43 protein-coding genes and 3 pseudogenes (1 of these 46 only partly in view) are annotated in these 50,059 nt (G+C 65.6%); 34 read left to right on the plus strand and 12 right to left on the minus strand.

What is annotated here, in order from left to right:
- The 3 genes from ACFQV6_RS26995 to ACFQV6_RS27005 form a co-directional block, all read left to right on the plus strand.
- Positions 1-373, plus strand: the end of a protein-coding gene (locus ACFQV6_RS26995; RefSeq protein WP_378030393.1) for an SAM-dependent methyltransferase. The gene continues 494 nt to the left of window position 1, outside the view; the window shows 373 of its 867 coding nt (coding positions 495-867); its start codon lies beyond the left edge, outside the window; it ends in the stop codon at positions 371-373.
- A gap of 153 nt (positions 374-526) precedes the next feature.
- Complete coding sequence (locus tag ACFQV6_RS27000) at positions 527-1,666, plus strand: SAM-dependent methyltransferase (protein ID WP_378030394.1); 1,140 nt, start codon at positions 527-529, stop codon at positions 1,664-1,666.
- Positions 1,667-2,206: 540 nt separating this feature from the next.
- Complete coding sequence (locus ACFQV6_RS27005) at positions 2,207-2,428, plus strand: multiprotein-bridging factor 1 family protein (RefSeq protein ID WP_378030395.1); 222 nt, start codon at positions 2,207-2,209, stop codon at positions 2,426-2,428.
- Positions 2,429-2,481: 53 nt separating this feature from the next.
- On the opposite strand, the gene ACFQV6_RS27010 is transcribed toward ACFQV6_RS27005, so the two are convergent.
- Positions 2,482-3,162, minus strand: a complete 681-nt coding sequence (locus ACFQV6_RS27010; RefSeq protein ID WP_378030396.1) for a hypothetical protein — start codon at positions 3,160-3,162, stop codon at positions 2,482-2,484.
- Positions 3,163-4,335: 1,173 nt separating this feature from the next.
- Between ACFQV6_RS27010 and ACFQV6_RS27015 the strand changes: the two genes are divergently transcribed.
- The 3 genes from ACFQV6_RS27015 (at position 4,336) to ACFQV6_RS27025 (ending at position 8,594) form a co-directional block, all read left to right on the plus strand.
- Positions 4,336-6,117, plus strand: a complete 1,782-nt coding sequence (locus ACFQV6_RS27015) for an asparagine synthetase B family protein (protein WP_378030397.1) — start codon at positions 4,336-4,338, stop codon at positions 6,115-6,117.
- A gap of 66 nt (positions 6,118-6,183) precedes the next feature.
- Entirely contained in the window at positions 6,184-7,455 is a 1,272-nt protein-coding gene (locus ACFQV6_RS27020; protein ID WP_378030398.1) for a cytochrome P450, read from the plus strand.
- Positions 7,452-8,594: a histidine decarboxylase gene (locus ACFQV6_RS27025; RefSeq protein WP_378030399.1), complete on the plus strand. Its 1,143-nt coding sequence runs from the start codon at positions 7,452-7,454 to the stop codon at positions 8,592-8,594. Before ACFQV6_RS27020 ends, ACFQV6_RS27025 begins: the two co-directional genes overlap by 4 nt.
- Positions 8,595-8,689: 95 nt before the next feature.
- Here the strand turns inward: ACFQV6_RS27025 and ACFQV6_RS27030 are convergent, their stop codons facing one another.
- Complete coding sequence (locus ACFQV6_RS27030) at positions 8,690-8,962, minus strand: hypothetical protein (protein WP_378030400.1); 273 nt, start codon at positions 8,960-8,962, stop codon at positions 8,690-8,692.
- 279 nt (positions 8,963-9,241) lie between these two features.
- Positions 9,242-10,036, minus strand: coding sequence for a hypothetical protein (locus ACFQV6_RS27035; protein ID WP_378030401.1), 795 nt, complete (start codon positions 10,034-10,036; stop codon positions 9,242-9,244).
- Between the two features lie 1,023 nt (positions 10,037-11,059).
- Here ACFQV6_RS27035 and ACFQV6_RS27040 point away from each other — a divergent pair.
- From ACFQV6_RS27040 to ACFQV6_RS27055, 4 genes and pseudogenes are all read left to right on the plus strand, one after another.
- Positions 11,060-11,296, plus strand: a pseudogene (locus tag ACFQV6_RS27040) (transposase); the annotation flags it as partial.
- Between the two features lie 76 nt (positions 11,297-11,372).
- Positions 11,373-12,887, plus strand: a complete 1,515-nt coding sequence (locus ACFQV6_RS27045) for an IS3 family transposase (RefSeq protein WP_378030402.1) — start codon at positions 11,373-11,375, stop codon at positions 12,885-12,887.
- Between the two features lie 161 nt (positions 12,888-13,048).
- Positions 13,049-13,609: a hypothetical protein gene (locus tag ACFQV6_RS27050; protein ID WP_378030403.1), complete on the plus strand. Its 561-nt coding sequence runs from the start codon at positions 13,049-13,051 to the stop codon at positions 13,607-13,609.
- Positions 13,610-13,735: 126 nt separating this feature from the next.
- Positions 13,736-14,161 carry a DUF6228 family protein gene (locus tag ACFQV6_RS27055; protein WP_378030404.1) on the plus strand — a complete coding sequence of 142 codons (426 nt, stop codon included), beginning with the start codon at positions 13,736-13,738 and terminating at the stop codon, positions 14,159-14,161.
- An 83-nt stretch (positions 14,162-14,244) separates the two neighbouring features.
- Here ACFQV6_RS27055 and ACFQV6_RS27060 read toward each other — a convergent pair whose 3' ends face one another.
- Positions 14,245-14,586 carry a hypothetical protein gene (locus ACFQV6_RS27060; protein WP_378030405.1) on the minus strand — a complete coding sequence of 114 codons (342 nt, stop codon included), beginning with the start codon at positions 14,584-14,586 and terminating at the stop codon, positions 14,245-14,247.
- 176 nt (positions 14,587-14,762) lie between these two features.
- Complete coding sequence (gene ltrA / locus ACFQV6_RS27065; RefSeq protein ID WP_378030406.1) at positions 14,763-16,523, minus strand: group II intron reverse transcriptase/maturase; 1,761 nt, start codon at positions 16,521-16,523, stop codon at positions 14,763-14,765.
- Positions 16,524-17,268: 745 nt separating this feature from the next.
- Between ltrA and ACFQV6_RS27070 the strand changes: the two genes are divergently transcribed.
- Positions 17,269-17,721, plus strand: a complete 453-nt coding sequence (locus ACFQV6_RS27070; RefSeq protein ID WP_378030437.1) for a hypothetical protein — start codon at positions 17,269-17,271, stop codon at positions 17,719-17,721.
- Between the two features lie 299 nt (positions 17,722-18,020).
- Here the strand turns inward: ACFQV6_RS27070 and ACFQV6_RS27075 are convergent.
- The 4 genes and pseudogenes from ACFQV6_RS27075 to ACFQV6_RS27090 form a co-directional block, all read right to left on the minus strand.
- Positions 18,021-18,359 (minus strand): annotated as a pseudogene (locus ACFQV6_RS27075) (NUDIX domain-containing protein); the annotation flags it as partial.
- 913 nt (positions 18,360-19,272) lie between these two features.
- Positions 19,273-21,063 (minus strand): hypothetical protein, encoded by a 1,791-nt coding sequence (locus ACFQV6_RS27080; RefSeq protein ID WP_378030407.1) that lies wholly within the window; start codon positions 21,061-21,063, stop codon positions 19,273-19,275.
- A gap of 147 nt (positions 21,064-21,210) precedes the next feature.
- Positions 21,211-21,798, minus strand: a complete 588-nt coding sequence (locus tag ACFQV6_RS27085) for a hypothetical protein (protein ID WP_378030408.1) — start codon at positions 21,796-21,798, stop codon at positions 21,211-21,213.
- Between the two features lie 887 nt (positions 21,799-22,685).
- Positions 22,686-22,943 (minus strand): annotated as a pseudogene (locus tag ACFQV6_RS27090) (transposase); the annotation flags it as partial.
- Positions 22,944-23,201: 258 nt separating this feature from the next.
- On the opposite strand from ACFQV6_RS27090, the gene ACFQV6_RS27095 reads away from it, so the two are divergent.
- From ACFQV6_RS27095 to ACFQV6_RS27120, 6 genes are all read left to right on the plus strand, one after another.
- A complete protein-coding gene (locus tag ACFQV6_RS27095) occupies positions 23,202-23,792 on the plus strand; it encodes a DUF6082 family protein (RefSeq protein WP_378030409.1) in 591 nt (196 codons plus the stop codon).
- Between the two features lie 435 nt (positions 23,793-24,227).
- Positions 24,228-24,569 carry an Lsr2 family protein gene (locus ACFQV6_RS27100; RefSeq protein WP_378030410.1) on the plus strand — a complete coding sequence of 114 codons (342 nt, stop codon included), beginning with the start codon at positions 24,228-24,230 and terminating at the stop codon, positions 24,567-24,569.
- 648 nt (positions 24,570-25,217) lie between these two features.
- Positions 25,218-25,829 (plus strand): hypothetical protein, encoded by a 612-nt coding sequence (locus ACFQV6_RS27105; RefSeq protein WP_378030411.1) that lies wholly within the window; start codon positions 25,218-25,220, stop codon positions 25,827-25,829.
- 315 nt (positions 25,830-26,144) lie between these two features.
- Positions 26,145-26,882 carry a transposase gene (locus ACFQV6_RS27110; protein ID WP_378030412.1) on the plus strand — a complete coding sequence of 246 codons (738 nt, stop codon included), beginning with the start codon at positions 26,145-26,147 and terminating at the stop codon, positions 26,880-26,882.
- 387 nt (positions 26,883-27,269) lie between these two features.
- The gene (locus tag ACFQV6_RS27115; protein WP_378030413.1) at positions 27,270-28,664 is read left to right on the plus strand and encodes a hypothetical protein; all 1,395 of its coding nucleotides are present in this window, start codon (positions 27,270-27,272) and stop codon (positions 28,662-28,664) included.
- 331 nt (positions 28,665-28,995) lie between these two features.
- Positions 28,996-29,802, plus strand: coding sequence for a hypothetical protein (locus ACFQV6_RS27120; RefSeq protein ID WP_378030414.1), 807 nt, complete (start codon positions 28,996-28,998; stop codon positions 29,800-29,802).
- A gap of 100 nt (positions 29,803-29,902) precedes the next feature.
- On the opposite strand, the gene ACFQV6_RS27125 is transcribed toward ACFQV6_RS27120, so the two are convergent.
- Positions 29,903-30,358 carry a barstar family protein gene (locus tag ACFQV6_RS27125; protein WP_378030415.1) on the minus strand — a complete coding sequence of 152 codons (456 nt, stop codon included), beginning with the start codon at positions 30,356-30,358 and terminating at the stop codon, positions 29,903-29,905.
- Between the two features lie 429 nt (positions 30,359-30,787).
- Here ACFQV6_RS27125 and ACFQV6_RS27130 point away from each other — a divergent pair, with 429 nt between their 5' ends.
- The 15 genes from ACFQV6_RS27130 to ACFQV6_RS27200 all read left to right on the plus strand — a co-directional run bounded on the left by ACFQV6_RS27130 (position 30,788) and on the right by ACFQV6_RS27200 (position 46,871).
- Positions 30,788-31,054 (plus strand): hypothetical protein, encoded by a 267-nt coding sequence (locus tag ACFQV6_RS27130; protein WP_378030416.1) that lies wholly within the window; start codon positions 30,788-30,790, stop codon positions 31,052-31,054.
- A gap of 177 nt (positions 31,055-31,231) precedes the next feature.
- Positions 31,232-31,879 (plus strand): tyrosine-type recombinase/integrase, encoded by a 648-nt coding sequence (locus ACFQV6_RS27135; RefSeq protein WP_378030436.1) that lies wholly within the window; start codon positions 31,232-31,234, stop codon positions 31,877-31,879.
- Between the two features lie 404 nt (positions 31,880-32,283).
- Entirely contained in the window at positions 32,284-33,348 is a 1,065-nt protein-coding gene (locus tag ACFQV6_RS27140) for a hypothetical protein (RefSeq protein WP_378030417.1), read from the plus strand.
- Positions 33,348-33,722 carry a hypothetical protein gene (locus tag ACFQV6_RS27145; RefSeq protein ID WP_378030418.1) on the plus strand — a complete coding sequence of 125 codons (375 nt, stop codon included), beginning with the start codon at positions 33,348-33,350 and terminating at the stop codon, positions 33,720-33,722. The genes ACFQV6_RS27140 and ACFQV6_RS27145 overlap by 1 nt, the downstream gene beginning before the upstream one ends.
- Positions 33,723-33,835: 113 nt before the next feature.
- Complete coding sequence (locus ACFQV6_RS27150; RefSeq protein WP_378030419.1) at positions 33,836-35,839, plus strand: hypothetical protein; 2,004 nt, start codon at positions 33,836-33,838, stop codon at positions 35,837-35,839.
- 16 nt (positions 35,840-35,855) lie between these two features.
- Positions 35,856-37,370 (plus strand): SCO6880 family protein, encoded by a 1,515-nt coding sequence (locus ACFQV6_RS27155; RefSeq protein ID WP_378030420.1) that lies wholly within the window; start codon positions 35,856-35,858, stop codon positions 37,368-37,370.
- On the plus strand, positions 37,367-38,941 hold the full coding sequence (locus ACFQV6_RS27160) for a hypothetical protein (protein WP_378030421.1): 1,575 nt from the start codon (positions 37,367-37,369) through the stop codon (positions 38,939-38,941). The genes ACFQV6_RS27155 and ACFQV6_RS27160 overlap by 4 nt, the downstream gene beginning before the upstream one ends.
- Positions 38,938-40,800 (plus strand): type IV secretory system conjugative DNA transfer family protein, encoded by a 1,863-nt coding sequence (locus ACFQV6_RS27165; protein ID WP_378030422.1) that lies wholly within the window; start codon positions 38,938-38,940, stop codon positions 40,798-40,800. The genes ACFQV6_RS27160 and ACFQV6_RS27165 overlap by 4 nt, the downstream gene beginning before the upstream one ends.
- On the plus strand, positions 40,797-41,420 hold the full coding sequence (locus ACFQV6_RS27170) for a hypothetical protein (protein WP_378030423.1): 624 nt from the start codon (positions 40,797-40,799) through the stop codon (positions 41,418-41,420). The genes ACFQV6_RS27165 and ACFQV6_RS27170 overlap by 4 nt, the downstream gene beginning before the upstream one ends.
- Complete coding sequence (locus ACFQV6_RS27175) at positions 41,417-41,725, plus strand: hypothetical protein (protein ID WP_378030424.1); 309 nt, start codon at positions 41,417-41,419, stop codon at positions 41,723-41,725. Before ACFQV6_RS27170 ends, ACFQV6_RS27175 begins: the two co-directional genes overlap by 4 nt.
- The gene (locus tag ACFQV6_RS27180; protein ID WP_378030425.1) at positions 41,725-42,033 is read left to right on the plus strand and encodes a hypothetical protein; all 309 of its coding nucleotides are present in this window, start codon (positions 41,725-41,727) and stop codon (positions 42,031-42,033) included. Before ACFQV6_RS27175 ends, ACFQV6_RS27180 begins: the two co-directional genes overlap by 1 nt.
- Complete coding sequence (locus ACFQV6_RS27185; RefSeq protein ID WP_378030426.1) at positions 42,030-42,524, plus strand: hypothetical protein; 495 nt, start codon at positions 42,030-42,032, stop codon at positions 42,522-42,524. Before ACFQV6_RS27180 ends, ACFQV6_RS27185 begins: the two co-directional genes overlap by 4 nt.
- Complete coding sequence (locus tag ACFQV6_RS27190) at positions 42,521-43,609, plus strand: M23 family metallopeptidase (protein ID WP_378030427.1); 1,089 nt, start codon at positions 42,521-42,523, stop codon at positions 43,607-43,609. The genes ACFQV6_RS27185 and ACFQV6_RS27190 overlap by 4 nt, the downstream gene beginning before the upstream one ends.
- Positions 43,610-44,018: 409 nt before the next feature.
- A complete protein-coding gene (locus ACFQV6_RS27195) occupies positions 44,019-44,495 on the plus strand; it encodes a MarR family winged helix-turn-helix transcriptional regulator (protein WP_378030428.1) in 477 nt (158 codons plus the stop codon).
- Positions 44,496-45,770: 1,275 nt separating this feature from the next.
- Entirely contained in the window at positions 45,771-46,871 is a 1,101-nt protein-coding gene (locus ACFQV6_RS27200; RefSeq protein WP_378030429.1) for a hypothetical protein, read from the plus strand.
- Here the strand turns inward: ACFQV6_RS27200 and ACFQV6_RS27205 are convergent.
- The gene (locus ACFQV6_RS27205) at positions 46,868-47,155 is read right to left on the minus strand and encodes a hypothetical protein (RefSeq protein WP_378030430.1); all 288 of its coding nucleotides are present in this window, start codon (positions 47,153-47,155) and stop codon (positions 46,868-46,870) included. The two genes, ACFQV6_RS27200 and ACFQV6_RS27205, sit on opposite strands and share 4 nt — an antisense overlap.
- A 24-nt stretch (positions 47,156-47,179) precedes the next feature.
- Entirely contained in the window at positions 47,180-47,347 is a 168-nt protein-coding gene (locus tag ACFQV6_RS27210) for a hypothetical protein (RefSeq protein WP_378030431.1), read from the minus strand.
- A gap of 907 nt (positions 47,348-48,254) precedes the next feature.
- Here ACFQV6_RS27210 and ACFQV6_RS27215 point away from each other — a divergent pair.
- Both ACFQV6_RS27215 and ACFQV6_RS27220 read left to right on the plus strand, forming a co-directional pair.
- Positions 48,255-48,926, plus strand: a complete 672-nt coding sequence (locus ACFQV6_RS27215; protein ID WP_378030432.1) for a transposase — start codon at positions 48,255-48,257, stop codon at positions 48,924-48,926.
- Positions 48,926-49,417: a transposase gene (locus tag ACFQV6_RS27220; RefSeq protein ID WP_378030433.1), complete on the plus strand. Its 492-nt coding sequence runs from the start codon at positions 48,926-48,928 to the stop codon at positions 49,415-49,417. Before ACFQV6_RS27215 ends, ACFQV6_RS27220 begins: the two co-directional genes overlap by 1 nt.
- The last annotated feature ends 642 nt before the right edge of the window (positions 49,418-50,059 follow it).

Raw genomic sequence — 50,059 nt, forward strand, 5'->3', positions numbered from 1 at the left:
CCGCGTGCTGAGGCCTGGCGGACGTCTGGTGGGACTGGACTGGCTTGAGCGGCCATGGGGCCGCTATCAGACTCGGGAGCAGATACAGGGAGTCACCGGGCCAGTCTGTGAACACATCAGGTTGGCCGGCCTGGGCACGTTGGAGGAGTACGCCGCTGCGATGACCGCGGCGGGCTTCGAGGTGCTGCATGCCGCAGACGAGTTCAGCGGCGAGCTGTGCTGGGGTTCTACTCCTGTGCAAGAGCGCGACAGCTGGCTCAACTACAGCGGCCCCTCCGGAACGTTGTTCCAGGCCGGCAAGCGGGCCCTGGACCGGGCGAGGGGTGAAGGGGTCTTCACAGTGGGCTGGTGGGTGGCCGCCCGCCCCGCCTAGTCCGTGATATGTGAACTGATTCGGGTCGGCCGTCGAACCGGCCGACCCTCACTCGCCTACAGGCCTGCCAGATTCATCAAGGACTACTGCGGCGTTAGCCACACACCGAGAGAGCAGGGCGCAGGTGTTTGACCACCTGACCTGGGAGACGCAATGACGACCCATCGCAGGCGCCCGAACCGCCCGAACATCAAGCTGGGAAAGCGGCGCGAGGCAATGGCATCGCCCCATCTTCCGGGACACCGCATGAGCCGGACCGAGCTGGCCGACGAGGTCAACCGGGCGCTGCGTGAGCTGTACCCGGATGACAACCCTGCCGCCTACGAGGTAGACGGACCTTGGATCGGCAAGCTGGAGCGGGGCGATCACCACTGGCCGTCCGATAGGCGGCGCGCCGCGCTGCGACGCGCCTTGAAGGCGGAAACCGACGCGGAGATCGGGCTGCACATCGCACGCGGTGAGAACCTGCTGACTCCTCCTCCCATCGTGCGTGAACACGCCACGATTGACACCTCCACCCCCCATCCCGCGCGCCGATACAACTACTGGCTCGGAGGCAAGGACAACTTCGCGGCCGACCGCGAGTCAGGCGATCAGATCGCCCGAGCGTTCCCCACCGTGGTCACCGCGGCGCGGTCTAACCGAGCTTTCCTGCGCCGCGCCGTCAGGTACCTCGCCGAGAACGGAATCCGGCAGTTCCTGGACATCGGCACAGGCCTTCCTGTGCCCGACAACACTCATGAGATCGCGCAGCGCGTCGCGCCGGCGGCTCGGGTCCTCTACGTCGACAACGATCCGATCGTGTTGACGCACGCACGAGCACTGCTGAGAGGACATCCACGCGGCCGCACCGGGTATCTGGAAGCAGACGTCAGCACCCCGCGAACCATCTTGGCCAGCCCCGAGTTGGCTGCCACTTTGAATCTCGACCGTCCCGTTGCGCTGTTGCTGGTCGCGGTGCTGCACTTCATCCGCGACGACGATCAGGCCCTGACCATCGTGAAACAGCTGCTCGGCGCTCTGCCGTCGGGTAGCTACCTGGTTATCAGCCACGCCACGATGGACTTTGCGGCACCTGCAGAGCACCAGGTGTACGAGCAGATGTATGCAGAAGGCCGTACCGACGCCAGAGCCCGGCCGAAATCGCAGATCAGCTGCTTCTTCGAAGGGCTGGACATTGTGGCGCCGGGCATCGTCACGGTCAACGACTGGCGTGCCGAGGATCTCGACGACCCTGACAGGCCAACGTCCGCCGAGGTAGCCATTTACGGCGCCGTAGGACGGGTGCCCTAACGGCATCGCCACAACGCACCATCCGTGTACCCGCCCAAGGGATGAACCCCTCATCTCTAATAGGCGGGTACACGCTTGTGGGAAGCATCGTGTGCGACCTATCTCGGACGGTAAATAGGCATTCCCTGGCGGTCAATCAGACGCCAGTATTAAGCGGTGCCGCCCGGACATTGGCCGTCCGCCGGCATATGGCGGACGAGGTGCACTATCACTGCTGTTCCCGGCATCCTCCGCATTCAGCTCCCGGGAGTATTCCCGTGGGCCCATCGACCAACGGCGAGTAACCGGCGTCTGCAGCGTCATCGGAGGTCTCAGGGACCTCAGATGACTCCACTGACAACCATGGGGGATGGCGTGGCGACCATGCATATCGCCGGCTCTGCGGAGGCGGCACATCAGGAAGGGCTTACAAGACTCGCTGACCACCCGCCACGGGCATCACGAACGGGGGAGGACGCAACGGCGATGGAACCGTCCGGGAACGGGGACCACGGCACGGATCCTGGACTCAGCTTCGGCCGACGGCTGCGGCGAGCGCGTATGCGTAAGGGATGGTCGCAGCTGCAACTAGCCAACCGCATGAATGAAGCCGCCAAGCATCACGATGGAACCGCACAGCTTTGCTCCCTGGTCGTGATGATCAGCAAGTGGGAGAACGGTGCGAAGGTACCCGGGGAGTACAACCGTCGACTGCTTGCTGAAACTCTTGGTATCACCGTGGCTGACCTCGGGCTGGCCGAGGATCCCGACTTCCTCTGGTGATCCACCTCGAGGCCCGCTGCGGTGGCGATGATGCCATGGTGAAGGTGGTGCGATCAGCCTTCGCCGCTGTTGTCCACCGTCGTCAGAAAGCCGATCGCTGCGGTGAGGGTGGCCGCGTAGGCGTGTAGGGCCTCGGCGAAAAGATCGGTGGCATCGACCGCGCCGTAGCCGCTGGCAGCGACCGCCGCCGGGTAGTCGTAGACCGCTGGGACCTTGCCGTGCAGTTGCTGGCTGATTACCTTTGTCAGCTGCTCGTAAGCGGCGGCGATTTCATCGTTCTGTGTCTCGACCACGTCGGGCCGGGCCTGCGCCGCCGAGGCGAACCGGACCGCCGGCAAGTAAAGGAACAGCGCGGCGATGAGATCGGAAGGTTTGACCCCGACCGGGTCGGGAGGCGGAATAGGCTGCCGCACCGCGACAGCTTGGGCAACCTGGGAAGCGTAGACGGCGTAGAGGGTGGCCGCCTGCGTGAGGACCACCATGCTCTGGGCGTGAAAGCTCTCCGCCGCTGACTCAGCATTCGCCGCGACCACCTTCAAAGCGTCCGGCGATGACGGCCGCGACGCGTGAACCTCTCGATGGTGGGTGCTCTGCTGCACGACGGTGAAGGCCAAATTGACGGTGACCGCCGCCGTGTTGCACGCGGCGGCCATCTCGTTCAACGTTTCGCGGACCGCCTCCGGAATCCGGGTTCCGGCATCTGCCGCCAGTAACTCATGCAGGCTGGCGCTCATAACGTAACGGCCCCCGCTCATCGTTCATCTGCGGTACGGACGAACCCTGATCCGCCTTAGATCCGTTGCCATCGGTGCTGCTCAGCGCGCCGGTTATCTTCGCGGGACAACCGGGAACAACCGGAGACAACTATCAATCATCTCATCAATGATCAAAAGTCGATGCGTGACCGGAACTCAACGAACTCTAAACGAGTGTCGCAGGCAGGGCCAGACAGGTGTGAGGAGCGTGCGTCTGCCGGCCTCCCGAAAGCACATTGCCCGGCTGGCAGTGCGGTACAACCAGCGGATCAGACGATACAAGCGACGAGTAACACCAACGGTCCACGCTGGATGTGGGCCGGTAAGCCGGGCGGAGGGACGAATTACACCGCCGTTGAGCCGTCCTCGTGTGGCGGCCTCCGCGGCTGAAGGGTCAACGACTTGGCACCGCGGTAGTCGGAGCTCAGAGAGGGGCACGTGGCGCCGACGCTGTGCGACGGGCTTGCCGTTGACCGCGTCGTGCGCCGCCTTGATCACCGCCGTGTTGCTGGTGGGGGCGGGCGTTGCGCTTGCGGTCACCCCTTCCGGAGCTGGCCGCTATCAGGCTGCCTATGCGGTGTTCGCCATTGGCGACATGCCGCTGTTGGCCGACCCTCGCGCGTTTAGCTCGTCGGGTCCTGTCCGCGAAAGTGTCGGCACCGCGCGATCGGCTGACGGGAAGCTGACGACCGATTGGGGACGTGCCGTCGCCGGCCAGGGGCAGGCCACGTCCGTCGGGACGTGGCGGTGCTGAGCGGCGTGGCCCGCGCTGGCCTGGTCACCATGTCGTGCAGCCAAGGGTCGCCGCGGTGCTGATATTCGAGGGTGTCGTTGAGCGCTTAAATCCACACGCCTCAGTTGCCTACGACGTATGTCACCGCACCGCTGACGGCTCCATCACCGTGATCTGCATGCAGCTCCGGCCAAGCGTGGGCAACGGCACAGTCATCAATAGTGCCCGCCGTCGTGCCCCCTACCGCCATCGACAACCTCCGCGAGGACAAGGCGTCACCCGCTGCGATGGCCGTGCGCCGGGTCACCGCATTGGCCAGCTTGGCACCGGGTCCCGGCCTCACCAGGTATCACCGAGCCGGCAGCGTTGTCAGACCTTCGGTAGCCCGCCCGCATCGGCAAAATGAGGAGACCACCACGATGGGCCTCACCGGCTGGACCGACACCTCCCGCGACCTGCGGAACGAACGATCTGTCATCGACTCCATCGCCGAAAGCCTGAGTGCGTCAGCGGGCACAGACGGTCTCACCCAGGTGTTTCGTCATGCGGCATTCGCACGCCGCGGCGCTGCGACCAGCTACGCCGACTGGCGACATCCCGAACGCCCGGACCCAGACCTGATGCTGATCATCGACGGGGCCCTGAGCAACCGGGACCGGATCGAGGAGCAGCTGTACCAACGTCCCCGGCCGCTGAGCAGCGACGCAGAGGTGCTGCTGCACGCCTACCGGCGGTGGGGCGCCGCCTTGGTCGACCGAATCGACGGCAACTATGCGATCGCTGTCTGGGACGAACAAGCACGGCAGCTGCTGCTGGTCCGTGACCCCCTCGGCGCGAAAACCCTCTACTGGACGCCTCGCCCGAACGCACTGCTGTTCGCCTCTCAAGCGACCGCCCTGCTGGCACACCCGGACGTCGACGCCCGCGTCGACGCGGAGGGCCTCAACGAGCTGCTCACGCTCGGCCCGGTCCGCACTCCTGGGCACGGCGTGGTCTGCGGCGTGCGTGAACTCCTGCCCGGGCAGCTACTGCGGGCGACCCCGGCCGGGATCCGGCTGCACCGATACTGGCAGCTCCAGGCCGAAGAGCACGGCCAAGACCTCGACGGCACCGTCCACCAGCTGCGGCAGGCTTACGCGGAGAAGACCACGGTCCTGCGCCAACGCCCACCCGGGGCGATCCTGCTGTCCGGCGGTATCGCCTCCGCAACCGCCGCAGCATTCACCACACCACTGAAAACCGACCGGCCCACCGCCTACACCCTCACCCTGGCCACACCCGGCACACCACCGCCCGGAACCGGCCCTGACCTCACCGCAGCCGCGCACACCGCCAGCCATCTACGACTCGGCTACCGGATCATCACGGTCGACGCCAGCCATCTCCTCGACGCAGCCCCCGCCGGCCGGCAGGCGCTCGACTTTCCCGGCCCGGCGAACCTGGACACGCCGTTGTTCGCGCTGCTCCGGCACACGGCCAGCCGAGGACACACCAGTGTCGTCTCCGGGGACGGCGCTGACGCCGTGTTCGGCGGCTACCGCTGGCTGCACGACCTCGAGTTCCTCGCCCACGACGAGTTCCCCTGGCGGCCGACTGGCCTGAACCCGACCGACCTGCTCAACGACGACGCCCGCTGGCACCTGATCCCTGGCGCCTACCGCAAACTACGGTTCGAACAAGCCATCGAAGACATTCCCCGGCTCGACGACGAAGACGTCGTCCGTGGCCGGCGCCGCATGATGAGCCACCTCGCGCTGACGCACTACCTGCCCCAGCTGCTGGTCCGCCTCGACCAGCTCGCCACCGCGGCCGGAGTCACCGTGCACACTCCGCACGCGGACTGGCTGATCGCCCAATACCTGTGGAACGTGCCGCACGCCATGCGGCACCTGCTCGGCATCCCCAACGGGCTGCTGCGCCACACCACGGCCGACCTACTCCCGGCCGAGGTGACCTGGCTGCCCAACCGCCCCTTCCCCGGCGCACACCTACTGCCCGCCTGGAACGAAAACCAGCGCGAACGCCTGCACGCAATCATCGCCGACCCGGCGGCGCCGCTGCACGACCTGCTGCACCGCGACCGGACCCGGCACCTGCTCGCGCAGCCCGCAACCGCACCGCTGCGGGACTGGCACACCACCACCGCCTACCTCACCGAGGTCAACGACTGGCTCGCCCGCCACCACGTCACCCTCACCTGACCCTGCGCCCAGCACCTTCCGGCCAACCGCACCCACGCCCCGCTCGTAAAGGAGAGCACCAGACCCATGCGACTTGACGCGTTCAGCAACACCTACAGCACTGACCCGGCCAAGACCTGGAAGAAGATCCTCGGCTTCCACGGCCGTCAGGTCAGCTACGACCCCGAACTTGATCTCTGGCTGATCGCCGGTAATGAAAACGTCCGCACCGCGCTGACCGACGCCACACGGTTCTCCAACCGGACAACCATGGCGCCGGTGCGGCCGCTGTCCCGCGAAGCCGCCGTCGTCTTCGCCCAACTCGACGTCCCCGACGTGCTGGCAGACGCCGACCGCGCACAACACACCCGCATCCGCGCCATCCTGCGTGCGGTCTTCCCCAACACCGGCGACAAGCTGGAAAAGGTGTGGGGTGCCCGGATCGCCGACCGCGTCGACCAAGTCGTCAACGACCTCGCCAGCCACGACCGCGCCGACCTGATGCGGAATGTCGCGGCCCGGCTCCCGCTGCTGGTCATCGCCGACATCCTGGGCATGGCCGCCGACGAGCTTGCGGCGAATTTTGACTCGGCGGACGGATCTGCTGCTCTGCTCTGGGGCGACCTTGACGCCGACGCGCAGCTCGGGGTCGTTGGCGGGCTCGTGCATCTCTGGGACGACTGCCGCAACACCGTCACCGCCAAGACCACAACACCAGGCGATGGGCTCATCGGCGATCTGCTGCGTTACCGCGGCGGCGACGACGCTCGCCTGACCTTGGAGGAGATCGCCGCCCTGGCATTCCATCTGACCGTCGCCGCCTGGGAAGCCACTGCAGGCACGCTCGGCCACGCCCTCGAATGCGCCCTGACCGATCGCAGCCGGTGGGCCCGCCTCGCCGACGACAATCACTACCTGGCCACCCACGTCGAGGAGTCCCTGCGGCACAGCCCCGCCATCGACGGCCGGCTGCGTGTCACCACCAGCGACGTCACCCTCGACAACGTCACCATCCCCGCCGGCAGCCAATGCCTGCTCCTCATCGGTACCGCGAACCATGACCCACGCGTGTTCGCCAACCCCGACCGGTTCGACCCCGACCGGGCCTGGCTCTCACAACACCTGACGTTCGGCGCCGGCCCCCACTCCTGCATCGGATCTGCACTGGCCCGCATCACCCTCACCACGACGCTGCGCGCTCTAGCCCGAAGCCTCCCGCAGCTGCGCCTCGCCGGCGACTACCAGCGCCGATTCCGGCCCAACCTGACACTGCGATCCCATCAAGCCCTACCCGTGATCACCAACGCCGCAGGTCGCTGCCCACTGAACCGCGAGGCAACGGCCGGGGAGCGGCCGTGATCACCGACCTGACCCCTATGCGCCGACGTCCAAAGCCCCGCCCGTCGGCCGATCCCACGCTGGCACCCCGCTACCAAGATCTACTCGACAGGATCACCGCGGCGTCACACACCAGCATCGGCTTCCCCGCCGGCCGGGGCATCGACTACCGGCCGCTCGCACCGCTGCTCGGCGCACTGCTCAACCACGTCGGAGACCCCTGGTCCAACGGCACCTACCCCAGCCACGCCAAGCACATCGAACGCGACGTCCTCACCTACTTCGCCCGCCTGTTCCGGGCCCCTGCCGACTGGAGCGGATACGTGACCAGCGGCGGCACCGAAGGCAACCACTACGGGCTGTGGCTCGGGCGAACTCGACTCCCCAACGCCATCGCCTACCACAGCTCTGCCGCCCACTACAGCGTGCCGAAAGCCGAACACCTGCTGAACCTGCCCAGCGTCACCGTCGCCACCACCCCCACCGGCAAAATTGACTACACCGACCTGCACCGACAAGCAACCCGCCACCGCAGCCGCCCAGCCATCGTGACCGCCACCATCGGCACCACGATGACTGAGGCCGTCGATGACCTTGCCCGCATCCACGAAACCCTCGACGCAGCCGGCATCCACCACCGCTACATTCACAGCGACGCCGCCCTCGCCGGCGTCCCCCTCGCCGTCACCCCGAAACGGCCAGCGTTCGACCTCGCCGACGGCGCCGACAGCATCAGCATCTCCGGCCACAAATTCTTCGGCACACCCCTGGTCTGCGGCGTGGTCCTCACCCGCCGCGGACCCGCAAACCTACCCGCGCCGATCCGCTACACAGGCGCTCCGGACACCACGATCAGCGGCTCCCGCAATGGACTCGGCGCCGTCATGCTCGCCCACGCCCTCGACGTCCTCGGACCATCAGGGATCTCCGCGCGCACCCAGCAAGCCAGGAACATTGCCGACTACGCATGCCAGCAGCTATCAGCCATCAACTGGCCGCACTGGCGACACCCCAACGCCTTCACAATCATGCTCCGCGAGCCGCCGCCCGACGTCCGCAACCGCTGGTATCTGCCGGCCGCCGACGGATGGAGCCACATCATCTGTATGCCCGGGGTCAACACCGGTCAGATCGACGCACTAGCCCGAGACCTCGCCTAGAAGAGGACGTCACGCGGCGACGTGGTGCCCAGCGTGACTGACCTTACGACCCCGTGCCGGCGGCGACTGAGCGTGTACCGGACTGCAGGCGAGATCTACCAGTCGTGCTTGTCCATGAAGTTGATATCGCCGCCGAGCACGGTGCGGTACATGGCTTCCTCATGCTCGTCGGCCGCATCATTGCGCGCCCGGTCTTGATCAGATTGACTCTGCCTGCGCCGCCGCTCGGCCTCGCTGATCGGTGTCGGTGTTCGCGCACCCGCTGGGGCCGATACTGCGCGTGCTTTATCCGCCTGACTCTGGCGTTGCCGACGTTCACGCTCGACGGCGGAGAGCGCCGCCCAGCGACCAAGCTGCTGTGCTGCCATAACCCCATAGTTGTGGCCGCGGTCGGCGGAGTCGAGCCTTCAAGCGTGTCAGCCACGGAGTGTTCGAAATTAGTCGCCCTGAACATCTACATGGCTGGTCACTGACTCGCGGCGTGAGCGCACTACCGGCGGCATGTGAGTACGACGCCCACCGAGACACGTCATGCTGCGCTGGTCAGCGCATCCGAGCGGATTTATCTGCGATTGTTCGCTGTGACCCCCGGTGGCCCGAAGCGACAGCCGCTCGTCAGCTAAACGCCGAAGGGCGTAAAACCGACATCATTTGGCGCCGCCTTTCGCGGACGGGCTCGCGCCAGGTGCCCTGGACACCGGAACAGCCATGTGAGCTTCGGCGAGTTGTATGAGTTCAGATTCTGGGGCGGTTCCTTCGACGAAGAAGAGCGCTGCGGTCAGGGAGCAGGTCGCTGAGACCGGTGGCGTTGCGAATCTGGGTGGTGACTGATCATCGCCCTGCAGAGGAAGCGTGTGGACTGTGGTTTCCTTATTGTTCCCCGGCGACCACGTCTCGCCGAGATTCGGACTCGATCGGTACACGTAGTGGCCGCACTTGGCGTTGACGCTCAGTACGGCAGTCCGGCCCTTCAAGCCCGTCGTGGAAACCGACACCTTTGCTTCACCGTTTGTAGGCTGCTCCCTGGAGGAGGCGTTCCCGCCAGGTACCTCCAGCTCCGGCGGATCCCAATTCGGCTCCGCTCCAGGGCCGACGGGAAGTACGTAGGCCTGCATGATCTGCACCTGGCCAGACAACTCCGTGCGCTCTGGAAAAACGCTACGAACCTTAACAACGATGTCCGGAGTAAACGCAATGATCGCGGCGATGCCGCCGAGCACAACGACCCACGGCTGCAGCTTATCGACCAGGCGTTTCGGTGGCTCCGCGCGCTTCGAAAGCTGTTCGGCGAGAATGTCTAGACGATACAGTAGCGGCGACAGCCCCGCCGCCGGATGCACCTGAGGTTTCCGTACCTCCCTTACTGTTCTTATACGCATGTACACCCGAGCGCCCTTGATGCGGCGCTGCCGTGACGTCCTCTGGCGGTCGCGACCGTCCATGCGCGCCCACGATACCGGCTGGTCGGCGGCATCGCTGTCGCCTACCTTGCACCTCAACAGCTCGTGAGCGGCCTACAGCACCTACGTGTCGGCCTATGGATCTTCCGAGATCGAGGCCTTCGCTTTGGTTTGTCGGCCCGACCCGAGCAAATTCAGGACCTTTGAATGTGCTGGCCGAAACGGCCGAATCTGACACAGGTTTTGGTCTGGTCCGATGCACTGAATTCGGCACGATCGCGTTTTGACACGTTGCTATGTTCCGGAGCTAGGCAATCCGCGTTGCTAACTGTGGGCTTTAGGAGTGTCCGTTGCCTCAGAGCTGGGGGACTCATCGGCGGGCGGTCCAATGGGATTGGCCCACTTCATGAACCTGACCCAGATGACGAAGAACCCGACCGAGCTGACCGTCACCCCGAACCAGCTAAATGACGGCCAGTAATACCAGATGTACCCTGCCGCCGCTATGGGAATGAGCAGTCCCGGGAGGATCGGACGGGGGGTCACATACCAGAGCTCCCCGGCGATCCATCGCGCGAGAGATGCGACGACGCACCACATCAATGCGATCGCCCACCAAGATCGATCATGCCTGTCTCGCTGGAACCTGTCGCTGATGCGCGCCCATGTTGTATCGCCCTCTTGGTCCAGGGCTTCCCACGCCCGAGCGACCCGGTCGCCTAACGTCGGTTTCCCGGATATGGACGGCGCCGGCGACTCGGACGCTGAGACGGCGGGCTTGGTTGAGCCGTCGATGGGTGCCGGGCGAGGGAAGTAGTAGGCGTAGACGCCCCACCCCAGAGCCACAATCGCGACGACGGTGCTGATCATGGTGGCGACGTCTGACCTTGGCCTCTGCCTCGACAAGGTGTTAACTCCACGGGCTCGGCGGTGATTTCTGCCCACCATATCGAACCTCATGTCACTCTGACGCTACGGTGAGTGCCTCTGGAAGCTCTCCCTGAAGTTCCACCATCGAGCCGGACACCTTGAAACCAGACAGTGGTCTGGGGGAAGGATGTCCTGGTGCCCCGCCCTTCGAAGTACTCCGAGGATTTCCGTCGGGACGCGGTCGAGCTCGTGCGGTCCACGGGCCGCACGCTGCGCGATGTCGGCCGTGAACTCGGTGTCAATCACGAGACCCTGCGCGGCTGGGTCAGCGCCGCGAAACGCTCCGACGAGCAGCAGCAGCGTGCCGGCCGCGGCGGCGCCGACGGCGGCGAGCTGAGCGGCGCCGAACGCGACGAGCTGCGCCGGTTGCGGCGCAAGGTGGCGGAGCTGGAACTGGAGAAGGAGATCCTCCGGAAAGCGGCCGCCTATTTTGCGAGGAGATGGGTCATTGACCGGCCGCTACCGGTTCATCTCCGAGCACGCCGACGTGTACGGCGTGACGCGGCTGCGCCGTGTTCTGGCGGTCAAGCGCAGGCAGGGCTACTACGAATGGCTGGCCGCCGCACCGGCGAGGCAGGCCCGGGAAGCCGACGACGAGCACCTCGCTGCCCTGATCCGGCAGATCCAGGCCGAGCACCGTGGCTACGGGTCGCCGCGGATCACCGCCGAGTTGCGCCGCCGTGGGCTGCGGGTCAACCGTAAACGCGTCGAGCGGGTGATGCGTGAGCGCGGCCTGGCCGGGATCACCCGCCGACGGCGCCGGTCACTGACCAAGCCCGACGCCAAGGCGGCGCCGGCGCCGGACCTGATCCGCCGCGACTTCACCGCCCCCGCGCCGGGTGTGCGGCTGGTCGGTGACATCACCTACCTGCCCACCGCCGAGGGCTGGCTGTACCTGGCGACCACGATCGACCTGTTCAATCGGGAGGTCGTCGGGCACGCCATGGCCACCCACATGCGTACTGAGCTGGTCAGCGACGCGGTCGAGCCGGCGCACCGGCGAGGCCTGGTCCGCTCGCAGGCGATCTTCCACTCCGACCGCGGCAGCCAGTACACATCGAAGGACTTCAGGGCCACGCTGACCCGGCTCGACATGCGGCCGTCGATGGGCCGGACCGGGTCGTGCTTCGACAACGCCGTCGCCGAGTCGTTCTTCGCCAGCCTCAAGGCCGAGATCGGCACCCGGGTTTTCGCCAGCCGTGCCGAGGCCCGCCGCGAGGTGTTCGCCTACATCAACTACTACAACAACAAAAGATTGCATTCCACCGCGAACTACCAAACACCACGCGAAGCGCGTGTCTGCTATCGTCCACCCATCGCCCTCTTCCGGAAACGCCGCGCGAGTTGCCGATCGCTCAGCGAGGATCGGCTCATGGGTTCCACGGCCGATGACTACGGTTGGCTCTTCGAGGCTGACAACGGCGGGCACCTCGCCGACAACTACTGCGCGACACTGGTCTGCCGGCTAGAGCCACGCGAGGTGGTACGCCGCATCGGCGCCACGATCGTCCAAGAGGCAACCTTTCATCAGGTCACGACACTGGAAGACCTCGACATGGAGGCGGACGAGTCCTACCTCGCAATCGCCGACGTCGGTGGCAACGTGCTGGTCCTGGAGGCGTTCAGCGGTGTGGCATTCGAACGCCGTGAGGTGCTGTCACGTGACGCTGCTGTCGCCTCCCACTTCATGACCGTGAACCGCGATACCGGATTCGCCTATGTCCTGGACGGAGTCACCCTCCTGAGTTTCGAGCCGTTCTACGGAGACTTCCGAGATGTCTCGGATCCCGAACTTGCTACAGCGATGCAGGAAGCCGGCTTCCTCGGCACGCAGGACGACAGGCCCACAGAGCGTTACGCCGAGGCAGCCTTCGCCCTCGCAGATCGCCTGATCGGTGCCGGACTCAACCGACAAACGATAGAGCGCTCAACCTACCTCTACGCAAGCGTTCCCGAGCGTTAGCAACGGCCAGAAGGCGCACGACCCCCGATCACCGCCGACCGCCGAATCGCCGCAGCCCGTGACAACTAGGTAGCGATCCCGCGCTCGATCAGCGGCAGAAGAGCGCACAAAGCGCCGCCGAGATCCGCACCGGCCAAGGAAGCTCTTGAAAGACTGACTGCATGGCCTACGAGCGCGGTCGACAATCGCGGCAGACATCGACCTTCATGCTTCCCAACGACGTGCAGGCATTCGACGACCTGCTCGGCCCGCAGATCAAAGGGCTTGCCTGCTGGACGACCGAGACACTCACACCGGAAGGGCCAGTGGCAACGCATCGGTCGCTCAGCAAAGCACTCGGCGACCACTCACAGGCATTCCTCCGGCTCACGGAAGACGACATTCCGACCGGCCCACGACTGCAGTACCTACCGACTGACATGGCTGACGGTTCTTGGTCGGGGCCGCGGGTAGACCCCGAGACAATCGATGCCTTCATCCGAGCCGGCAGACTCGCATACCTGTGGTTCCCCGACGATGAGCCAGACGCGATCCGCACCAACTTCATCAACCTGGTGAAGGTCGCATGGAGAGCGCTCCATGGCGTGACCACGGCACATCTCGTCCGAGCAGACGGCAAACCCGCTCGGTCAACACGGATCGGCCCAGCGGCTAAGCAGTGGGTCTTGGAGCACCCAGGCCAGCAGTTAACGGCTTGGAACACTCCCCTACGGCTGCGGTAGCAGAGACATCAGTACCGCTGAAACTGAAGGTCACGCGCTGCTCGCGGCTATGAGAGTGAGCCGCCTATGCTGCCGAGCTAACTCAATTCTGTCGCGGCCCGAAGCAGCAACTGTCATCCTGCTCCCGTGTACAGAGCACTCGACGACGGCATCGAAATCGCGGCCGATGATGGGCAGGCCCGGGTCCGCCTGCTGGCCCCTGAGCGGCCCTTCGCGGACGAGTTCGTTGACTTCCGTGTCGAAGTGCAGGATAACGGACTGCAGGCCGCGACCGGGGTACGCACCATCAAGGGCGACGGCCTCGCGTCCTGGGCCAAGTTGCTGGCCGACTCGTACGCCGGCTGGGATGGTGAGCAATCGTGGGAGTCACTTGAACGAGATGCTCGTATCCACGCGTGGCACGACCGGCGCGGACACGTCACGCTCAGGTTCGTGATTCGTGGCCCGCGCGCATACGACAAGGCCGCATGGGAAGCCTCCGTCAGCGTCAACCTCGACGCCGGGGAGGACATGAGAGGCCTCGCCCAGGACATCGCAGTATTCCTCGGGTAGTGGTTCTCTCAAGTTCCTTCGCATGCGCGTGGACAGCGGCAGGTAAGTGCGGGAGAACTGGTAATGCCGGCCGCTGGAGAGATTCAGTCGCCAACCAGCCGCAGGGCCAGGCCTCGGTCGTCGCGGCATCGTTCCGCAAGGCTGCGCACGGCCTCGATCAGCTGGTGTTCGCCGTCATCGACAGCCGCGGCGGGCATCTGTTCCAGCTCGCTCAGAAACTGCGGCATCTCGTCCGAGGAGAGTTCCAGAGTTCCGTACAGGTCGATACGGTCAAGCATCGGGGTCGACCCGCGGTGTTGCGCGCGTTCGACAGCCTCCGCGAACCGGAAACGCGTGTCACCGACCACGGCCAGCTCGATGGTCCGGCGTCGCCGAGGGCCGGTGTCTTGCTGCTCAAACGCAAAAAGTTCCCCATCAAGGCCCACGCCAGCAGGCTACCGCTACACCTCGCATTCTCATTCTTCACCGACATGGCCCCACGTCGCCAACCGACCGCCCCAAGCTGCACGCTGTCGGGCCGGGTAGCGACGGCGCATTGCTGCGCCGCCGCCCCCTCAGAACCGGACGTGCACGATTTCCATGCATCCGGCTCAAGCAAGCCTTATGGCGTGCTGGCGTGCAGTTTGCTGGTCTGCCTTTTGCCGGTTGCCCGGCGGTGGCAGTGGGTGTGGAGCAGACGGAGTCGCGGATCGTGGAGGCTGCCGTCCTGGCGTAGGCTGATGGCGTTGTGGTCCATCGCTTTCCGCAGGCCGCCGTACCACTGTTCCCATTCTTTCGGGGTTTGTGGCGGGCGGTCGGCGTGCAGGAGGAGTTGCCCGCAGTAGGTGCACCGACCCTGCTGGCTGTCGAGCAGCCGTTGGGTGGTGCGATCGACCGGGGGTTGCATCCTTGGGCGTCGCCGTCGGGTGTTCCAGTAGTCGGCCAGTGCCGCGTCATCGGGCGATGCGGTGCCGGGGACCAGCTGGTGCCGCACGATCCTGGTCCAGGTGAATTTCTGCAGGTAGGCGCCGCTGTCACGGTCACCGAAGACCCACCGGTCTCGCCTGGACTTGTTGAACATGCCGAAGTAGCGGGCGACGACCCAGCTCGTCGGCTTGTTCGGGTGGCTGTGTCTGGCCCATTTATAGACCAGTTTCCACAGGTAATGATCCAGCGCGTTGAAGATCTCGCTGGCCACCACCGTCCGGTAGTAGGCCGCCCAGCCCCGGATGATCGGGTTGAGCCGGGCGATCACCGCAGCGGCGTTGCTGCCGCGCAGTGCCCGCACCTCGGTGCGCAGCCGTTGCCGGATCCGTCTGACCGCCGTCTTGCTCGGCTTGATCAACAGCAGGCCGTGATAACGGCGGACATTGAACCCGAGGAAGTCGAAACCCTCGTCGAGGCCGACCACACGGGTCTTTTCCTCGTTGAAGGCCAGTCCTCTCGGTGTCAGCCATGCGGCCAGCCGGGCCTTGACCTGTATCGCCTCGTCCCTGGTGCGGCACAAGGCGACGAAATCATCGGCGTATCTGATCAATACCGGGCTGCCCGGGACACTGACCGCACCGTCGTTTCCGAAGGTGCGGTAGCGGACCCCGGCGGCGTGTTCCATCCCGTGCAGCGCAACGTTCAACAACAACGGACTGACCACCCCGCCCTGCGGAGTTCCCTCCTCGGTCGGGGTGAACCGGCCCTGCTCAACCACCCCGGCAGTCAGCCAATCCTCGGCCTGTTCCCTGGCCGGGAACCCGCCGAGCTGACCAAGTAGATGGCGGTGGTCGATGCGGTCGAACGCCGCTTTCAGGTCCGCGTCCAGCACCCACCGCCGGGCCGGATTCGCGCCCTTGACGGTGCTGAAGATGGCTTGGACCGCGTCCTGACAGCTGCGTCCGGGCCGAAACCCATACGATCTCGGCTCGAACCGGGCTTCCCATTCCGGCTCCAGCGCGGTCGCCACCCGGGCCTGCAGGACCCGGTCGACGATCACAGGAATGCCGAGCGGCCGGCGTCGGCCGTCCGCTTTCGGGATATACACCCGTTTGACCGGCCGGGCTTGCCAGGGCTGCTGCCGACGCTGGACAGCTTCCGCCAGCGCGGCTTTGTCCTGGCCGTCGAGGACGATCCTGCCGTCCACACCCGCCGTCAAACGCCCAGCGTTGATCTCCGTGACCCGCCGCACCGCCAGCAGCGTGTTCGACCGGGACCGGAGCATCAACTTCTGCAGATTCCGGACCCGCTTGTGGTCTCGGGCCTGCGACGCCGTGAAGATCCTCTGACGCAGACGCCGTACGTGATCCTCACAGGCACGCCAATCGATCGCGTGCCAGTCCAGGACGTCCTCCGGTCCGTTCACCGCCACGGCCGCAGCCGCGCCGGTGTCCAACTTGCCCTTCGGTTCCAGCCTCGTCGTCATCATCTCTTTCACGGGCTCACCTGACCCGCGTCAGCCCGCTTTCGCGGCCGGGCACCCAGGCCCGGTATCCGGCCAGTTATCCGACAACCTGCTGGTAGAAGAGACCAGCACACGGCTTTCGGTTTTCCTGCTGCCTTTCGGCCACCGGCATTCGCTTCTCGGGTCATCCTGTTCCCGCCGAGGGATTGGGCCTTCCTCACGGTCGGCTTACCGCCCACCAGCAGTGGGCGGACCCCGTCGGGGTTTCCACGTTCCACACTCACGAGTTACGACCGGGGTGGGCGCCCTCTCTACTCCGGGGACCAGCGGTGCTCTCCTGACCGAATGCCGTGCCCGGCCAGCGCCTGCCGCCTCTCGGGCGGCCTGTCCCAACACCCCGCCCGAACATCCCATCGCGCGGAGCCACTATTCACGGAGCATCAACGAAGGTTCACGCAATTCACCCGTCCGGTCTGCCCCTCACCCGTGACCTCCACGATGGGATGGAGATCCTTCGGCTTTCCCCCGGGCTTCGCACCCCGCCGTTACCAGCGACGCACGCCAAGGAAGGGGCCAGGCAACGAGCACGCGCCCGGGACTACACCACCGACATCACGCCGGTCCTCCTAACTGCGAATCCACTCGCAAAGTGCGACCTCGTGTCGCAACGGCAGTTGAGTACGCCTCCCACAAGCGAACCGGCTCGTCAGATGCCATCGTCTCCTAGCATGTGACCATGAGGCGTGTAGTCGCCCGGCCGCGTGTCCAGATCTTTGTGCTGGTCGCGATTTTTCTGATGTTTGGACTTATCGGCGGAATGTATTTAACCGCGGGTGATCTACTTGCTGGCGATAATCTGTTCGGCACCATTCTGGGGTGTCTCCTCGTTCCTGGCGCCATACTGGGTGTTTGGCGGGCGCTACGAGTCGGCATCGTAATAGACGAGGTTGGCATCCGCATTCGCAATCTCGACAGCCGCGACCGTGTTATACCATGGGCCAGGATTGAATCGATCGAATGCGAGCAGATCGGAATGCGAGGCGTTCTGCCACTCTTCGCGCCAGTCATCCGTCCATGCGACGACGCCGACGGATTCGTCGTCCGGCCACTGGGGTCGTACGTGCGAGCACACGCCGAGCGTAGGACCGAAAGACTGCGTACGTTCATGGCCGGTGGTACGGGTTCATGACCCTCGTCTGGTGAGCAATCAGAGGCGGACTGTTTGTACGTGACAGCATTCCGTTCGGTGGCGACGGCCAACGCACGCCCGAAACGCGGCAGTTCAGTACGTTCGCCGGCCCGGTCCGTTCGCCGGTGTGCCGTCACGTTGAGGGCGGCCGAGTGCGGATGGCGTTCACCGGGCTTGGCGAACCACGCTGGAGCGTCGGCGGTAAGCGTCGTGTCGATCCGAAGCCGGGATAGCGGGTCGAGTTCCGGCAAGGCATCCGGCTCGAACCAGGCGACTTCGGTGGATTCGTCGTCGTTCACTCGCGGGTCCGCGCTGACCGCGTGGCAGCGGAACCATACGTTGAGGTACTCGCAGACGTCACCGTTCGGGTAGATGGCCCGGTTCAAAGCGACGCCGCCGATCCGGTCAATCTCGGCGAGCACGCCCGTCTCCTCGTAGATCTCCCGAATGACAGCATCGGCTGGCTGTTCGCCGGGGTCGATGGCGCCGGCCGGAAGTCCCCAGGATCCATCGTCGCTGCGGCGGCCGAGCAGGATTTGCCCGCGGTCGTTGCGGACGACGGCACTGACTCCGGGCAGCATCAGCAAATCGTGGCCGACACGAGCACGAAGGCCGGCGATGTAGGGCGAAATCGGCATGCGGCCGGCAGTAGTGATCACGATCCACCAGGTGGCGCACGCGGACGGCGGCAGGAAGGTACGTTGTCGGACCTGCGCTGGCGGCGGCGGGAGATCATCACAGCGTTCCTCAACCAGTACGCCATCTGCTCTATTGGCTCACCGCGGCTTGGTCCGCTAGCCCAGAGCCGGCCTTCCTGGAGCTTCGCTCTGCTGACCGATGGCTGATCCGCTGGCGTTGGGTCTGGGAGAAGCTGGTCCTTGGGTCCTGGCGTCCGTAGCTAGCTGTGCGCCCAGTAAGTCGGCATCTGGATGACCTACGTGATGCGCCCGTCCGGCTGGAAGGCCAGCAGGTGGAGGAGTGCGGCTCCCACCTGGACTGGGAGGTGATGGACAGCTGCGCCGTGCGCTCAAGGTGATCCAGACGCACGAGCGCACTGCCATCTCTGAGCTGCGGTTGAGGCGGCTTGAACTGGGCAAACGCGGCTATCCATAGGACCGGCTCTATCCACAAGTCGCCGATGTGTCGGGGTTACTGAAAACGAACGGCCGAATACAGTGCCGCACGTGACAGGAGTTGAGTTGGTGGCGCAGATCGCCGCTGGTGGATTCGCCAGTGCTGGACTTTGGCTTGCGTTCCGAGAGATCGCTAAGCAGCTCGGAGAGACCGCTCGTGAACGCCTCCGCCAGCAAGGCGAGACCGCTCGGATGGGGATCAAGCACACGATGCCTCTACCGGAGAGGGAGAGCCAGCCGCAGGAGGAGCAACGTCCTCCAGAGGCTGCATGATCGACCTGTTCGCTGGTTATGGCACCATGAGGCCAGGCCTTTGGGGCTCATGGTTGCGGGACCCCCGTGTCAGGCGTTTTAAGGTCCCGGCGCGCATACTCGGCGGCAGAAGAGCGTTTGCGCGAAATGAAGTGCGGTTGCGTGTCTACCCCTCCTCCGTCAGCTTCCACCCGGTAAGGAACAGTAAAAGCTCGCCGACCGAGCTGACCCGCCGCAACGATCCGGTCGTGAATCCAGTCGTTTCCCCAGGCAGCAGATATGGCGTGAACGGCAGCACGACCACACCGGCGATACTCACGGTGTCGTCGACCTGAACTGGAAGCTGCTCACGGTGGCCGTCGATGACGGCAATCCGGTTCGCCCACGACGACCAAGCTTTCTCCGCTTTCTCCCGCAACGATTTGACCGCGGAGTATTCACCTACCTCGAGACGGTCGTTGCTCTTGTAGGACTTGCAGTCGATGAGTAGTAGCACTCCGTCGTGGTAGGCGACCGCGTCGACGTCGGTGATTACCGTTCCGTCGACCCTGATGTTGCGTCGGATCAGTGGCCGGTACTGCTCCGGCGGCCGCCACAGACTCATGTCGATAAGTGCTTGCACTTCATCTTCGAACGCACCAGACCACACGTTCGCGGCGTCACCGTCTGCGGGCCGGTTGAATCCGGCGGTCAACGCGGTGGAGGCCATCGCCCCGTTGAGGATCAGGTGCCGGCGGCCGACCGGCCGGATCAGCCCAGCACTGGTCAGCAACTCGACCGCCTCGTCGGCACCGCCGCCCAGCCACCCGTCGCCGAGCACAGGATGGCCGACGGCAGCTTTTCTAAATGCGCGAGTGAATTCCTGTCGTGTCCGGACCGCGTAACCGAACCTTGACCAGGCACGGCGGGAAAACCGGCGGACTGCGTTGCGGGCCATGACCAGCTCGTTGTACGCCTTGAGGAACACAGCGACCGCTTGCACCTTGTCCGTCAGACCAAGACTGCCGGGAAGGAACGCCGCCGGAACCACCTGCTTCAGATCGGCAACCATCGGGACAACCGGATCCCAGTCGCGCAGCGCCTGACGTAGTAGCGGGCCGCGTATCGTGTCCTGCGCAATCAATGAACCCCATACGATTATCGGCCAGTCTGCAGTCAGCGGTGCCAGCGACGACCCGTACGCGCCGAGGGCCGCGGCGGGGCCGTGGTAGCCGGCGGCGGCGCGTTCGTCGAACAGGTCGATTGCATGCGCGACGTCGGTGTCCGGGTCAAACATGCCGACGAACAGCACCTCATGGTTGAGAGCAACCTGCTGGCCCTTACCGACGCGGCGTTTGGCGATCTCGACATTGGCCAGGACCAATCCGAGATAGATCAGCTGGTCCAGATCGGTCATCACCGACGGTGGCACCCGCCACGGGGCGGTCAGGAAGCCCATCAGCGTGCTGCGCCGCGGTGATGTGAGCGCGACCGCAGCGATCTCTGGCAGGGCAATCTTGGCGGCGTTGTCCAGCCAGGAGATCATCACCGGCTGAGCCCGCACAAGCAGCGCGTACCAGAATGCGGGATCGCGCCGATCAGCGACCGTCCGCATCATTGTCCTGACCTCCTCGGCCAACGCGCCCAGCACATTCCAGCCGTGCTGTTCGCCGACGAACTGTCGGTGCCCCGCGCCCAGTTGGGTAGCGGCCGCACTGATGTGTGGGCCGAACGACCAGCCAGAGCGCAGCTGGAAGCCCTCGCCCTGGCCGCCGAGGAACCCTTCGACCAAGGCGGTCGCCAGATCGGTGCGGTGGCGAGGCTTGAGGGCCTGAGTGAAGCCCTCTAACAGGTGAGGGCCGATCGCTGCACCGGGTGGCGGATCGGCGCTGCCCGCGTCAGGTTGGCTACCGGATATCGGCGGATCCCAGTAGAGAATGAGGTGCGGCCGGCTACGCCGGGCCCGCGGCTTACGCATGCACGCAAGCCTATCGGTCGGCCAGTCTGCGCAGGACGGCCGATCAGGTTACCAACGTGCTGGTGCTTCGCCGAGCGGCAGATCAGTGCGCCGGCCAGCGATATGAACGGCCAAACATGCCGGACCAATGAGACATTGACGTCACACCTATGCGTTCGCGCCTGGATCGCTTGCTGATGGCTGATCTGGCGATGGCGGCGATTCTATAGATATTGCTCGCGCACTCATTCTATCAAGAGCCTGGGAGTCTTCATTCCTAAGAGATTGAAATAGATCCAGCGCTTGCGTAGGCTGACGACCCGCCTTCACCTCTCTGACCGCGAATTCCACAAGGTCCGCCTTGGCATTCAATATTCTAGCTTGCGCTCCTGCGGCGCTCGCCTCAGCCTCCCTTATTCGCTTATCCTCTCCCCAGTCGCGGGCTAGGCGGAGAACCCTAAGAACTCCGTAGAAGAAGACCCCGACGACGGTAGCCGTCAGGGCGATATCAAGTGGATTCGAGTACCGGACGCTCACTGTTTGAATTGGGCTCCCGAGGGATTCGAGTGCCCTGACCTCGACCAGCTCGGATATTACATCGTCTACAAGCCACGGAACGAGAGCGGGTTGCCCCGGAATCCAAAGTCGAGAACTCTGAGATAAGCGCTCTCCAGGGAGCGACTCTGCCAGAAGAACACCACTCTGCGCCGCGATAGAGAACAGCGACTCTGGCCCTTCCTCCTCTAGATCTCGCATGAGCTTAGATCGCGCCTCGGATCGAGCAATTGGCAGGGCCCAGCGCTCTCCGATGGACACAAGGGTTCCGAGGTCTTGAAGAATTAAGGCGAGTTCGTCTAGACCTGCGCCGCTGCCAATGTCCAGTCGTATCGTTACCTCAGCGGATGTAGGGCCCTGAGGCTCCCGAATTGCGGGTGGAGGAGTTGGTGCACTAGGCATGCCGCCATTCAAGCACAAGTGATCGCGACTTGAGCTGCAAATGGAAGAATTCGAGCCGCTCCCAGGTAGACCGAGATGATGTAGTGAAAGTAGCCTGTTTCGAGGTTTCGGAACGAGCGTTAGCAGTGCACTCTCCTCGGCATGAGCGCACCCATCTGAGACTGAGCCCGAATTGGCGCAGCGTAATCAACGCGTGGGAATGGCAGAAGACTCCAACGCGATCGCGGAGCTACTCTTCCCGCTGCCTCTCCAGTGCAATGCTTGCCTTTTTTGCACAAGCATCACAGGCACTCCTTTCTCTTGCTCGAGAGGTCCCATGCCCAGTTTTATGCGAATACGAAATGATGTGTGAAGCAGCCCGGTCATGGTGATGTGAACACATATCACTCGTTGCAACCGACTTAACGGAGATGATGTACGTGGCCATACTGCGATAGTAATAGCAGTCACGCGCCTTCAAAGTCCGACAACCGGATAAACCTGATCCAGGGCAAGCCTTGCTGGGAGGTTCTACGGTGCGGGCTGCGTACTCACATCGGCAGATGAGTGACTTTGAGACATGTGTCCAGCATCGCGCCCTGGTCAGGACCCGTTCCAAGCCGCTCGGTCTTCCCGGTACTCCGCTGGCGCGCAGGCCGTCCCGGGTCTCGCCCGTTGGGCCCTGACAGACAGAAGCAGATACGGCTCAGTATTCGATGGACCTGGTCGAACACTCCCGCCTCGGTCCAGCGCTGCAGCCGCCGCCAGCAGGTCATCCCGGAGCCGAACCCGAGTTCCTGCGGCAGGTCTTCCCAGCCGATGCCGGTATGCAGCACAAACAGGATGCTCTGCAAGCACAGCCGGTCCGGGATCGGCCGTGGCCCCGGCGCTTTCGCCGGCCACGGCGGCAGCACCGGCTCGATCAGCTTCCATAACTCGTCATCGACGATCCACGCCTTGCTCACGACGACCGAACGAGACTGATCTTCACCTCGCAACGCTGATTAACATCGATTCGCCAGATCGTGTTAGGAGCTCTAAGGCATAGATACACGTCTTGACGAGCGGCGGCAGCATGGTGGCATGAGTGGCTGGCGCACTAAACCACGATCAACAACGTTGCGAGTCGTCGCTGGAACCATGACGGCAATTGTCGGCCTGCTTGGGCTAGTCGTCCTCTCCCGCTGGGCCTGGCGCTCATAGCCGACGCCAGAACGGACTGGGTGACACCAGCCAACATCGGCCAGGCGTATGGCGGTATCGCTGCCGTCCTGGCCGGCCTTGCGCTCTGTGGCGTAGTCATCTCGATCGCCATTCAGCGGCGGCAACTCGCCGTCCAGCTCAACCTGGCGCTTCGTGAACGCCAATCCGACTTAACTCGCATGCTGCTCGAGCACCCAGAGGCGACCGCCAACCTCCTAAGGGCAAGCGTCAGCACCGAGAGGGCCCTACTGAACCTGCACATAGCCCAGTACTGGTTGGCGTACGACACCGACGCACAAGATCCCGATTCCATGAGAACCGAACTAAGGATGCTATTCCAAACCGAGACAGCCCGGCAGTGGTGGGCCGACGGCGGGCACCATTGGCGAGCCGTCATGTCCAAGAAGTCGAGGGCGTTCGCCCAGCTTGTCGATGAAGTCGTCGCGCTCGCCCAAGACTGGGGTAAGAAGCACGGCACTGGTCGCGACGGCACCCGCCCGTGGACTCTCCCGAGGACCCAGCGGCGAGGCAACACGACGGCACCTTTGGCGGTTGGCGCAGGCATCGCCTTCGGAGCCGGAATTCTGTGGCTGGCGAGAAGAAAACGATGAGGTCCCGGCCAGGCGATCCGCCACGGCCGCTCTCATAAGTGCTGCATGCTCCACTGACATGCGGTCCATGATGTCGATGTCGTCCGCTGCGCGCATTCGGATCGCGGCATCCGCTCATCAGATCAGATGCAATATGGGTACGCCAACGAGGCATAACGCCTCGCTGTTGGCCAGCGCGCATCGCGCCAGAAAAGCGCCTTAACGCATATCTGCTCACAGTCCGGCCGAGGCAGGCCTGGCCTCCGGTTAGGAAAGGCCGGTTCGAGCCTGGCGGGCGGTACGTTTCCCGTGACGGCACAAGTTTCCGCTGGAACGATTCCGGTGTACCGTTAGACTAGTACGCCGCTTGTACTATATAGCGGCGCATCGACTAGATTGATCGCGGCGCAGCATTTGCCGCGTCCCTTCACATAACTGCGAGGAGATGGACGGACTATGGCTAAGCAAGTGATCACCGTACTCACTGATGACCTGGACGGCGGCGATGCGGACCGCACGGTCGAGTTCGGGCTCGACGGTGTGAGCTACAGCATCGATCTGTCCGAGAAGAACGCCGGAAAGCTCCGCAACGCACTCGACCCCTATCTTGCGGTCGCCTCCCGCATCGGTCGCACCAGCACAAACGGGCGCATCGGTTCCCGTGCCGCAGTGCCGAGCCGGTCGAGTCGCGAGCAGAATCAGGCTATCCGCGAGTGGGCCGTCAAGAACGGCCACGACGTGTCCGAGCGCGGACGCATCCCCGCTGCGGTCGTTGAGGCGTTCCACACGCAGCGCTGACAGGCGAACGGCAAGCCTCCGCCGGTGTCGCGTCCCTGCCTCGACTGCGCAAGGGCACAACACCGGCTTCAGTGACCCAGAATGTCCAACGAGTGAGCGCCAACAGCACCGGACCAGATCGTTTGATGGGCGTATTATCCGGATCGAACCGTCAAAGGCCGACCTGTCTCGTGACAGTCGAAGTGCCGAGTGGAGCCTGCATTATGACCCGTAAAGGCCCCGAATTGCCCCCGGAGTGGGTCAGCGCCGTCCACCTCGCAGCACGGCATGCCGCTCAACAAGAAGGCAGTGCGTGCCCGCCGGATGTGGCTGACCGGATCGCTGATGCAGCACTCACAGCGCTACTCGCTGAGGCCGAGGTTATCGAACAGGTCCGGGATCGGCCGCTTGTTGATCCATTGCCCCCGAGCCCGCGGCCTAGCCACTTCGCGACCGAGCGCCGCCTCACCATTTGCACCCGCCCAGAGCCATGCGCCAGTTACACCATCGGTGCCGGTGTCGACATACACGGCCACCTCTGGTTCCCGGTCTTGAGTGCGACGCCCGCGACGCCGCGAATGGCGCCAGACCAAGCGCGTTGACCGGAGCCGGCCCGGCGCTGGTCAACCGCGATCTCAACGGCAAAGGCGGCGCCGACGGTCGTCAGTCGTGGTCGTCTTGATGCGGGCGCCGTTCCTTGATCCAGGCTTCGACGTCGTCGGCACGCCAGACCTTGCCGGCCTGCAGGTGCGCGGCCGGCTTCGGGAAGTCGTCGCGCTGGGTAATTTGATAGACACGTTGCCGACTGATCCCGCCGAGCCGCATCCGGACTTCATGCGCGCCCATCAGGCGCAACTGCTCGGACATGCAAAGGCGCGCGACATCAACATCGCGGGAGCAGCCGAGCGGCCCCGGGACGGCGTTCACCCTGTACCGATGCCGGCTGGCCTGGACAGCCTGCGTGAGCAGCGGCGTGCGCAGCGGGATCGGCCCGAATTCGGCGCTCTCGCCGGACGTGAGGCGGTCTTTCTGCGGCGCCCGTGGGACGAGCCCGACGAGACCGAGCCGCAGATCTACTACGAGCACCTCGGGCCGGACAACCGTCGGCTGCGACAGGTCGAGGTGTACGCGGACGAGACCGCGATCAGGACAGGCCCTGAAGACTGGCCACTCAACCCGCCGAACGATCTCTACGATCCCGACCTGGTGCAGTGGGCGACCAGCGCGGAGGATTTCGAGCAGCTGTGGCGGCAGGCTCCCGGTGAAGGTGAACAGCAATGATCTACATCGACACCCGTCGGCTCATGCATGCGATACCTCATGTCCGCGAGCCGAACCACCGAACCGCCTCTCGCCTTCCGTAACGATCGGATCGCGGCTACTTATCTACTGGTGGTACGACCGCAGCCCGGCCAGGCTTGGTCGAGGTGACCGGCGGAACGCTCTATCTGCGGCTGTCCACCGTGGTTTGGTGTGACACTCATTTGGCGTGCGACCCGCCGGTCACCGCGGCGCGGAGAGGATCAAGAGGGACTGCCCAGCTCGAAGTAGCGTTGCCCTCCCGCCGACGCTGTCGTCGGACTGGGAGGAATAGCAGTGGCGCGAGTCGTCATCGGTGTGGACCCGCACAAGCGGTCCGCAACCATCGAGATCATGAGCCACCGCGAGAAGGCCATCGGGCAGGGCCGCTTTGGCACCGACCGCGAGGGATACCAGGCGATGCTCGCTGCCGGCCGCAAGCACACCGACCGCATCTGGGCGGTCGAAGGCTGCAGCGGCATCGGCCGGCACGTCGCCCAGCGCCTGGTCGCCGACGGCGAAACCGTCCTCGACGTGCCCGCGAAGCTGTCCACCCGGGCCCGCGTGTTCGCCACCGGTCAAGGCCGCAAGACCGACCCGGTCGACGCCCACAGCGTTGCCGTCGCAGCGTTGCGCACCGACAACCTGCGGCAGGTGCCCGTAGAGTCTGCTGTTCCGCCTCGCCCGCACTCCGTGCGGTTCGTCCTGGAGATGGCCGTTTCTGCCCTATGGTGGTTCGCCGCGTGGGCAGGGTGCTACGTCTACGTCGCGTCCACGGCGGATGCGGTGCCCTCTTGCGATGGTTCGGGATGTTTTAGCTCGCGCGACTGGGCGTTGGCCGGAGTCATCTTCTACGGCTCCTTTCTGGCGCTGGTGGGCGCCGCACTTAGCGCCGCCGTCGTTGCAGTCGTCGTAGCGACCGCCAGCCGGCTGCGATGGCCGACGGGCGTAGTCGGCACCGCCGTCACCTGGACAGCCTGGTTGGTACTCGCCGGGGTGATCGCGCTTCTGGTCTCCTACCCCACACTCCGCTGACGCAATTGCGTGACTGCGGCTCGTCCTCGATCTGGATCTGGCCGCGATCCGCTCGCCACCGAGCCGTCACGGCTGCCGGGCGCCGAACGGTGCCCGCTCGTGCCGAGAACAGTGCACTGATGGTCATCGTCACGGCTCAGGTGAACACGTCGATCACTGTAGTGAAAACCAACGGAGCACCGATCCTTCGCCCCGATTGCGTTCGGATCACCGTGGAAATCTTGGTCGACGTGAGTGCCGGATGGCGACGGCCAGTCGTTCTATTGCCTGAGTTGAATGTTGCAGTAAGTGATACACCGGTTACGCGGTCACGGACCGACCCTTCCGTGAGAACGGCTCACTTATTCGAGCCGAGAAGCGGTGCAGTGTGTGGCTACCATCGGCTACGTGAGCAGAGCGCTGGGACGCATGGCAGCTATAGGGACGCTTGCGCTAATTGTAGCCTTCACTACGTCAAGTATGTGGATGAGCTACTTAGAAATTGAGTTGCCGTCCGGATATTCCAGAGCAGATGGAATCTATCTACTTGCGCCAAATGCGGAGAAAGTCGACAAAGCAAGAATTGAGTTTCAATCCTGGATGATATCCGGCGTTGAGCGCAACGAGCGGACTGCCGCCACGGATGCCCAGGTGCAAATGCTGTTCAGCATGAACGATCGGAGCCGTAGCGATTTTTACGTTGTATCAACGGGAAGCGCCGCCGAGCTCCTGGAAGATTGTACGTTCGACTCATGGAACGTCGCAATCAATGATATTTCCGGAAGTAACGCTAGAACGGCGGTCGCGGACATCTGGCACCACTCGTTCGCCGGAACTATTAGCAAGGTAATTCATGTATCGGTCCGCGGTGCTCCGGGATTCATCCAAGAGCTGACGTGTCATGGCGAAGGGGACCGATCGTGGGTGGCGGAGCGGAGTCAGCATTACATGCGGGCGCCACTCATGAGAGTAATTCCTTACGCTCCCAAAGGCGATCATCAAGGCATCTTTCACGCGCAAAATAACGGAGGAGAGATGCCGCGGCCTCAGCATGATTTTTGTGCGACCGTGCAGTTCCTGCTGACTAGGGGAAGCGTGTTGGACTACTCTTACCCCGCCACGTTTCGTGAGACTCCCGGAGGCCTGCTGTATCGCGGCGACGAGTCTATGTCGCCGCCCGGAGGCTTTGTTTCGACGCTCTCCTGGACCACGTGTGGAGTTCAGCTTATCGATTTGAACGGGAAGAAGGCGTTTGGTGTCGTCGACGGTTCGCTCGTCGACGTTGGGGTCAGTGATCTCCGAGAGAAGTCGACCGACGAACGGAATTTACTGCTCGGAGGTGCCGCTCTTGGTCTGATCGCCGCATTGCTCGTTGAAGTATTGGTTCCTTCACTTCAGTTGGGCCGGCATGCGGCATTGAAGTTCGCGTCGGTCTTCAAGTTATTCAGACGTCGGCTGCCTTTCCATTCGCGTAGCGCGCGTAGGCGCTTCCGCCAGTCTCCAACAGTCGAAGGGGCCAGGACCGCTCCGCCATCCGGACCACCTCCACCGCCCGCAATGCGAACGGAGGAGGAAGCATTCACGCTGGCGTGCATCGCCGCCCACAACCACTGCGCGGACATCAGTGCCGCCACGCTGAATTTGGACGGCCTACGCCTCGACTCGCTGCACACCAGCGATGGCCGGTGGGTCTTCACGCTGCGGGAGAGCGCCGGCCGCCGGTTCATGGTCAGCATCCCGCCCGCCCGCGACGGCGAATCGGACATCTCTGTCTTGATGTACCAAACCTGGCGCCGAAGTTGACCGCCCCAGCGGCTGTGGGACGACTCTGCGGACGCGATCCGATCTACCGCGGATACCGGCCCGGTGACAGCCACGCGAGGTTGGCCAGGGGCGTCAGGGTGCCGGGGATGGTGGGAACCGAGACGGCACCGCAACGTCGGCGAAAATGACTCATTGTCATGCCGATGAGAGCGCTTGATCAATAGTTCTGTCGTTACCGCATCCCTCGCTCTGATCATTCAGAGGTAGTTCCACCTAGGCCATCCGCATCGTCGTACTGACCGAAAGGTTGATACTACCGATCTTTAGTGTGGGAAAGATGGCGCCAACGTGCGATTTGAGAGGCAGAACGTTGTCCGACAAGCCTTCAGGCCCTGCCCACGGCCACGCCCTGCTCACCGCGCCCGGGGTGAGCGGCCTCGTCCTTATAATTTTCGGAGCCCTTGGGAGCGTACTCGAAATCCTTAACGCCACCACTGCTCGCATCCTGTGGTCGGTCGGCATCTTGCTCGTGGTTGTTGCGCTTTTGTGGCTGACGTCCGCCCTGCGCTATGTGGGAGATACGTGGAATAGATGGTGTGGATTCGCGGGCGCAATATTCCTCCTCGCGGGCTCCGGCATTCTCGGCTGGATTACGAACGCTACCTTCGCCGAGAAATCGCCGACACCGCCGCGGGGTGATCCAACGACTGCACCAAGCAACTCAGCATCAACCGCTCCTCCGCAAGACCCAGGAACAGCAGCCATCACCAGTCCGAAGAACGGCGCTGGCGTCGATACTTGCACGGTAGTAGTCCACTTCGATGGCGCTCCGGCAACTGGCAAGGCGTTCGTCGCTGTAACGAATCAAAAGGGCGCGGCCTATTACTTTGAGCCACAAATCAGTCCAGACGGTCCCAACAAATGGTCTGCAAGTGTCCAAGTCGGCGAAAATGACCTGACCAGCGACGAGGAATACACCGTTAGCATCTATCAGATGCACGAAGATTGGATCGAGTACCTCGGCACTGTTTTAGCGAACGCTGCAGCGGACTGGGACATAGCCACCCAGGTGGATGCCACATACTGGAATACTGATCGCCTACCTCCGGGCGCCGGGAAGCCATTGCACGCCATAGCCGTCCATCGAACGAAAGCCGACCCGAACTGTCCTGCATAGACGGGGCCAACCACGCAAATACTAAAACGTGATCCCGCTTTGACACTTCACTCTCATGCCGCAATCCGGTCGGAGCGGCCCGAAAGGTCAACTCAAGTGATCATCCCGCACCAGCGACTTCCTGCCTCAACAGGTCTGCCTGCTCATCGTCGTCGCACAGCAGCAACACCTTGAAGGCGATGGGCGTCTTGCTGAGCGGCGATGCCCAGTATCGGGCTGCCCGGGACAGGATCTGAAAGAGGGTGCGCCGATCCGGGGTGCTGCTCGACAGCAACTGTGATGCATCTTCGACAAGGAGGAGATGTCCTTCCGCGGACAGCCAGTTCAGATCACGCAGGCAATCAGACAGTGCATCCCAGTTCCAGCCGAAGTAATCGGGGAACAGCAGCGCGTCGGAAAACTCATACAATGCGTGGTCCGCATCGAACATCCTGGCGCCGTCGAGCCGAGCCACCACCATCCGCCCCGCCGCCGGCAGTACCGCCCCCACCTCTACCAGAGTGCTGCGCGAGCAAACAGCCAGATCCTCGGTAGAGCTGTACCACCAGTTCTTCACTGACCCTCACCATCACTGCCGTCCATGCGCCCAGTCTCCAGGAGACGACACCAGACGCCGGAACCGGCTGTACCAACATCCTCATCTGGCACCCTCTCTGTCAACCGGTGGCGGAGATTGGTGCTCTAGGGTGGGATTCGGCGGATCCGGGAAGCGGCTTCTCCGAAGTGTCGATCTTGGGGTTTGGGTCGGCCGCGCTGGATTGCAGAGTCGCCCCCACGTGTCCTTCTTGACCCATGAGTTCCGGCACACTCACATGCCGCCGCGAGCGCGATGGTTGGTGGCCGCAGAGGTGCCGAGCAGCGGTCATCGCTCGGGAAGAACCTCACGAAGGTGCACCGCTGCCCGGCACCTAAACAGGGTAGGCGTCTCGCATCACGGCCGGCCTCGGACTATCGGGGTCAGCTCTGGCCGGTCGAAGCGAGCGGTATGACAACCTCGACAGCACTCCAGTCCTACCCAACCTCTTCCGACTCGCACCTGCTGACGGCAGCGGTGGCTGCCTACCTCGGCCGCTACCGCGGCCAGTCCCGGATTCACACCGACTCGGACCTCAAGGTCTTTCTGCGCTGGTCAGCCAATCAGGCGCTGGATCCCCTGCGCGCGGCACGAACAGACATCGAGCGTTACGTGCGCTGGCTGCAGGACGTCCGGCTGTACCAGCCGTCGACGGGGTCCGGCGGCTGTCCGTGGTGATGGGCTTCTACCGCGTCTGCGTCATCGACGAGATTCTGCCGCACTCACCCGCCGACTACGTCCGCCGGCCACTGCCACTGGTCCCGCCCGAGTCACCCATCCTCGGTCTCAGCCATCTGCAGTTCGAGGCGCTGATCACCGCGGCCCGGGTTGTCGGTCAACATCGACGACTTCGCGTTGGTCGCGATGCTGGGCCTGCTCGGATTGCGGATCTTCGAGGCCTGCGGTGCCAACATCGCCGACCTCGGCGAGGAACACGGCCACCGAGTACTCAAGGTCCGAGGCAAGGGAGGCAAGGTTGTCCTGGTGCCGCTACCGCCGGTGGTAGCTCGGGCGATCGACCGCGCCGTCGACGAACGTGACGACGGCCCGATCCTGCGCAATGCCCGAGGCGCCCGGATGGACCGGCACGCGGCGACCCGGCGGCTCAAGCACCTGGACCAGACCGCAGACCTTCGGATCCCGAAAATGCACCCGCACATGCTGCGGCACACCTTCGTCATCCTGGACAACCTGACCGCCCACAATGGCAAGGCAACTAGGGCATGGGAGGACCGGAACAGGGTTGAGTTGTGTTTCACGCCGATCTACGCGGCTTGGGCGAACCCGATCGAGGCCCGGTTCCGGCCACTACGCACCTTCGTCATCGCCGGCTCCGATCGCTCGAACCACCCGGCGCTGTTGCGCCATCTGCACAACTATCTGCGCTGGCGCAACGCCAACGCCCGTCATCCCGAGGGCCTGGCCGCCCAACGCCGCGAACGCGCCCGCATCCGCAGCGAACGCCAACGACGCTGGGGCCAATCCGCCACCCTGGCCGCCTGACCCCCACATCTCAAACGTTCTTTGTCAGGGCACTAGCCCAGACAAAGAGCCGTGGTCAGGTGCCCTTTCGTGGGCTGCGGGACAACTGCGGACAACCGCGGACAACTATCGGCCAGGCGGACGCGGACGGCATCGTCGATCACGTGATCAACGCCTGTTCAAAGCGGTAGCCGGTCGCGCGGGGGCGCGCTGGTGTCATGCCGGGCAGCTGAGCCGCAGGGGTTTGCAGCTGTATCGGGGACCGTTGAACGGGTCACCGCGACACGACGATCTTCGCGGGTGTCTTGAGGGGTTGATCATCGGCTGCTGTTGAGGCGGTCGTGTCAGGAGCCGGCCGGCGGTGTTCGACCCCATCCGATCACCGCCGGCCTGCTACCGCGGTCATCGACCAGCCCGGGGGACGTATGTCATTGCCCGATCCGCCGCCGTTCGTCACCCGCGACCGTCGCAGCAACAGCTGCGCGGGTGCCGGTGGTGCTGCGCCGGTACATGTCAGCCTGGCTGCCGCGACTGGCGGCGGGCCGGCGAATGCGGTGCCGCCCGCGGGCGCTGCGCCGAACATGATCGCCGGCGGAGTGCCGAACATGCCGGTCGGTTGCGCAATCCGGCGCGAGCCACGCCCGGTGCCGAACCAGTTCGGGCCTGCATACGTTGCCGAGCGAGCCTGGCTTAATGCCGCGGCGTTGCGCCCTGGCGCGATGGTGGCGGTGTCGTCCGCCGACGGCGGTGTTGGCCGGTCGACGCTCGTTGCTGCGTTGGGTGGTCTGCTGGCGCTGGCGTCTCCTGAGCCGGTGATCGCCGTTGACATGGTTCCGGCGCCTTGGAACGGCCTCGGCGTGCGGGTCGGCTGGCAGAATTCGGCCACGGTGTGGGATGCCGTGCGCGAGCTGGGGTCGATCACCAGCCGGGCCGAGGTGGAGCAGTGGACGCAGCGTGGCCGGACCGGTTTGCTGGGTTTGGTCGGTGAGACTGAAGGTCATCAGCGGCGGCCGCCGCGGCCGGAGGAAGCCGCTGCCGTGGCGGACCGGGTCCGTGCGCTGTTCGGTCTGACGTTGTGTGATCTTCCGCCTGCCGTGACGACCGCGGTGTGGTGGTCACTTGCGGTGGCAACGGTGCCGGTGCTGGTTGCTCGGGCGAGTACTGACAGCTTGCGGCACACGCTGCGGCTTCTTACCTGCCTGGCGGCGGCCGGGTATGCGCGGACGGTTCGTGACTGCGTGGTGGTGATGATGTCGGTCGCCCCGTCAGTGCCGCGGCAGGTTCGGGCAGTCGCACAGCAAGTCGGTGACACCGCGGGCGCCATGGTGACTGTGCCGTACGACCCGCGCCTCGCCGTGCCGGAGCCGATCGATGCGCGGCTGCTGCGCCGGCGCACCCGTAACGCGCTGGTGCTCGTCGCCGATGCGGTGCTGCATCGGTGTGCCGCCGAGCGGCCCCTATCGGTTTCCTCGACCGAGGGGCGTGCCTGATGGCGTTGACGACGATCGTCTACGACTTGGCAGCCCTGCTGCACACGGTGGTGCTGCGGGCACCGGTGGATCCGACGCCGACGCCGACGCCGACGGGGACGCCGTTCGATTTTGATTGGGATCAGATCCGGCCGGATCCCGATGCGGTGCCCAAGACCGGGATCTTCTACGACATGGCCAACGCCCTGCTCTTCCTGGGCGTGATCGCGGCCCTGTCGGGCCTGCTCGCGGGGGCGATCGCCTTCGCCGTGGGGCCTATTTTCGGCGCCCACATCATCAGTGACCGCGGGAAAAGCATGATGTGGAAGGCTGGCCTGGCCGCGGTGATCGTGGGTTCAGCAACCACCATCATCACCGTGCTGCTGGCCAAGTGATGACCGCGATGTCCGCATGCCAGCCCCATACAGGCCCGCCGTGTGAGCGCGACGGCATCGGGCCGGACCCCAGGCCGGGGCGCCCGCGAGTATGGCGCGCCCTGCTGACCGCCGTGGCCGCCCTGGCATTCCTGCTCGCCTCCGCCGGAGTCGCCCGCGCCGCACCACAGGCGCCTGTGGTGGGTGCCGCGTGTGCGCAGAAGGCACCCGGCTCGGTCGCCTGGTGCATGCCGTGGGCGGTACGTGTCGAGACGCCGCCGGCCGGAAGCGCGTCGCATTGGGTCACCCAGTGCAGCAAGGCGACCAGCGACGACGAGCGCACATCGTGTGCTGCCGCTTCGGTCACTTTGGACGCGCCGCCGGCGGATGGCACCGCGTCGGTGCTGATGGACGGCCCCAGCGACAAGGACGGTGTCACCGCGCTGGTCAAGTGTGGGCTGTTCGGCGAGCAGATGAAAAATGAGCAGGACGCCACCCGCTTCGGCATGTGGCGCGACAAACACACTCGATGCTCACAGCAGGTCGCGACTTGGACGGCGGCAGCGTACGACCCCAGCCCGCAGGAGAAGGAATGCGGGAGGATCGAAGTCGGCTGCCAGATCACCGAAGGCACGCAGGACGCGGTCGAGAACGGTATCCGCTCCGGCGTCCAGGGCCTGGTCGACACGATCGTGCAGGCCGAGGTGTATCTGCTCGGCAGGCTCGCAGAGCTGGTCTTCGACGAGACGTCGATCGCTAGCGCGGATACAGCGTTCTACGCGGTCTACAACTCCGTCGCCGGCACTCTCGTCATGTTGATCTTCGTGTTCTTCATCATCGCGACGATTATCAACGGCTTGCGGATGCGCGGTGGGCCTACGCCCTTGGCGACACTCGGTGGCCTGGTGAAAGCGGTGCTGGGAATCACCTTTGCGGGTGGCCTGGCCTACGTGATCGTGGCGGCCTGGGATCAGGCGGCGATAGCGGTGCTGGAGGCCAACGCCCGCAAGCCGTGGGATGCGTCGAGGCCGGTCACCGCCATGACCAACCTGACCGCGGGCGGCTCGACGTTGCTGCTGGCGGGTTTGTTCGGGTTGCTGGGGATCATCGGGCTGGTCCTGTTGTTCATCATCATGCTGTTCCGGGGCCTGCTCACGACCGGAGCCGCCCTTTTCGGGGCGATGGCGATGACCGGTCTGGTGATGGAGGAGACCCGGCACTGGCCACGCCGGTGGTTCTGGACGGTGAATGCGCTCGGCAGCTCCAAATACTGGATCGTCCAGCTGTGGATCTATGGCGGCCGCTCGGCGTACGAGTCGGACGATCTGACCACGGTCCTGCAGTCGATGCTGTTGATCTGGTTGATGGTCCTCGCGCCGTTCATCATGCTCAAGCTCACCTCCATGTGGGACGGCTACCTGTCCGACGTCAACGCGAACGGGATGCTGTCCGCACTCGGCGGATCACTCATGATCGGCTCGAACCTCGCTGACGGTTTCCGTCAGGGCGCCCAGAGCGTCACCGGCGGCGGTGACGCCGCTGGGCTGATGGACGCGAACGCCTCCAGCATGCCCACGAACCCGGCCGGCCCGGTCGGGCAGATGACCGGCATCGGCGGCGGGCTCGGCCGTGATGTGGCGCAGGCCGCCGGCCGGGGCCAGGACGGCGGCGCCGTCGGCGAGCCCGTGACGAACGCGCCCGGCGATCAAGGCGCGGGCGCCGACGGCACCGACTCCCAGCACAACCCGATCGCTCAGGAAGCCGACGGGGTAGGTGCGGCCGGCAGCAGCGCCCAGCACGACCTGTCCAGCGGGGAGCTGACTGCGCCCGGTGACGCCGCCGGCGACGGTGGGGCGCTTCCGGTGACGCCGCAGGCGGCGCTCGGGGCTGACCCGACGGGCGTGACCAGCGGCGACACCACATCGGCCCACGGGGTGGGCGGCAACGGTGACCCGGCGAAGGCCGGCCCGGATGCGGACGGCAGTGACGCGTCCTCGCCCGGCTCTAGCGGCGACGCGCACCCCAGCGACCGCGACCAGCAGGCCTCGGGATCCGGCGAGTCCGGCAGCGGGGCCGCGCAAGCAGGCGGCGCGCGGGGTGCCTCCGTCGTGGCGGAAACGCCGATCGTGCCCCTCTGACCTGGGAGACAAAGCCATGACGAAGTTCGAATTTCCGCCGCGATCCTCGCGGGGCGCTGTGCTGGGATTCAGCTGGTCCCAGATCGCGATGGTGGTGGCCGGCCTGATCTCGGCGGTCGTCGGCCTCAACCTGCTCGTGATCAGCAAACCGGCCGCGGCCGGGATGTTCGCCCTTGCTCTGCTGCTGATCACCTTCGGGTTGCTGCGGATCAAGGGGCGGCGAATCACCGAGTGGGCGCCGGTCGTGATTGCCGCGCTGATCCAGCGACAAGGGCGCCAGCATCAGTACCGGGGCGGCCCGTATGGTGCCAACGCCATGGGCGAGCACCTGGATCTGCCCGGCCCGGCCGCGGCGTACCGGTGGCTGCCCGCGGTCGCCGCGGACGGCACCACCGAAGTCGGACTCTTGCAACACCGCAAGGAGAAGACGGTCACCGCGGCGCTGCTGTGCTTCGGCACCAACCTCATCCTCGCCGACCATGACGTACAGAGCCAGCGGTTGACCGATTGGGCACAGGTCCTCAACATCCTCGGCAGCGAGTACGCCGACGCCGGCCTGGTGCGGTGGGCAGTCACTACGCGGGCGGTGCCGGACTCCGGCAACCGGGCCCAGCGCTTCCTTATCCACCGGGCGGTGGATACCACGTCGGCGGCTTACCAATCCTTGGCTGAGCTCACCGCTGCCGCCGCCCCGGCAGCGCAACGCCACGAACTCCACCTCAGCGTGGTCTTCGACGCAGCCCGGCTGTCCGGGGAGATCACCGACGCCGGCGGCACCGACACCGCGATCGCCACAGTCGTCCTGGACCGGCTCACCGGGATCGAGGCGGCCGTCGCCGAGGCCGGAGTCACCACCGGCGGTTGGCTGTCGCCGCGAGCGTACGCGGCGGTGATCCGCACCCAGTTCGACCCCGACGACCAGGAGGTCGTCGACCTGCGCGGCAGCACCCGCCCCGGCGCCGACCGCACCCCGGCCGGGGTGGCACCGCGCCTGGCAGGCCCGGTCGCCGCACGCACGCTCGGCTGGCACACCTACCAGCACGACTCCGGATACTCCCGCACCCTATGGGTGGCGCAGATGCCCCGGCAGCAGGTGCCACCAACCTGGCTGACACCGCTCTACATGCGCACCACCTGCCGGCGTGCTGTCACCCTCGTCGCCCAACCGGTCCCCGCCCAGCTCGCCGCTCTGGCCACCCGCCGCGACAAAGTAGCCCGAGCCGGCGATGAGGTCACCAAACGCAAGCTGCGCCTGGTTCAGACCGCCGCCGAACGCGACGAAGCACGCGCGGTCGAGCAGATCGACGCCGAACAGGCCCAAGGTCACGTCCGCTACCGGTATGCGCTGCTGGTCACCGTCACCGCCGCCAGCGAGAAGGACCTCGACCGCGATATCCGCGCCGTCAAACGCATCTTGTCGCGGTCCGGCTGCGAGGCCGTCTCCCTGGCCGGGGAACAGGACCAAGCCTTCATGGCCGGGGCGCTGCCGCTGGCCCGCGGGCTCAAGCCGATGCGTGGGTGGTTCGCGTGAGCGCCCGCCGGCTCCGGCGCGAAGGCTCGCTCAGCGATCGGATCCAGCAGGTCGCCGAGGCCCGCGACCTCGCCCATGCCGAACAGGCATACCAGCGTGAACGGCGCGCTGTTGACCGTGACACCGAGCGTCTACTCGGTTCCGCTCCCGCCGGTTGGCGCGGCCAGCCCGGACGCATGGCAGGGCGGGTGGCATGGCGCCTGCGGCTGCCGCCGCTGGTCACCACCAGCGCCCAGCTCTGCTCGGTGTATCCGTTCGTCACCGATCCCGGCCTGCCGATCGACGGCCCGCTGATCGGCACGGAGGTCTACAGCCGCAGCGCGTTCACGTTCAGCCTGCACGAGCTGTACCGGCACAAAGCGCTGTCGGCGCCGAACATGGCGGTCACCGGCGAGATCGGAACGGCCAAGAGCAGCTTGCTGAAATGCCTGGCGTTTCGCGGGATCCCGTTCGGCACCAAGTTCTACTGCTGCGACGTCAAAGGGGAGTACGAACAGCTCGCCGCAGCGGCGGGCATCACCCCGGTCCGTCTCGGCCCTGGCCTGGGCACCGTGATGAACCCCCTGGCGGGGATCCGCCGGCACCCGGAGCAGACCGAACAGCAGTGGCGGCAACTCCAACGGACCCGGCGGCTCCTTCTCCTCGAGGGGCTTCTGGAGATCCAGCTCGGCGGGTCATTGCAGGAGGCCGAACGCAGCCTGATCGAGTACGCCGTCGACGCGGTCACCCGCGAAGGCGACGCCACCGCCGGCCGCATGGCCACCCCCACCTTGAGTACGGTGCTCGCCGCCGCCGGGAACCCGCAGTTGTGGCAGCACCGTCTCGACCAGCTCCACTACCCCCTCGACACTTTCATCAGCGACTCTCGCCGGGTCCGGCTCGCGCTGGAGCGGCTGATCGGCGGCGCTCTCGGCGGCGTGTTCGACGGCCCGGCCGAGTCGTCGGCCCGCCTCGACTTCGCGCAGCCGGGCGCAGTGGTCGACCTGCGCACGATCCGCGCCTCCGACGCGATGACCGCGATGGCGATGACCTGCGCCCAATCGTGGTTGGAGACCGAGCTGTCGGCGCCGGACGCGCCACCGCGGGTTTGCATCTATGACGAATTCGCGTTGGTGGCCAGGCATCTGCCGCTGATTCGCCGCATGCGGGAGCAGCTGAAACTCGCTCGCGCTTTCGGAATCGCGAACATTCTGGCGTTCCACCGGTTCAGTGACTTGGCTGCCTCAGGGGCCGCGGACTCCGAGCAGGTGCGGATCGCGCGCGGCCTGATCGAGGACTGCGGCGTGCGGGTCTCCTACCGGCAGGCCACGGGCAGCCTCGAACAAGCTAGGGAGTTTCTCGGTACCTCCGACGTCGAAACCGACCTGCTGCGCTATCTGCGCCAAGGCGTCGGCCTGTGGAAGATCGGCACCCGCTCCTACGTCGTCAAACACCAACTGTCCTCGATCGAGACGGCGATGGTGCACACCGACAGCCGCATGGAAGCCACCGAACCCGCCGACGACCTCACCCCACAGGAATACGACGAGCGCCTCGAAGCGGTCGCCGCAGGCGAAAGGCCCGGCCGATGAACAAAGCACCGCTGTCCGCCCCCGGCCACCGTCCGCCCCAGCAAGGCCACCTGCGCGCCGACATCTGGGTCCGCGTCGCGCTGCTGGTCATCACCATCACCGTCACCACCTTCGGGACTCTTTCGCTGTGGCTCGCCGGCCAGATCGGCGGCCTGCTGACTCACCTGTCCTGGCCGGACTCCGGGCCGGGCGACGCGCCCGGAATCGCCTTCCGGGTTCTCGCCCACCTGAGTGACCCGGCCCAGGCCTGGCCCGCACCGGCCCGCGCGAACGTCGCCCCCGCCTGGCTGCTCTACCCGCTATGGATTCTGCTGTTCCTGAGCACGCTGCTCGCCTGGTTCTTCGGCCTGGCCCGCATCGCCCGGCCGCGGGTCCGGCGCGCCGGCTTCGCGCGGAAGAAGAACATCGACGCGTCGCTGACCGCGAAGGCGGTGCTGGCCCGTGTCGACATCGTGCGGCCCGGCCTGACCATCACCGAAGCCGACGACGACGCCACCCGCGCCGCCAAACAGCAGCGGCGCAGCGACCCACTCGAGGTCGCCCGCTTCCTCGGCAACGACGCCGTCTCGGGCGAGCCGCTGTATCTGGCCAACGAATACACGCGGTTCGCGGCGGCCGTCCCGCGGTACGGCGGCAAGACCACCCGCTTGGTGATCCCGACCGTGGTCGATGCCCGCGGCGCGGTTCTGACCACCTCGACCCGCCTGGATGTCGCATCGCTCACCTACCAGCAGCGGGCGAAGATCGGCCCGACCCACATCTTCGAACCGCAAGGTGAGCTCCCAGGCGTTCCCCGACTGCGGTGGTCACCGATCGAAGGCGCCCAGGACCAGATCGTGGCGATGCTGCGCGCCCAAGGGTTCGCCGACGGCTCCGGCATCGGCGACGAGAGCGTAGAAAACGGCAGATGGTTCCGCGACCAGGCCGCCACGATCCTGCGCGGCCTACTGCACGCCGCGGCACTCGACGAGAACGCCACCATGACCGATGTCCTGGCCTGGTCGCAGAACCCCAACAACGCCCGCCCGGAACGGATCCTGCGCCACCACGGCGTACACAACTGGGCCGACCGGCTCACCCGGCACCGCGAAACCACCGGCCGCGCCCGCGACACCATCCAATCAGTGGTGTCCGGCGCGCTGGACGCCTTCAACGATCCCCGCGTACTGCTGGCCTGCTCGCCACCGCGCGGCACCGAATTCAAGCCGGTCGAGTGGCTGCGCGAATCCGGCACCTTGTATCTGGTCGGCACCCGTGATGCGCAGGCTCTGATCGCGCCGCTGATGGCCGCAGTCACCGAAGACATCCTCTATCAGGCGAGGCGGCTCGCCCTGCGCAGCGACGGCGACCGCATCGAACCGGCCTTGTACTTCGTCGGCGACGAGATCGCGAACATTGCCCCGATCCCGTCGCTGCCGTCGCTGATGAGCGAGGGCGGAGGATCCGGCATCTCCGTCGACGTGTTCACCCAGAATCGCCACCAGCTTCGCCAGCGCTGGGGCGACAAGGGCGGTCAGGCGATCGCGGATTCCGCTAACGCCTGGCTGCTGATGGGCGCCTCGACCGACGCCGGCGCGCTGCGCGACGCCCAGGCGGTGGCCGGGCAGATCACCGACATCACCTCCGGCGCCTCCTGGGGCAGCGGCCGGGCCAGTGTCAACGAATCCGCCCGCCGGGAGCACCTGCTCGACCTGGCGGACCTGCGCACCCTCGACGAGGGACGGGCGATCGCCCTGATCGGCAACCTACCGCCGATCGAGCTGAAGATCCCCGCCTGGTACGAACGCCCCGACGCCGGCGAACTCAAAGAAGGCCGTCAGGCGTTCCGCCGGATGCTGGCCGACGGCGGCAGCCGATGAGCGGCTACGACTTCGAACTGCCGCCGGACGCCCCACCGGACATGGCCGCCATCGCCGAACTCGGCGCCGGCCTCAACCGGCTCACCGCCGCCGTCGACACACTGCACCGGCAGCACCTCGAACTCCGCGACGCTGTCACCGCCCGCCCTGGCACGGCCGGCGGCGGACAGCGCAAGGTACCCGCCGGGATGCCGTGGCCGCTGCGCTGGGACGACCTGGACCGCGACGCCGCCGCGCAAGCGTGGGCGTGGCTGATCGACTGGGTCGGCTGGCTCGTCGACCGATACGAGATCGCCGAAGAGATTCCCGCCTGCTGGTACCGGCACGGCCCGCTCATCGAAGAACTGACCGCGCTCGCGGCCGGCTGGCACACCGCCTACGACGACAACGCCCGCGGCGACGAACCGCTGATCTGGCACGAACGCCTCGCCCGCAGCCGAGCCCGGCTGCGCGACTGGGACGACTTCACCCGCTGCCGCAACGGCGAACACGCCGATCACAACCTCGACCTGCGCTGGCCCGACAACTGGACGGACACCGCCACGACGGCCGCCAACGCCGATCTGGCCGGCCGACCGCAACCCACTACTGCCGGGCGCACGCGTGAGGAGGCGTCATGAGCCAGCCGGCGCCGGTCACCACCGAGCTCGACTGGGACCGCCTCAACGGCACCCTGCGACTGATCGGCAACGACATCAACAACCTCTACCAGCGCATCAACGGCGACGAAGAACCCGACCCCGAAACGACGGAGGAAATCGTGCCCGAACCCGAGTACGAACTCGATCCCGCCGACGACCCGGACACCCAGCACCGGGACGAGGACGAACGCCAGCAGCGGCTGGAATACGAAATCGACGGCGAGGCCGACGGCGACTACGACCGCGACCCGGCCGATCCCCAGGACCCTGAGATGGACGCCTGATGACCGTCACCCACACGACCGCGGCCACGCCGGGCACCCCGGACACCTACGGACCGCACGGTGATAACGCGACCGTTGACCACAGCGATCGGCTGCTGACCGACGGCGATGACCGGTACTTCGCTGTGCTGCGGGCTCTCAGCGCCCGAGCGGTGGCTGCCAAGGCCGCCATGCTGGACGCGCACTTGGCTGTCACCCACCAGCAGCGGACGGCAGCCCTCGTCGACCTACACCACCTGCTGCGCGGCATGGGCGGCATCGTCAACGACGCCCTCGGCACCATGAATGAGCGGCAGGAACCGCGATGAGGACCGCCTTGCTGTCGACAGCAGGCGCGATCGTGACGCTGCTGCTCGCCGCCGGCTGTAGCAGCTCCGACACGCCGCAACCAGTACCGGCTGGCACGGCGGCGAGCAGCACCGTACCTGCGGTGGACGAGGGCGACCACGACCATGACGACGGTCCCGGCGCCGCACCCAGCGCCCCACCAGCACCGGCCGCGATCGACGCCGCGACCGGCTACGTGCAGAGGTGGGCGCGACCCACCCTCGACCAGCCGACCTGGCTTGCCGGATTGCAACCGCTGGTCCTGCCGGCCTACGCCCCGTTGCTCGCCGACACCGACCCGGCCAACGTCGCGGCCACCACGCTGACCGGCGCACCCCGCGCCCCGTCCTCGACCACCGACACCGTGGTCGTGGACGTACCCACCGATGCCGGCCCGATCCGGGTCACCGTGGTCGCCGCCAGCGGCCGGTGGCTGATCGCGAGCGCAGCCCCCGCCCCGGAGCCGTCATGAAAGCGCTCAAGTGGATCGCGGTGCTCACGGCGCTACCGCTGCTGCTCTGCGTCGGAGCCGTCCTGGTAGCCACCAGCGACGAACCCGCCCAAGCCAGCTGCACCACGGTCACGGCGTCCAGTCAGCCGAACATCCGCGACCATGTCGGCGCCGTCGGCACCTGGAACTCGGCCGCCGTCGACAACGCCGCGATCATCGTCGCCGTTGGCCAGCAGAAGCAGATCCCGGCTCGCGGCTGGGTCATCGCCGTGGCCACCGCCATGACCGAATCACGGCTGATCAACACCAGCAAGGTCACCGACCACGACTCGGTCGGGCTTTTCCAGCAGCGGCCCAGCCAAGGCTGGGGAACCCCGCAGCAGCTCATCGACCCGGTCTACACCTCCACCAAGTTCTACAACGCCCTGGTCAAGGTCAAGAACTGGGAGACCCTGCCACTGACGGTCGCTGCCCAGAAAGTGCAGCGCTCCGCGTTTCCCGACAGATACGCGAACTTTGAGAATGACGCCGAAGAGGTAGTCCCGCCGGTGACTGGTGCCGCGTCCATCACCGACCTTCCCGGCGCCAGCCTCGCCGACTGCGGCACACCCGCAAGGGTCTCCTCAGGCGGATGGACCCAGCCGGTACCCGACGGCATCGTCTCCGGCTTCCGCACCTCCGAGCGGCCCACGCACCAAGGCGTTGACCTCGGCTCCGACCGCAACGACGTCATCCGCGCTGCTGCCGCGGGCAAAGTCGTCTACGCCGACTGCGACGGCTCGACCGGCAACTGCAACATCGACGGCGACCCGGACACCACTAAAGGCTGCGGCTGGTTCGTTGAAATCCTGCACGCTGACAAGGTTGCTACCCGCTATTGCCACATGGTCAGGCGGCCGTCGGTCAAATACGGCCAGCAGGTCCAGGCCGGAGACACGCTCGGCCTGACCGGCAGCAGCGGCCATTCCTCCGGGCCCCACCTGCACTACGAGCTGCACCTCGATGTGAGCTGCGGGGGAACCCGCTGCCAGCTGCGGTCGCACAACGCAACGGACCCCGTTGAATTCATGAAGAACGCAGGCGCTCCGCTAGGTAAATCCGAGTGACTGATCCCCCCGGACACCAATCCCTCGCAGCCAGTTCTGCTCCTCTCGACGCCCGTTATCCAGAAGCGTCGCTCACAAGGGTCAACGAGATCTCCTCGAGACAAGCCGCTCGAGAGAGGAGTTCGCGATGCGACTGAGCGTCGCGATGACGGGCCGGCCGGCACGCTACAGCCGCATCCTCGCCGGTAACCCTGCCAACACGCCACAGCGCAACACCGCACAGCGCTTACCCGTAGCCCACCGACATCGCCGAAGCCGGCGCACGCGCCGATAGAACTGCCCTCCGACGAGCACCAAACGGATGACAACCCAAGCACGCACCGCGGCCACATGCCTCCCGAGCACCTACTTCAGTACCCCGGTCTCGCCTTCAGCGCGGTATACCCTTTCAACCAGGACGGAACTCGACGTGCCTACCGGCCACCACACGGAACAGGTCCCAGAAGCCGCAGACACACCAGCCACATTGCGCGGCATCACCGCGCTGTGCCGGGCCAGCAACCTGATCCGCCGGGAACTGGAACGCGTCGTCCTCAGCGATGCCGAGCTGACCTGGAGCAGCTACGACGTCCTTCAGCTGGCGATCAGCCGCCGCCCCATCGACACCCGCACCGTCGCCGAAATCTCCTGCCTGACAAAGGGTGCGGTCTCGATCTGCGCCAACGGCCTCGAGAGTCGCGGCTTGCTCCGCCGCGGACGCCACGCGGAAGATCATCGGCGGATCCTGCTACACCCGACCGCTGAAGGGCTGCGCCTCATCACCGATGTCCGGCACCGACTCAGTGCCGAAGCGCAACGACTCCTTCAACATCCACCCGGTGGCGTCAGCCATGATGCGGTCGCCTTGATCCTGCATATCACCCGGACGCTAGAATCCGCCGCGTAGCAGGGCAAGGAATCGCAGCGGCAACAAGGCCACGGACTTTTGTTTTCGAGGGCAGTGTCGCTCTCGCCGTCCTTCAACTCTAGATCCGGACGGCGCCATTTCCGCTTGAGGTGACTTGGCCTAGTCGAAGGTGCTGGGGCGTGCGCTCGCAGACGTACCGACGCGCCATTGGCTGCTGTGTAGTAGTTGGTGGCGTACGCGGCTTTATACCTCAACGGGTACGCCGAAACTGGCCGCCAGGGGAGAAATCCGTGGCCGCCAGCAGGGACGACTACCGGCCGCCTCTGGGGCGAGCTGATTGGCCATTGGCAACATGTCCTGGTCCGGCACCAGCAACGAGGATGTGATCGAGTGGTTCATCGACCGGGCACTCACCAGCCGCGGTGGGGTCGTCCTGAGGCAAGCTACTGACGACCTCTGTGCGATCGATCAGCCCACGTAAGCCGCACGGATAGGTGGCCGTCGTTTCGGGATCTCGTTGTACCACTCCCAGTGTGGTTCGCCACCTTGCTGTACCGGCCGGTGGCAAGCGCACGTCCACTGCTCACCGGGATCACCCGCGACCGGCGGCCAGAACCGGATGCGCAAAGCCTCCACCTGAGGATCTTCTCGGCTCCGCTCCAGGAAGACCTCCGCCGTGGAGCCGCCCTCGACGAGTGTTCCGACACCGGGTGAGCGGGCTCCACGACTGGCCGGTGATCGCCTGTTCTTTGACCCGGTAAGTGCGGTCCAGCGTGAACTTGAAGAACCTTCCTCCGTTGCGCTTGAAGAAGACCGCTCCCGGCATGTCCGGTTCCTGCGGCCGAAGTTCACGATGGTCGCGTTCAACTTCATCTTTCGCTACGACAGCTGCTGATTGAGCGGAGCTATCTGCGTGCCTGGCCGAGTCTTGGGCTGCGTCGGCAGCCCGGTTCGATGCATCAGCAGACCGCCCAGCCTCGATCGCGGACGTGTCGGCAGCGTTGGCATCGCGCCGCGCGACGATAAGCGCGCCAGCGGAAGTCGCCAGGGCAAATAAGCTGATACGGCGTGATCGGCCTGACCAAGAGCGCCGCAGTCGAGTACGTAACGTACCCGTACTCGGATAGCCGAACATCCACGCCGGTCTGCCGCGGCGATCCCAGCTACGGCGGCACCGCGACAGCGACGGTGGCGGCTGCAAATAGCGCCCCACCGGCCGGACACCACGGCCCCGCTGTTCCCCGCGGTGGGCACATGTCGGCGTAAGAGTGACCGGCGTGTTGCACCCCTAGCGGTACCGGGTTAGATGTCGGCATGGCGTACCGCCTCCCCGAGCACCCGGAGCTTGTGCCGCAGCCGCCCGGGCCCGGCGCGGAATGCATGGACGTGGAAGGCGGCGATGAAGCAGGCAAGCGTTCAGCCCGGTGGTGGTCCTGGCCCCTACGGTTCCCGTTCTGGACACTCGGCGTGGCCGCAGCGATCGCGCTCGGCCTGAACTGGCCGGACTACCACCAGCTGCTGCGCGCATGGCTGGCCGGAGCTGTCCCCGCCGACCTCACCTTGTGGGGCTATGGCCTGCACTGGTGGGAACGACTCGGCAAGGTGTTGCAGTTCGTCGGCGGCCTCACGGTGATCCTCGACTTCGTCGATCAGCAGAAGCTAAGGGAACGGGCGGCGCAGCTCGATAAGACAATGGCGAACCTGTCGATGCTGCGCCGCCGCGGCGCCATTCTGGCCACGGTGGAGGAACGGGAAGGCTGGATCCGCGACGAACTGATCCACCGCAGCGTCATACAAACGCCGTCGCTTGTCTTCAGCGGGTCGGCCGTGGTGACCGAGTACCTGAACGAGGGCCCAATCGATGAACCCCCACCAGACATGCTGTTCGGGTCCACTGACGTGGCGGAATTACGAAGCGTGTTCATCGGTGAACGTCACGAGGAATGCACCTGCCGCAAGAGGCACGAGAAGCTGTGCACCGATCAGAAACGGCTACTCAACACCCTGATTGCGCAAACGGTGGCACGCACCCTGCAGCCAGAGGAGAAAGAGCAACTGGATCACACATTGTCCGACATGCGCCAAAACCGTGCACGTGAACGGCTACCCCGTACGTTGTTTCTGCTGGTCGAAGCAGCGCTGATAGCAGCAGCCTTGGCGGCTAGCGCGAGGGGAAGCGCATGGAGCCTGGTCTACCTGGGCGCATTCACGGTGGTCGCGATGATAGGGCTGGTCGTAATGACAACTGAGTCTCTCCAGTACGCGATCGCTATCGCCGTTCGTCTCCGGCCGGCCGCCGCGTGGCGGCTGCTCCTGGCGGAACTGCTCGACCAGCGCCGCCCCGGGCATCGGCTGCGCAAGCTCGGGTTCACGCTGCTGATCGTAGGGTTCCAGTTCGACCTGCTCAGCTCCTAGACGGCGATGTCTTCGGGCACCCGCCAGTTCGGGTGCGGGTCCTCGTCCGGATACGGAGTCTGCGACGCGCCCGACGTGGCCCGCAGCAGCATGCGAGTGCCGTCCGCGCACACCAGGCTCACGCCAGCGGGTACGGTGCCGCGCTGGTCGGTCGGGCCAAGGTTCTCGAGGGCAACCAGCCGCGACGCCTTGATCTGCGGCGGGCTGGCCACCTGCAACAGATGGGCGGCCAGCACGGCGATGCGCTGCGCACCCAGCCGCGGCGGCGGCAGCTGCTCGGGCACCTCGAGCGGCGTCTCAGCGTCCTTTTAATTCGCGACCCACAAGAACATGTGGGCGTCGCGCTGGTCCTTCACGTCGATGCCGGCGGGGGACTGGTCGGTGCCTTGCCCGTACCGGCGCACCTCGGTGATATCGGGGTGACCCGCGGCTACGAAGAGGCGTTCGAACACGTCCAGCACTTCGGTCAGTTCCATACGGCCCCCATGATCAGCTCGTGGGGGAGTCTAGCGGCGGCTCACCGGCCGGTTCTTCACCGCGCTGCCCGATCTCAGCTACGAGGGCCTGCATCCGGCGAGCCTCCTCTGCGGCGCGACGGTGCCGCCGTTTCTCGCCCGGATGATTGTGTCAGCGAGAACCGGAGCCGTTTGTAGGCGAGTTTCAGAGCCAGGTCCAGCCGGTAGGCATGATCAATGTTGGTGAGTTCGAGCGCCACTCTCGTGCGAGTCAGACTTCTGCCGAAGGCTTGGTCCCGGCGGGCTCGGCCGGGTCTCCAGACGTTGCCGGGTAAGTGCGCGCATGTCGATTAGCCAGCCGGGGTCCGCCGGTGATGCTCCTGGCTTGCAGGAGGGCGTCGACCTCACGGTGGACTGCGGGGTTGGCGCTGGCGAAGAACTTTTCGCAGATCCTGAGAAGTAGTGGCAGCAGGTCGTCATTGGGTGCGTCGGTGTCCACGAGCCGGCCGCCTCAGGATGCTTCGGCGCGGGCTCGGGTCTGCGCGAGACGGTAGGAGTCGGTGCCGGTCTCGACGCTTCTATGGTCTGTCAACCCTGTCGGGGCGGCCACCATCAGAGCACCACCTGTTAGCCGCAATGGGGCAAGCAGAGCAACAGATGTGTAGCCGTCAGTCACTGCGACGGGTGGGCGCGAAGCGCGGATCGCGGCTACCTATTGAGTGATTGCACGACCGCAGCCCGGCCAGGTTGGGTCGAGGTGACCGGTGGAGTCGCTCTCATCGCGGCTGCCCACCGCAGTTTGGTGTGGCTCTCATCTGGCGTGCGCCCCGCCGGTCACCGCGGCGGCGAGAGGCTCAAGAGGGGACTGCCCAGCTCAAGGTAGCGCTGCCCTCCCGCCGACAGACACCGTCGGATCGAGGAGGACACGATGACCAAGGTCATTATCGGCGTGGACCCGCACAAGCGTTCCGCCACCATCGAGATCATCAACGCCCGGGAGAAGACCGTCGGGCAGGGCCGGTTCGGCACCGACCGTGACGGCTATCAGGCCATGCTCGCCGCCGGCCGTCAGCACAAAGACCGCCTCTGGGCGGTCGAGGGCTGCAACGGCATCGGCCGGCACGTCGCCCAGCGGCTGGTCGCCGACGGCGAAACCGTCGTCGATGTGCCCGCGAAGTTGTCGGCCCGGGCCCGGGTGTTCGCCACCGGTCAAGGCCGCAAGACCGACCCGGTTGATGCCCGCAGCGTCGCGGTGGTCGCCCTGCGCACCGAAGGCCTGCGGCAGGTCGTCACCGACGACACCACCGTCGCGTTACGCCTGCTCGTCGACCGCCGTGACCAGCTCGGCCGGGCCCGCACCGAGGTGGTCTCCCGGCTGCATCACCTGCTGCTAGAGCTGGTGCCCGGCGGCGCGAAGAAGGACCTGTCCGCCCAGCAGGCCCGCGCGCTGCTCAACACCGTGCGGCCACGCGACGTGGTCGGCAAGACCCGCCGCTGGCTCGCCTCGGAACTGATCCACGAACTGGTCGTCATCGACAAAAAGATCAAGATCGCGAACAGGAACTCACCGAGCTGGTCGACAGCACCGGCAGCAGGCTGATGGATTTGACCGGCATCGGACCCTCCGGCGCTGCCCGGCTGCTCGGCGACATCGGTGACATCGCCCGCTTCGCCGACCGCGCCCATTTCGCCTCCTGGAACGGCACCGCCCCGATTGACGCCTCATCCGGCGAGCAGACCCGGCATCGCCTATCGCGCGCGGGGAACCGGCGCATCAACCGGGCGCTGCACATCATGGCCATCGTCCAACTACGCCGTGACACCGAAGGCCGCCGCTACTACCGGCGCCGGCTCGCCGCCGGGAAGACCCCGATGGAGGCCCTACGCGCACTGAAACGACGTCTGTCCGACATCGTCTACCGGCGGATGGTCGCCGACGCCCGGCTGCTCAGGACGGGCCCGGGAGGACACGTGGGGGCGACTCTGCAATCCAGCGCGGCCGACCCAAACCCCAAGGCCGGCACTTCGGAGAAGTCACTTCCCGGACCCGCCGAATCCCACCTTAGAGCACTAATCCCTGCCGGCGGTTGACAGAGAGGGGTGCCAGATCCGGATGGGCGGGGGCCACTGTGCCAGGATGAGGCATGGGTCATCAGCCCGAGCATTCAGAGTCTTTCGCCGGCCTGCTACGTGCAGCGAAGTCGGATGGCTCCGATCGAGAGCATGCTGCCGAGGCCTGGCCGCGCCCCATCAGCGACGGCCACTGGATCGATGATCGTGGGGTCTATTGGCAGATCCGCGGGCGAGGGATCGAACCCGTGGGTCCGCCGTTGCGGCGCCTCCTGAAGCGCGCTGACCTCCGCGTTCTGCACGCCTACGGCGCTCACCCATGCGAGGTTTCTGGTCGGGAACGTGAAGCACTACTGGAGCGAGTAGGACGCTTCGCTGCTGGCGACGCCCCTGCCCATAGTGCTTTCCGGCTGGCGGAGTTCCGCAGTGACGATCGCCAGGCCATGCTCGTCGTAGAAGAAGCGTGCTGAACATCCGGATTTCGGCAAATCCGGACGCTGTCGCAGGCTGCGCCGCCGCTACTGTTGGTAGTCGTGAGCCCAGGATCGCCGGCCGAAGTCCGCCAACTGTCTTGGACAACTTCCGCTGGCTCTGAGCGTTGGTGTTGGTCCCACTTGGGCATGAGTTCCGGACCCAGGTCTCGTCCGGCGATTCTTGTGGGCA

The sequence above is a fragment of the Actinoplanes sp. GCM10030250 genome, assembly GCF_042666575.1.
GTDB lineage: Bacteria > Actinomycetota > Actinomycetes > Mycobacteriales > Micromonosporaceae > Actinoplanes.

Bases quoted from the DNA above. Each gene is read 5' to 3' on its own strand.
- ACFQV6_RS27170 (WP_378030423.1), top strand. From the start codon at position 40,797: ATGAGCGGCTACGACTTCGAACTGCCGCCGGACGCCCCACCGGACATG.
- ACFQV6_RS27155 (WP_378030420.1), top strand. From the start codon at position 35,856: ATGACGAAGTTCGAATTTCCGCCGCGATCCTCGCGGGGCGCTGTGCTG.
- ACFQV6_RS27140 (WP_378030417.1), top strand. From the start codon at position 32,284: ATGTCATTGCCCGATCCGCCGCCGTTCGTCACCCGCGACCGTCGCAGC.
- ACFQV6_RS27215 (WP_378030432.1), top strand. From the start codon at position 48,255: ATGACCAAGGTCATTATCGGCGTGGACCCGCACAAGCGTTCCGCCACC.
- ACFQV6_RS27005 (WP_378030395.1), top strand. From the start codon at position 2,207: ATGCGTAAGGGATGGTCGCAGCTGCAACTAGCCAACCGCATGAATGAA.
- ACFQV6_RS27035 (WP_378030401.1), bottom strand. From the start codon at position 10,036: ATGGACGGTCGCGACCGCCAGAGGACGTCACGGCAGCGCCGCATCAAG.
- ACFQV6_RS27050 (WP_378030403.1), top strand. From the start codon at position 13,049: ATGGCCTACGAGCGCGGTCGACAATCGCGGCAGACATCGACCTTCATG.
- ACFQV6_RS27020 (WP_378030398.1), top strand. From the start codon at position 6,184: ATGCGACTTGACGCGTTCAGCAACACCTACAGCACTGACCCGGCCAAG.
- ACFQV6_RS27080 (WP_378030407.1), bottom strand. From the start codon at position 21,063: ATGCGTAAGCCGCGGGCCCGGCGTAGCCGGCCGCACCTCATTCTCTAC.
- ACFQV6_RS27185 (WP_378030426.1), top strand. From the start codon at position 42,030: ATGAGGACCGCCTTGCTGTCGACAGCAGGCGCGATCGTGACGCTGCTG.
- ACFQV6_RS27010 (WP_378030396.1), bottom strand. From the start codon at position 3,162: ATGAGCGCCAGCCTGCATGAGTTACTGGCGGCAGATGCCGGAACCCGG.
- ACFQV6_RS27100 (WP_378030410.1), top strand. From the start codon at position 24,228: ATGGCTAAGCAAGTGATCACCGTACTCACTGATGACCTGGACGGCGGC.
- ACFQV6_RS27165 (WP_378030422.1), top strand. From the start codon at position 38,938: ATGAACAAAGCACCGCTGTCCGCCCCCGGCCACCGTCCGCCCCAGCAA.
- ACFQV6_RS27200 (WP_378030429.1), top strand. From the start codon at position 45,771: ATGGCGTACCGCCTCCCCGAGCACCCGGAGCTTGTGCCGCAGCCGCCC.
- ACFQV6_RS27085 (WP_378030408.1), bottom strand. From the start codon at position 21,798: ATGCGAGATCTAGAGGAGGAAGGGCCAGAGTCGCTGTTCTCTATCGCG.
- ACFQV6_RS27030 (WP_378030400.1), bottom strand. From the start codon at position 8,962: ATGGCAGCACAGCAGCTTGGTCGCTGGGCGGCGCTCTCCGCCGTCGAG.
- ACFQV6_RS27175 (WP_378030424.1), top strand. From the start codon at position 41,417: ATGAGCCAGCCGGCGCCGGTCACCACCGAGCTCGACTGGGACCGCCTC.
- ACFQV6_RS27015 (WP_378030397.1), top strand. From the start codon at position 4,336: ATGGGCCTCACCGGCTGGACCGACACCTCCCGCGACCTGCGGAACGAA.
- ACFQV6_RS27000 (WP_378030394.1), top strand. From the start codon at position 527: ATGACGACCCATCGCAGGCGCCCGAACCGCCCGAACATCAAGCTGGGA.
- ACFQV6_RS27210 (WP_378030431.1), bottom strand. From the start codon at position 47,347: ATGGAACTGACCGAAGTGCTGGACGTGTTCGAACGCCTCTTCGTAGCC.
- ACFQV6_RS27180 (WP_378030425.1), top strand. From the start codon at position 41,725: ATGACCGTCACCCACACGACCGCGGCCACGCCGGGCACCCCGGACACC.
- ACFQV6_RS27070 (WP_378030437.1), top strand. From the start codon at position 17,269: ATGAGGCGTGTAGTCGCCCGGCCGCGTGTCCAGATCTTTGTGCTGGTC.
- ACFQV6_RS27145 (WP_378030418.1), top strand. From the start codon at position 33,348: ATGGCGTTGACGACGATCGTCTACGACTTGGCAGCCCTGCTGCACACG.
- ACFQV6_RS27130 (WP_378030416.1), top strand. From the start codon at position 30,788: ATGACAACCTCGACAGCACTCCAGTCCTACCCAACCTCTTCCGACTCG.
- ACFQV6_RS27190 (WP_378030427.1), top strand. From the start codon at position 42,521: ATGAAAGCGCTCAAGTGGATCGCGGTGCTCACGGCGCTACCGCTGCTG.
- ACFQV6_RS27220 (WP_378030433.1), top strand. From the start codon at position 48,926: ATGGATTTGACCGGCATCGGACCCTCCGGCGCTGCCCGGCTGCTCGGC.